Below are 46,693 nucleotides of genomic sequence, written 5' to 3'. Positions count from 1 at the left end.
TCAAACAATAGAAAGGTATATCAATTGTTATAATCAGCATTGGTTAAAGCCTTTGAAGTGGAAGTTCAAAGGCTTTACAAAGGAAAAGGAAATTAATACTATATTAACTTAGTTCCTGTTGCACTAGTTTAGAGTATAAATACTTGTTACTCGTAGCTTGCCTCTTGCCGCCTACTTGCTTAACACTTTTTTAACATCCCCAAAAAATGATAAATCCCACTGAAAGGTATCTGCCCCACCTTTGTTTACCTGAATAAAAGCTCCCACCTGTAAAGAATTTTAGATAGCCAAAAATGAAGACATAGTTTGTCGGGATAAGTACTGAATTGGGGGTTAAAATGATTAAGTTCATCGGTGAAACCATTTTTTTATAAAAAAAATGATCTCCCTAATTTACAAAAATAGTACACCTCCTTTCACTCTTGATTTTATAAGTTTAAATACCTTTAAATGGTTTTTAAAAGATTTAGGTGGTGGTAACTGGTGATATTAAATATAGGAATAATTCAATTTTTGATAAAAACCTGGCTTTGTTCCTACAAAAGTAGCTTCCAAGTGGCAAGGCAAACAGTTAATTTAGAGCGATTAAAAAACAACTATAGAGTCATAACATAATACTCCGCAGGTTTTTTCGGTGATAAAAGCAGTATGATTAGAAGCAAACACAACTGTGTACCGAATACTGTGGGTTATTGATAACATTTATATTATGCAGAAACATATACAAAGTATTTTGTGGCCAGTTTTTGTCTTGCTTTGCGTCGCCTTGCCAGGGCAAGCCCAAAAACTGGACATGAAAAAACTCAAAGGAATGAAAGCCCGTAACATTGGACCTGGCGGGATGAGCGGGAGAGTTACATCAATAGATGCCTTATACGACAACCCCAACATTATCTACTGTGGTACAGCATCGGGCGGTTTGTGGAAGTCAGAAAGTGGTGGAGTAGATTGGAAGCCTATCTTTGAAAAAGAAAAAATAGCCTCAGTAGGTGCCGTAGCAGTAAACCAACAAAACCCTCATATAGTGTGGGTAGGCACAGGAGAGGGGAACCCCCGAAATAGCCAAACCAGTGGGGGAGGGGTGTTTCGTAGCCAAGATGGTGGCAAAACCTGGAAGCTAATGGGACTTGAGAAAACCCGTACCATTCACCGCATTGTGTTGCACCCAACCAATCCTAATATTGTATATGTAGGCGCGCAAGGTTCTGCCTGGGGCGATCACCCAGAGCGTGGTGTATACAAAACCATAGATGGTGGCAAAACCTGGAAAAAAATACTTTCTGCCAATGACCGCACCGGGGTAGCCGATATGGTCATGGACCCTACCAACCCTCATAAACTCATTGTAGCCTTATGGGAGTTTCGCCGTTGGCCTTACAAGTTCAAATCAGGGGGTAAAGGTTCAGGTTTGCACGTAACCTTTGATGGTGGTGAAAGCTGGAAAAAACTTAGCAGTAAAGATGGTTTGCCCAAAGGCAACTTAGGAAGAATGGGGCTTGCCATTGCCCAGAGTAATCCCAATGTAGTATATGCTTTTATCGAAGCTAAGAAAAATGGCATTTATAAATCTACCGATGGTGGTCTTAAGTGGCGCAATGTAGGCGCTAAAGGTCCTTTTGGCAACCGTCCTTTTTATTATGCCGATATTTATGTAGATACCCAAAACGAAAATCGTTTGTATAGTCTGTGGTCTAACTATTCTCGTAGCGAAGATGGCGGAAAAACTTGGAAAATGATTGGCGGGTATATGAACAATGTACACCCCGATAACCATGCCATGTGGATTCACCCTAAAAACAGTAAACTTATGATGTTGGGCAATGATGGTGGAATGTACATTAGCCGCGACCGGGCAAAGACCTGGAAATTTATGAATAACATTGCAGTAGCGCAATTTTACCACATTAATGTTGACAACGCCATGCCTTACCATGTATATGGTGGTATGCAAGACAATGGTTCTTGGGGTGGCCCTGCCTATGTATGGCGTAGAGGAGGCATTCGCAATAGTTATTGGCAAGAGCTTAGTTTTGGCGATGGTTTCGATGTAGTACCTACTTCACCTACTACTGGTTACTCCATGTCACAACAAGGTTTTATGGGACGGTATGACCGTAAAACCGGAAGCCAGGAGCTGCTACGTCCTGTGCACCCCGAAGGCAAAACTTTGCGCTTTAACTGGAATGCGGCAATTGCTATAGACCCTTTTGATAAAAACACGGTATACTTTGGTAGCCAATATGTACACAAAAGCATCAATGGTGGTGAAGACTGGAATATTATTTCGGAAGACTTGACCACCAACGACCAGGAAAAACAAAAAGAAAGCAACAAAACCGGAGGCTTGACCCCCGATATTACAGGTGCCGAAAATTTTAACTCTATTTTGGTCATTGAGCCCAGCCCCAAAAAACAAGGTTTATTATGGGTGGGCACTGACGATGGCAAACTACAGATTACCCGCGATGGAGGCAAAACCTGGGAAGACCTGACCAGCCGCATGAAGGGAGTACCCGCCGGAAGCTGGATTCCCCAAATCAGGGCATCTCAATACAACGAAGGCGAAGCATTTGTAGTGATTAACAACTATCGTCGCGATGATTGGAAGCCTTACTTATTGCACACCACCAACTATGGCAAAAGCTGGAAAAACTTGGTAAGCACCGACAAAGTTTGGGGGTACATGCTCTCGTTTGTGCAAGACCCAGTAGAACCTAAGCTCATGTTTGCAGGTACCGAATTTGGGTTGTATGTAAGCATAGATGCAGGCGACAATTGGACAAAATGGACCAATGGTTACCCCACAGTATCTACTATGGATATGGTGATTCACCCCCGTGAGCACGATTTAGTAATAGGTACTTTTGGGCGCGCAGCGTATGTCTTAGATGATATTCGTCCTTTGCGGGTGCTTGCCAAAGAAGGCAGCAAAGAAGTAATGACGCAAAAAATCAAAGTGTTTACTCCACCTACTGCAGTACTGGCAAGCTATCAGCAAGGTGCTGGTGGGCGTTTCTTTGCTCAAGGTGAGTTTGCCGGGCAAAACCGTCGTCGTGGTGCTATGTTGAGTTTTTGGGTAAAAAAGCCCGAAAAGAAAGCTGGTCAGAAAGCCAAAGTAGACAGCAAGACAAAAGCTGCTAAAAAAGACCCTAAGGACAAAAAGAAAATGAAGAAAAAAGGCAAGCAGGTCAAGTTAGAGGTATTTGATGAAAGTGGTACTTTGATTCGAACGCTTAAAGTGAAACCTCGCAACAACGGTTTAAATCGTACTTACTGGAGGTTAGACCGCAAAGGGGTTCGTTTTCCTTCTTACCGCAATGCGGGGCGTAGTCGACGAGGCAGAGGCGAGCCAAGTGGTGCCAGAGTGGTTCCGGGTACTTACAAGATACGTATGAGCTACCTAGGGCAGAAAGACTCTACTACTATTAAGGTAATCGCTGACCCACGCAAGAGCGAGCCAATAAGTGTAGCAAAAGCAAAACTTGAAACCGCAGAAAAAATGATGCAAAAGGTAGCGGTATTGACCAAAGCTGTAAACCGCATGAAAGAAGCACAAAAAACTATGAAAACAGCCATGGCACAGCTCAAAGGTCAAAAAGGTGAGGGTGTTAAGGCTGCCCGAAAGAAGGGCAAAGCCACCAAGAAGAAAATGAAAAAACTAATGGAAATGGTGCTGGGCAAACAAAAGCAAAAAGGAATCAACCGCAACCCAAAACTAGTAACCCAACAAGTAGGCATGGCATCTTACTATATGGGCAATGCTTTTGGTGCGTTTAACAGCAACCAGAAAAACATGATGCGCCTCGCCGAAAAAGCAATGAAGGATGCGGTGAATCAAATCAATGAATTTTTTGCCACAGACTGGAAGGAGTTTCGTACTGCGGTAGAAAATGCCAAACCTAAATTGTTTAAAGACTATCAACCTTTGAAAATGGACTAACTTTTTAGAGTTTGTCAGTTAATAGTATATAACGCCACTGGAGCACACTCTTGTGGCGTTTTTGCGTTAACTAAAATTTAGTGTTTTGAATATCAGGGCTTTATATGTTTTAGGCTAATTTTTTTAGCAATTGATTTTTTAAATTAGCATAAACTATTAACTTTGTGTCAGCATAGTCCAAAAACGTTGGGGGTAGGTCCTTTAATTTAATTAAAGGGCTTCCTTCAATTTTTTTCCTACTCTATCTCCACTTATATATTCTCAATACTTCCCTTAATTTTGCGGCTAAATATATAAACACACTTTAACTCTGTATTGATATTCCCAAAAAGCATAGTTTCATTCCATAAAAACATAAATACGATGTTTCCTAAAATCAATGTATTTCGTAAATTTAAAACGAGAAATCACATTTTTTCGATTTTACCCTGAAAATTGAGGCGATTCCTAAGCATTTAGCACCTCTCACAAAAAGAAATGAGGGTAACCTAAATTATTGCACCATGAAACAAATTCAAACTCTGGCACGCGCAGGTTATATCACCGCCTGTATACTTACTGTTGTAGGAGTATATGCCTGTCTTAGTCGTTACATTTTGCCTGAAGGAGTACATCTCTGGTTATCCAATATTTTATATGGTACAGACTATACCCGTGATGCATTACCTGCACTTGCCTCTAAGCCTGGCATTGAAGTAGTACACCGTATTTTTGGTGCAGTATACCTTATCATAGGACTCATGCAGTTTAGCAAAAGCTTTCGCCGAAAACGCCCTCAACTGCACCGTACTTTGGGCAAAATATTCATGGTCTTTAGTATTACAGGAGCCGTGTCTGGCATCTTGTTCGCCATTTTAGTGCCTTTTGCTGGCGTAATAGAGCTGATACCCGTATTGTTATTTGCTTCGTTTATGATATATGCCACTTATAGAGCCTATGCCCATATTCGTAGGGGTGAGGTTACCCAGCACCGCGAATGGGTTGCTCGTAGTTATGCTATAGGTTTAGGAGTGGCATCTATTCGAGTAGTGTTTTTAATCTTGAAACAAATGATAATAGCGAACGACCGCGATATTTTGATGGCAGCATTTTGGTTAGGTTGGATACTTACCCTAAGCGCAGTAGAAGTATATAATCAAATGTTACAGGCACATACTAATAAGCGTAAAGCAAAAGCTACAGCATAACTTTACCAAACTACAAGAAAACTGTTGCTCCACAATATTAAGCCTTATGTAGAGGAAAACTAATGGTAAACGTTGTACCTTTGTCGGGCTCGCTTGCTACGCTAATGTCAGCCTTCATTGCCTCCAGTTGAGTCTTCACCAAATATAGCCCAAAACCTTTGCCTGGGCGTTTGGGGTGAAAACGTTGGTATAAATTAAAAATTTTCTGTTTGGCATAATGCATCTCAATGCCCAGCCCATTATCAGCAACAATAATGAATACCTTTTTTTTCCTTTTATAGTGTTCAATACGAATCACTGGGTCTGCATCGTCTTTACTGTATTTGAGCGCATTATGAATCAAGTTGTAAAAAATACTTTGAAAATAAGGGCGCACTCCGTTTAAAGTCAAAGGAGCAAATTGGTCAATATTGATCGTAGCATTGGTTTTATCTATGTCATCTTGCAACGACTGAATAGTTTGCATGAGCAAGGCTCTTAATTCTACCTTTTCAAAGTGTTGATCTACTCCATTGCGTACATCCAGTATAGTGACCAAATCGCGAATTACCTGATCAAGCTCATCTATGCTTAGCTTTAAAAAACCTACTATATCAGGGGCTACTCCATCGGGCATAATTTGCAGTAAACCTTGAATGCGAGCAATAGGACCACGAATGTTGTGGGCAGTAATAAAAGCAAACTGTTCTAGCTTGGTGTTTTGTTCCAATAAATCTTCATTGAGTTGAGTGAGGTTTTGGGTACGTTCCCTTACCTTGTCTTCCAGGTTTTCCCTGATGGCCTCCAGCAATTCATTTTTCTCAATCAACATCTCCGCCTGTGTTTGCAATTCCTCATTCTGTGCCTCAATTTCATTATTTTTGGTTTCTACCTCTTGGGTACGTTGTTTTACAGTAGCAGTAAGTTTTTGCGCTTTACGCTCTAATTGCCGGGTGCGAATAATATATAACACAAACACCAGCCAAAAAGCAAGCCCTGCACATAAGGCTACAAACCACCATTGTCGCCACAAAGGACGGGTAATGATTACTGTAATTTTGAGCCCCTTGTTTTCCCACTGCCCTTCTGAATTAGCCGCCCTTACCTCAAGTTGATAAGTACCAGGAGCAAGGTTATTAAACTGGATATAGCGGCGTTTGCCCATTTCTATCCAGCGTGTATCAAGTGGCGTCATTTTGTATTTATAACGAGTGTGTCCTGGCAACGAATAACCCAAGCCAGCTACTTCAAACGAAAACTTACGTACTGCTGATCCTAGAGTAACCAATCCTGTTTGAGCTATTCTTTCCACACCAAAACTTTCGTCAAGGCGAAGCCCTGGTTTACCGTCTATAGTAAAGCCAATCAAAGTGGTTTTTGGAATGTACCGTTGGGTTTGTAAAGCAGTGCCAGGAGCAAAATAAGTGAGCCCGTTAATGCCCCCAAAATACATTCTGCCGTAAGGCGATTTGAAAAATGATGCTGTATTAAATTCGTCACTCTGGAGCCCATCGGTTTCTCTGAAATTTCTGAATTGTCGGGTTTTGGTATTAAAAAAACTGAGTCCTTTGTTGGTACTCAGCCACAAGTGTTGGCGGTTATCTTCTAATATACCATACACTACCAGATTAGGTAAGCCATCCTTTTTGCCATAATGCGTTGACTTGTGGTTTTTAGGGTTGTATAAGGTCAACCCTCCCCCCCAGGAGCCTAGCCATATTCGTTGTTTCGAATCTCTAAAAATATAGGTAATAATGTTAACCTGAACAGGAGATTGGGAGTTATCAGCTTTAAAGTGATGTTTCAGTTGCCCTTGATGATCAAATTCCCGTAGCCCTAATCTGGAGCCTTCTAGAAACCCCTGCGGCAAGGGTAGGCAGGTGTTTACTGATTTTGTATAGCTCAAGTGGGTCAATTGCTTGGTTTGGTAATTCCACAATTTAGTACCTGCATCAGTAGCCAGCATAAGGGTATGAGGAGCGACAAGTAGTATTTGATTGATCCCAACATTCCTACCAATTACTTGGTTATCTACATTGATAAACTGATCATTTTCAAGTTTCCACAAACCATCTTGTGACCCAAGCCAAAGCCTTTGGGTGCTATCAGCTACAATACAGTTGATGCGATTGCTGCGTACACTGGCATTATTGGTGAGTACCCTTGATTTTTTGTTGAACAAATCAATGATATTTAAACCTAGTGCAGTACTTACATAGAGTAGGGTATCATTGGCTGTATACATTGCCTGTGTGTACATCTCATCAAGGGTAACACGTGTATTAGGAAAAGCACCAATGTAGCCAAAACGCGATAGATTAAGGTCTAATTTGTTGAGTCCATAGCCATTGGTACCTAACCAAATAATGCCATCTTGTGACTCATATACTGAGGTAACCAAATCTCTGGATAAACTAAAAGGGTTGTTTTTTTCGTAAGTGATATTATTCAGGTATTTGCCTTTGGTATCCAAAATACTCACATTTCCCCACGATATCCACACTTGGTTATTAGATAACTCTTTCATTGTTGTAACTACCTTTTGACCTTTTGCCTTGGGTATCTTCCTGAAAACCTGTTCCAATGCATCAAATACATAAGCATTTTCGTGTACCGATCCAATCACTACATTTTCTGACGTTTTAATTACATAAGTAGGTGCTTGCTTGCTGGCAAGACGTAGAGTCCAGCTTACTTTATTGTCACTTATTCGTGCTTGGTAAATTCCTTGGTGGGTGGCAATCCATTCACTGATAGGGGCATCAAAGGCAATGGCATATACATGAACTCCTTTAAACTTTTCATAGCGTTTAGGTATGCTCACCTTGTGAGTGTTGGTGTTGAACAAAATTACCCCTTTAGAGGAGGTAAGCAATGCTTCTTGTGAGTTTTTCCAATAAATTTCTTTAATAATCAGAGGTTCGCTTGAGGTATTTTTGGGAAGCGCTATTGGGTAAGATACAAAGTTGTCTTGGTTTACCTGATACCTGGACAAAAAGCCTGGAGTGCTAATCCATAAGTTTTTTTGAGGATCGAGTGACAATTGCATAATGGTACTATTGGGCAAACTTTGAGGGTTGTCTGCTTGATGATAATACTGTTTGAATGTATACCCATCGTAGCGGTTGAGCCCATCGCGGCTACCCACCCACAAAAAACCAAAACGATCTTGAATGATAGAAGAAACAGCAGACTGTGACAAGCCCTCTTTTACCGTGATTTTTTTGAAACGGAAATTAAACTGAGCATAACCAAAGTAGTTGCTCAGGTACATAAAAACTATGATTATAGAGATCCTACATCTCATATAGTTCTTTTGAGTTTGAATGAAGCATTTGTTTAAAACGGTTGTGTTGGTTTTCAGTGAGTTTTAAACAAGCGCTAAGTCTAAAGTAATATTAACTCTTATAAGTTACTAAGTAAAACGCAAAAAATAAAGTAGTCCAAGTGAACAAAATGTTTGGTGGATGGGTGGTCTTTATTAAGAAGGCGCTAAATAATTTTCACTTACGCATTTTATAAACTATTAGAAATCAGCATGCTATAAAATTTGTTGCTAAGGTGTGAACCCTGTTACCTAGTGCTTTGGGAACTAAGTAAATTCTACATTATTTCGAGGTTATTTTGGCGGCTGTCAAACTTACAAAATTTATTCTGCAGGGAACTGGCAGAGTTCGTTTTCTGAATTCCGAAGCATATTGGAACCGTAGCCACAGAAGTTTTAGGAGCTTTCTTGAACAGCTAACGCACGCGTTCCGTGTGTGTACATCAAGATCAAGTAACTTTAAAAGGTACTTATTTTTTAAATTAAGATATTGTTTATCAGTAATTTAAAGCCTTCAGCTGAAAAGTTGAGTTGACGCCAGTGCGATTCATCGGGGCAGCTATGCTGTGGCGAGTTGCTAAATCCTCCGAATCTAATGTGAAAGGAATTTAGTACCCAAAGTACTAAGGCTTTAGGGCTTTTAAAACTCCTCCTTATTTGCCAAGTAATTATAGTCCTGCAGTATTGTACGTAAAAAAGGCATAGGTTGGCCATCATAAGTGACATTGAGTGTTTCTTGTATCTTTTGAGCCAGCGAGTGAAAAATTTGAGGGTCACGTATTTTTTTACGTTTTGCTATGAGATCTTTGATAATATTAATGTCATTATCAGACAATATCAACACCTGTTCATAAGTAGGTTGGTAATGCTCATCATCTATAGTCTTAAAAATGCGTCTAAGATCGGCAAGCTCTATTTTGGGTTTTACTTTTACTACTGTAGTGCCTGCAGCCATATCTGCCAAACGCTGCCCTTTGCCATTGACTGAGAGAGCTATAACTGCTACAGCACCTTGTAATAAGTAAATGTCTACAATACGCAGTACCCAACGGATAAGGTAGTGAGTAACCGTGGGTTGAGAACCATCTACGCATATTACCTTTATTTTTCTTTGTTTTTTACCCACAGTTTGCCCATTGAAAAGCACCTCAGAAGCCAATGTATAAAATAACACAGGCAAAAATAAAATTATCCGGAAGGGGACAAAAAGGTGGCTTTGTACGAGTGATTCACCTAGGTGGTACAAAATAAAAAGTGCTACAATAAGGTATGATACAATAATGGCAAGATCGATAAGAAAAGCGAGTATACGATCACCAATGCTGGCCAGGTCATAATCTATTTGAACATTTTGGGTAGTTTCAATACTAACTCTACTCATCTTTTCATTGTTTTTGCGTACATTAGCAAAGAGCAGCAAGGTATCAGCCGCAAATTACAAGTTATTAAACGCTTTTTTAACCTGTTGAGATGAACAAAAAAAGTGAAAATTCATGCGTGAAACCACCTTTGTAAAGAAAAATATAGATAAATGGGAAAAGTTTGAGAACTTGTTGAAGAAAAAACGTCCCAACCCCGATCAACTGGCCAATTTGTTCATCGAAATCACTGACGACCTGGCTTATGCCCGCACCAATTATCCCAGAGGCAAAACAACCGCCTATTTGAACAATCTTGCCGCTAAAGTTCACCAATCTATTTACCGCAATCGTCGTGAAGTTGGAAGCCGCATCATCAGCTTTTGGCTATATGAGCTGCCTCAACTATTTCGCAGTGTACACAAAGAGTTTTTCTATTCTTTTCTTATCTTTTTTATTGCTTGTTTGCTGGGGGCACTTTCTACAGCCTACGACGATCACTTTGCCCGTTTGATATTAGGAGATGGTTATGTAAACATGACATTGCGTAACATAGAAAACGGTGACCCCATGGCAGTGTATAAGGGGACTCATCAAAACGATATGTTTTTTTCTATTACTATGAACAATATCAGGGTGGCTTTTAACACCTTTGCCTTGGGGCTGCTTTTCTCGTTTGGCACTGGATATTTTCTCATGGTAAATGGCTTTATGTTAGGAACTTTTCAGTTTTTTTTCTATCAAAAAGGGCTACTTTGGACATCAGTGTTAAGTATATGGATACATGGCACGCTCGAAATCTCTGCAATTATTATTGCTGGAGCAGCTGGTTTTGCTTTAGGCAATAGCATTTTATTTCCGCGTACCTACTCGCGAAGCGTATCTTTTAGACGAGGGGCAGTCAAAGGAACAAAAATTATTGTAGGTCTTGTGCCAGTGTTTATCATTGCTGGTTTTCTCGAAAGTTTTGTCACCCGTCTTACCGATGCCCCCATCTTTTTGAAGCTGCTTATTATTGGAGGTTCAGCTGCTTTTATAGTTTATTACTTCATTATTTACCCTATCAAACTAGACAAACAGGCGCAAATTAATCCAGTGAGCTATTTTGGTATGCAAGAGAAAGTAACAGAAGAAGAGAAAGAGAGCTTGGTATAAGTAAAAGATTTTGGCAAAGCATAAAAAACGATCAGCTATTTAACTGATCGTTTGAAGCACTTCCTTTTTTAAGGAAACTTTGGGAATTTATCAAAGTCGGGTTTTCTTTTCTCCAAAAAAGCATTGCGTCCTTCTTCTGCCTCTTCGGTTTGATAAGCCAAACGAGTAGCTTCGCCAGCAAACACTTGTTGTCCTACCAATCCATCATCTATGAGGTTAAAAGAAAATTTAATCATTTTGATTGCAGTGGGGCTTTTTTGCAAAATCTCTTGTGCCCATTGATACGCCTCGTTTTCTAGCTCGTCATGGGGCACTACTGCATTCACCATTCCCATTTGGTATGCTTCTTCGGCAGAATAGCTTCTTCCTAATAAAAAAATCTCACGCGCACGTTTTTGACCAATCTGACGTGCCAGGTAAGCCGATCCATATCCACCATCAAAACTTGCTACGTCCAAATCGGTTTGCTTAAAGATAGCGTGTTCTTTGCTGGCAAGCGTCATATCACATACTACATGCAGGCTGTGTCCGCCACCAACTGCCCAACCAGGTACTACCGCAATCACGATTTTGTTCATAAAGCGGATCAATCGCTGTAAATCCAATACATTGAAGCGTGCAATCCCATCTAAGCCCTTGTAGCCTCTGGCGCTTCGGGCATTTTGATCACCCCCTGAACAAAATGCATGCTTTCCATCCTTAGGCGAAGGGCCCTCACCGGTTAGCAAAATCACACCAATTTCGTTGCTCTCGTGTGCATCAGTAAATGCATCCAACATCTCAGCAATGGTTTTGGGACGGAACGCATTCCTTATTTCAGGACGGTTAAACGCAATGCGTGCTACTCCATTGAGTTTTTTATAAGTAATATCTTCGTATTCTTTGACGGTTTTCCAATCTAAAGCCATATTGTTTGCAGATAGTTTATTGAGTAATTTTACAAAAAATAAAGGTAAAAAAGTTAGTGGTAAGCTAAAAAAATAGCCAAGCTTTAGTTGGAACTAACTACGGAGAAAATGATGGTTATTTGTCAGTAAATATTTTCTTTTTATCTTTTCAGAAACAACGACCAATCAAAGAATGGAAGAGTATTACCAAAGCATAGAAGATTTTATCTTGACACAAATGTCACATACCCCACAAGACATTTACAATAAAGTGCGCTTACATGGTTATATAGGACAACACAAAGCAGTACAGGCTATTAGCCTCATGGCTTGCCGCCATATTCGTCGCTTGAAGAACGTGTTTGTAGACAAAATACCCAAAGATGAATTGCCCCCCAAAGACAACTATTTATTGGTAGGCCCTACCGGGTCGGGCAAAACCTACTTAGTCGACATTGTTTTCAACAAAATCCTTCACCTACCCACTACTGTAATTGATATTACTTCTTACTCCGAAACAGGGTATATTGGGCAAGATGTGGTATCTATACTTACTCGCTTGGTAAACGCAGCAGATGGCAACTACGACCTTGCTGCCTTGGGAGTAGTATGTTTAGATGAGTTTGATAAGCTGTCTACTAGTAAAAACAGTGCAGTATTTGCCGGGCAAGGCACCACTAAAGATGTCAGTGGTTTTGGTGTGCAAAAAGAGCTATTAAAAATACTGGAGGGTGCCGAGGTAGATGTTCCCGAAGAATTGAGTCATTCGGCATATGCCCCACGTGATACAATGAGTACTGAGTTTATCTCTTTTGTAGCATTGGGTGCATTTTCGGGCATTACCAAAACTATTAATCATCATAACCAACAAATAGGCTTTGGCAGCAAAACCGAAACTGTTTATACCGATGCCATTGCCTATCAATTAAACGAAAATGACCTGAACAAAACCGTCTATTTTCAAGAGTATGGTATTATGCCAGAGCTTATTGGGCGTTTCTCACGCATTGTACCCTTTCATCCTTTAGACAAAGCACATCTTAAGGATATTTTAGTAGAAAATACCCTCAAGCGCTATGAAAAAGAACTAGCCTTGGTAAAATCATCATTGAAAATAGACGATGATGTGCTTGTAAAGATCGTAGACCAAGCTATAGAAATGGAAACAGGCGCACGTGGATTACGCACCTCTTTGTTTGGTTATATAGAAGATGCCTGTTTTGATTTGTACTCTCATTTAGAGCAGCAAAATACTACAATTCATTTGTTTTTGGAAAAAGATAAAATCCAATGGGAAATTGTATAAAAACGACCTGCTTGCAACCAGCCAAACAATTGGCTGATTGGTCACCTTTGTACCTTTATTAAAGAAGCCTTAAGAAGCTTTTGGTGGCTTTTAAGTTCCTTTTCGAGAAGTTTAATTTTGGCCTTGTAGTACAGGCTTGAGTCTGTTTTGGGGTGTGTCGATACCTTGGTATGACTGGTGGGTCTGTAAGACACCAATAAGAAAAAAGCGATCCCTCCGATGATCATAAATAATACCCGGAGGAGTTTCCTCTGTGATTCCACGTTTGTAGGTGATTAAGTAAATAAAAAACCGCTCTTAAACGATGGTTTAAAAGCGGAGTACAAAGTTAATGCTTTATTTTATAAATAGTATTATTTATCTCTGCCACTTTCGGCTTTTTGAGTAGGTTTTTGCAATATTTCAGCTACCTTCTTTAAAGAGTCATGTTGGTTTAACAACTTTTTGTAAGCAGCTTTAGTAGCCTTCAGCTTATTTTTTAAGTGGTAAACCTGAGGTAAGTCGCCCTGCACGGGTTTACTTACCTTACGAGCAGCCAATGGCCGATGAACAGGTTTGTTGGCTTTAGCCGTATGTTTTGCTTGAACAGCTTGCTTGGTTGGGACTTGTTTTTTTTGTGGTTCAGGAGTTTGTTGCTTTTTTACCAAGTATGATGTAAGCCCAAACAATCCGACAAAAGCAATAATAGTTAGTAAAACATTGACAAATTTGCGTTGTGATTTCACAGGATTTAATAGTTTTTTTGAACAATTATTGTGCTCATAAAAGGCATTGCCATACTAATAAATAATGGTAGTAGTAACTGGCAACACACTTCGAAGTTTATTCTTCTCAGCGGAAGATAATCGGTTATTCGCGACGTTCAAAAGCTTTAACTTTTTGAGCTGACCAATGTTAGCAGGTATGGTAGATATTTGATTAAAGCTTAAATTAAGTTCCTCAAGATTAGATAATTGACTGATCTCTACAGGAAAATTGGTTAGTTTATTTTTGCTTAAATTTAGTTTCTTCATCTTTTTCCAGGCAGCAATACCAGTTGGCAAGCTACTGAGGGCATTTTGCTGCAAATTCAGCTCTTCTAACTGTTGAAGGCGGGTAATACCCGAAGGTATTTGAGAAAACTTATTTTTTCGCAAGTTGAGAGAAGTCAGTTGGTTAAGCGAAAAAATATGTGAAGGAAAAACCTTGAATCGATTTTGACGAAGGTTGAGCTTTTTTAGGTTAGCCAACTGAGTAAAAGACATAGGCAAAGTAGTGATACGGTTTGCCTGAAGATTCAGTTCCTGAAGCTGACTCAGTTGCCCAAACGATTTGGGCAAACTTGTAATGCCATTGGCGGTAAGATCAAGGGTTTGGAGTTGAGTAAGTGCCCCAATTTTATCTGATATCTTTGACAAACGGTTAAACTTGATATTTAATGAGCGAAGCCCACTTATATTTGCCATTACATCAGGAATGTCTTCCAGTAAATTATATTCAAGATTTAGTCTCCTCAAATGCTTCATCTTTGCCATTTCTGTGGGCAACGACGTCAGTTTATTGTTTTTCAGGTTAAGCACTTGTAGGTAGTCCAACGAATCGGCAATTACTGGTGGTAGTGAATCGAGCTCACCATAAACCATTTCCAGTACTTGTAGATTACGCAATTTGAGTATGTCTTTGGGGAAATAAGTGAATTTCTTGAGTGGAAAATCAAGCACAAAAACACTGTCTGCATTTTTGAGTGCTTCTTTCAAAGAGTGATAAGCCATTTGATCAGATAAATCCTTAGGCTTAAGCAAAATTCTCTTTCTTTTTTTAGTAGAGTCTTTAGTTACAGGAGTAACAGTAGTGGTAGTAGTTTCTGTTTTATCTTTATCACGACGGTTGCGTTTGCGACGTTGAGCGTTAACAGTGTCTACCAAAAGTCCTGAAAGCAGGCATAAAATGAGTATTTTTCTCATCATAATTAATAGATATTATAAGCTTTAGAGCTTGTATAAGTTTCACCTTCAGAATCAAAAATCACTTTCAAACCAGGTGATGAAATTCAAACAAGCACTTAGGTGCCTTCAAAAACTACTTTTGCTCCAAAAAGGTTGCTTAATCAGTTCTTTTTTTCACTCTTTTTGCCATTGCTCAAAAAGCAATTAACAAAAAACAAGTGATTGATGGTTGGCACCCTGCAGTTATACACTAAATAACGCAATTATAACGCAATTAGTCAAATAAACCGGGCGATTTATTGGGCAGAGTTTTACCCAAATGTTGGTAGGCTTCTTCGGTAGCCTCTCTTCCTCTGGGAGTTCTTTTAATAAACCCTTGCATGATTAAAAACGGCTCATACACCTCTTCTATAGTCTCTGCCTCTTCGCCACAGGCAGTAGCAATGGTAGACAAACCCACTGGACCACCCCTAAACTTGTCTATAATGGTAGTCAAGATACGATTATCCATTTCGTCCAGCCCTTTTTGATCTACCTCTAAAGCATCCAACGCCATTTTAGCTATATCTAGGGTAATAGTGCCATCACCCTTTACTTGAGCAAAATCACGGGTACGACGCAACAGGTTATTGGCAATACGTGGAGTACCCCTACTACGAAAAGCAATCTCATAAGAAGCATCATGCTCAATAGGGGTGCCTAATATAGCGCAAGAACGACGCACAATAGTAGATAGTAAGTCAGCATCATAGTACTCAAGGCGTGCCTTGATGCCAAAACGAGCCCTTAGCGGAGAAGTAAGCAAACCTGCTCTGGTGGTAGCACCGATCAGTGTAAAAGGATTCAACGCAATTTGTATAGTGCGGGCACTTGGTCCTGAATCGAGCATAATATCAATCTTGTAGTCTTCCATTGCCGAGTACAAGTATTCTTCCACTATAGGGTTCAAACGGTGAATTTCATCAATAAACAGCACATCATTCGTTTCCAGGTTGGTTAATAACCCAGCAAGGTCACTGGGTTTGTCTAGCACAGGGCCAGAGGTGATTTTTATTTCAGTGCCTAATTCATTGGCAATAATGTTGGACAAAGTAGTTTTACCCAAACCAGGAGGGCCGTGGAGTAATACATGGTCTAAGGCTTCTTCACGTTGTTTGGCAGCTTGTACAAAAATCTTCAGATTAGTTACAATTTTACCCTGCCCCGAAAAGTCATCAAAGTTGAGAGGGCGCAAGGCCTTTTCAATCGCCTGGTCACCTTCACTCAGGTGGTCTTTATCAGCCTGTATATGCTCATTTCTTGGGTTCTCCATAATACAAATATACTAACGTGAGTAACACACAGGCAAACACTTGCTCATATTTTTGGCAAAAAGCCAATGAGAACTTTTAATAGCATTTGTCTTCAGTGAATATGTTTTGTAATTTTCGGCTATGATTGCAAAAGTATTGGAACAAGACAGTCAGAGGTTAGTTTTACACATCAAAGGCAGGCGTAAAAACTTGAGTTTTGTTCTCAAGATAGGTGTAGCCATTATGGGTGTATTGCTTATACTACTTAAGCTGATTGGTATCAATTGGTGGTTGGCAATATTGATGGCCTTAGGCGGTGCTGTACCTTTTGTGATTGTGCTTACTACTTTGTTTTTGAGGGTTTTCAAGCCTTCCCGTTATTTTGTGTTTGACAAAGCCTGGAACTTATTTCAGTATATGAGGTTTGCTCTGGACGAAAAAGGAGAGAAAATAATGGAGGCTTCTTTGTCTTCTTTGAGCAAAATAGAAGGAGTATATGACGAAAAAACAGCCCAAGAGGTATTGGTTCTTGCGTTTGATGCTGCCGATCCGATTATCTTGTGCGAAGCCCCTGAAAGAGGCAGTACACTTGCTGACAAGGAGCATATTCTCTTGTTTTTGAAAGGTTAACGCCTCTTGGTAAATGTATAAATAAACCTGAGTAAAATTGAAAAAAGTTAAAATAAATCTTTTATTTGTACAGGGAGCCATGTAAATTCTCTTTCCAACCTTTGCTGGTTATTTATCACACAAAATCAATGACCAAAGCCTTTTCGTCAACTAATATTTCAACAAAAAGCCCATGGGACACCGAACCAACTATATTTTGATAGAAAATAAAGAACATGACATTTACTATGCACACTGGGACGCCAATATCATAGGGCGTAAGCTTTTTTATGGACCAGACTCACTTGTACAATATATTAGACCCTTAAGTGTATCTGAAAAACTGCTCGATACTGTTTGGGGTGAGGGAGCCGCATTGGTAGATATGGATCAGCAAAAGCTGTTATTCTGGGGTGACGAGTTTTTGTGGCATACTCCAGCATTGGTCACTTGTTTTGTGCAAATGCTGAAAGAGACTACTTGGAAAGGCTGGCAGGTAGAATGGGCAAATGAAGGACAAGTAACTATAGCCAAATACCTTGGGGTGGATACCCAAACAGTGCTCAATACTGAGGAAGAGGAAGATGATGAAGAAGGGGAGGAGGTAGAAGCAAAAAAAGCCACCACATACACTGCAGGCGAACTTGCTAAATTACTTGATCAAATGCTTCAGAATCATTTACAAAACCTTGACTATGACCCTACTGCAACCATTCGGAGTTTTATCAAAGACAACCGTAAAAAAGGAGAAGAGGTAACAGTGAATCCTCACGCACTGGAGTACAATAATATAGAGGACCGTCACAGAGAACAAGTTATACAGCAACTATCGACTTGGATTGTTGATTTGAGAGAAGGTAAGGTATCCCTTCCCCCAAATAAAACCTAGCAAATTAAGATATTTGCAAATAGATCACAGTTGCCAGTATAATTCGCCGTAAAATGTCGTTAGGAGGAACCACGTCTTTTATTTCAATAAACATACGACTATTACTTGTGCCCGACAGTAAGTTAGTCCACGAAAACTCACCCCCTGCCTTTCTTGATAGTTCCGCCATCAACTGATTGTCCATGGTGAAAAACTGAGTTTTTCCAGTAAATGAAGGTTTAATGGTAAACAATGGGTTACGTTCAGTATCCCACACCTCAAACGGTTTACTGAAAAACAGCAAGTCACGTGGAAATTGTGCAATGATGTCTCCTTGGGGGTTTAATACATCTATAAAAGAGACTTTTCCAAATTTAGCTTCTTTTTGTAAAGTAAATACCAGCTCACCTATGGGATTATATGCTTTAAATGCAAAAGGAATAATTCCACCCAGCATGGTCATACGCAATACCCCAGTGACCAAATCAGATTTTTCTTCTATCTCAATAATAGGCGCTTTAGTATCATAGTCAAAAATACTATATTGACGCAACATTCCGCGTGATACACTAATTCCTTCAAGTACATATTTGTTTCGGTTAAATATAGAGAGCATATAGTTTGAGGTTATTTGGTTATAAGTGTTCTGTTATATATGTAATTAGTTTAAGTATTTAGGTCATACATCATACTATAATGTAACTGCCTTATTATAAATGACCTATGTATACTTGTAGCTTATCGCTCCTGCTAATATTGAAAAGCGTAATTTTAATTACGAAATGCCTGCTGGAAGGTTGGCAATAGTAAATAGATGAAATTTATTCAATATTGCTAATTCCATTGCCGAATAGTGTATCTTTGGACACACAACACATACAAGAATACGGTTAAACGCATAAAAATATATCGGGGCAATCACTCTCCGCTCGATTATTGCAGCTAACTAACACTCTATATCATTCTTAAAACATAAAAGACTTACTTTGTGATACTATGCCTGAGTTGAATTTCAAAAAAATATTTACAAGAAAAAGAGTACTATGGTTATCTCTTTTATTGTTGTTACTGACTTTTGCAGGTGTAGCCCTTACATTTCAAACCCCTCAGATGGTGAAAATTGGTAAAACAGAAGTAAAGCGTCTGGAAGGCAAGATTATGTATGTAGAGGCAGAAGTTATCATTCATAACGCCAATTTTTTTCCTATTCATATCCAAAGCTTCAAAAACAATATATTTATTAATAATGCACAGGCAGCGGTAGCCCACAGAAAAGAAAAAATAACCCTAAAGGCACAAGCAAACACTACTGTAAAACTTCAGGTAGAACTAGACATTAAAGCACTTGCCGAAATTCACCCTAAACTTAAGCAGCAAAAGATATGTGCTATAGACATGAAGGGAAAATATAAACTCAATGCTTTGGTAACCACCCTTAGTTTTAATGGAAACAATCATCAAGAAGTAGATTTAAGTAAAGAAGGAGATCAAATTGCCAATTTTACTATTGGTAAAGATGGGCTAAAAGTGAAAAGACTTAAGACAGCGTCTTCCAACAAAGGAATGAACATTTCGCTGGACATAGGTTTGCAAAACAAGTACCCTTTTGACTATAAAATTAATAGGCTAGATGTAAACATTACTCCACCTGACAATGAGGCGAAGCTAGGACATTGGAAACTGTCGGAAGGGGTGATAATTCATGCACGTACTACCGAGTACCTTCCAGTAAAATTTTATATTCCCAGTAGCAAATTAATTGCAGCATTGTCAATTATGTATACTAAAAAAGTACAGGCAATAGGCTCTTGTCAAGTGGTGGTTGCTGACGAAGTCTTCAATATTCCCATCAAACAATCTATTCCCTTGCCTGCACACCAACTCGTAGGGAGTCAGTTCTAAATTTTTATAAACTTACAAACTTCTTTGCCTTACAGCTTCGTATACAATCACTGCTGTGGCTACTGATACATTCAACGAACCAATTTCTCCCTGTAAAGGTATTTGAGCCAAATGGTCTGCTTTTCGTATCAATGCCTGAGAAATTCCATCCTCTTCAGAACCCATTACTATAGCCGTAGGTACCGTATAGTCTGGTGCATAAATAGTATCACTGGTTTTTTCTGTACAAGCTACTATCTGCAAGCCACTTTCCTGCAAAAACTCAATGGTTTTTTCCAGGTTAGCTTCCCGGCATACTGGCAAATAGTTGAGTGCACCAGAAGAAGTCTTCATTGCATCACTGCTTATTTGAGCCGATCCTCTGGCAGGAATTACAATGGCGTGTATACCAGCACATTCTGCTGTACGGGCTATAGCCCCAAAGTTGCGCACATCGGTCAGGCGGTCCAATATCAACACTAAAGGGGTTTTACCCTCCTCGTAAAGTTGGGGAATAATGTTACTCAAGGGTTGGTAGTGCACCGCCGAGATGAAAGCAATAATGCCTTGGTGATTTTTACGGGTAATGCGATTGAGTTTGTCTAATGGTACCTTAGCTACTGGCACCTCTCTTTTTTTTGCTTCTTCTAAAATATAAGCTATTTTGGGCGAGTTTCTGCCCAGTTCACGTTGAATAAACAACTTATCAATAGGTTTGCCGGCGTTGATAGTTTCTGTTACCGACTGTACTCCAAACACAAAATCTGCTGCCACAATAATTAAAATTTATATAGATTAACTTTCCTGCATCTTTGCCATGAGCTTTTCCAAAGCCTGGGGAGCGCGTAAACGCTCATTTCTTACCTTTTCCTGAAGTTTCATAAAACCCCCGATCAAGGCCTCTGGACGAGGAGGGCAGCCTGGCACGTATACATCTACAGGTATAATACGATCCACCCCTTTTACTACATGGTAGCCATGCTCCCAGTAAGGTCCCCCACAGTTAGAACAAGACCCCATTGAAATAACATAGCGGGGTTCTGCCATTTGTTCATACAAACGCTTAATCCTATCTGCCATTTTGAAAGTAACCGTACCTGCTACAATCATTACATCAGACTGGCGAGGCGAAGCCCTGGGAAATACCCCAAAACGATCAAGATCATAGCCTGCGGCAAAAGTACTCATCATTTCAATAGCACAACAAGCCAGTCCAAAGCCCATAGGCCATAATGATGAAAGACGTGCCCAGTTAATCAGGTCTTCAGCTTTGGTCAGAATAATATTATCTTGTTCAAACTGTTGGTCTAATAGCCCCATAAGAATAGTGTAGTATTGGTAAGTTAAGTAGCGGTATAGGCTGTAAGCAAGGATAACTCATTCATAGTATGATAGTTATGCTTACCTATTAGGTATATTTAATTCTGCCTCGATACTTATAATCCAAAAGTTATAGACAAATTGGCTTTGAACCAATATAAAAGAAGACAAAAGTAGGAAAAGTTTGGGAGTAGTGGCTGCTTTTTGAGTTTAAACCCTATAGATTAATAAGAAATCAGGTTCATTTTTAAATTGGTAGCGTGTATATAGTCTTCTGCCTCTTCCAGAATCTCCTCGTCATCATCAGGGTAATACCAATTAACTGTAACTACCCCTCCTGCTTGTTCATATTGCTTGAGTGCTTCTATCAACAGTAAGATTTGCTTGGACGATGCAGTGCTAAAGTAAATAAACTTAAAGTTAAATTCCAGGGGACGCCCTGTTTTAGCGTAATTTCTTATCCATTGTACCAAAGGTAAATAAAAGTCGCGGTCGTTTTGATGATGTGACTCTCCACTAATTTTACAAATGCCAGTTTGACCATTAAAGTTAACACTTGGGGTAATATCAAACTTCTTACTGCCTTTGATAATGATATTTGGTGGGGTAAGCTCTGGGTTTGGTTGATTTGACATACTCAGGCAATGTTTTATGGTTAAAATTTGGACAAGTAAGTAAGTACGAAGGCAGAATTAAATATATCTAATGAGTAGGTGTAACTACCTTATGATGAACAAGTTACCCTTACTTGTAGCTTATAGCTAATTACTTGCCGCTACTTAGTGCTATATAACCCACTAAAGTAACAGCTATTGACCAAAAATATATAAAAAAACAGCCTTTTATTGAAGTATTTTTTCAGGGTTTGTTGTTAGCTGTAAGTCAAACGCAATACAACAGGGTGGGAGCAACAATACTAATATGTAAGGGTAAATTGTATTTATTTTATATTAAGTGAAATGTTTTTTAACGGAAATACTTGCAAAAGTTAAAACTTTTATCTTCCTTTGTCGTATCAATAATTAAGTAAGTTTTTACATTTTTATACATTTATAAATAATTTGATTGTTGTTTAAAGTAAAAAATTACATAAAAACTTGTATTAATAAAAACACGTTATTACCTTTGTATCATAATGTTACTACAAAATAAACATATCACCCCAAAAACGATTAACCCCTGGAATCGGAAGCACATAATAAAACGCTGGAGATTCTGTGAGGCTAACGAGGTGAATATGTTTGTATCCCAAAGTCTGAAACCTGATCAAAACAGGTGTAAAGACTAACAACTCAAGAAAATAACAAACAATCATATATCCCAAAAGCCTTACAGATTCACACGAAACTGTAAGGCTTTTTTTATGTCTAATATCTTAAAAACAATATTAAACAGGGATTTTAGTCAAAGCTGATGAGTGACTAACTGTGTTGAGTTTGCAAGCTCAGTTTACAAACATTCACAAGGTGAATATTCACTCGAATCAGCTATTGACTACGGACTAAATACTATCAACTATTGCACATATGCTCTTAGCCAAGTTGGTCAAGGCACTTGTCTGATACACAAGTAATCGGGGGTTCGAATCCCTCAGAGCATACAAAAGCACCTGTAGTTCAACGGCTTAGAATAACTGACTTGTAATCAGTGGATCAAGGTTCGATTCCTTGTGGGTGCTCTAAACACTTTGAATGATTAATACTAAATATCTGATAAACAAATAGTTAAAACAAAAATAAATGATTTTCCCGATAAGACATATAGCAAATACACATACGCACCGTCGGAATCCTATTTGGATAAAACCCCCGAAAGCGGCAAGGCTATTACTATGACTATAGTAAAACGATGATGAGAATACCCATCTTTTAAAGCCTTGTCTCATAACGAAACAAGGCTTTTTTTGTATGTGATTGCTACACAAGATCAAACTTGTGCCCTTAGCTTAGCTGGTCAAAGCACCTTGCTCATACCAAGGGGATCGAAGGTTCGAGTCCTTCAGGGCACACCAAAAAATTACTCGGATAGTGGAAGAGTGGTCATCTTCGCTGGTCTTGGACTCCAGAGGACGTAGGTTCGAATCCTGCCTATCCGACCATTGAAAACGATTGATAATTAAGTGATTAAACTATATTCGGATAGTAGAGGAGAGGTTTATCTCGCTAGTTTTGGGTACTAGAGCACGCAAGTTCGAATCTTGCCTATCCGACCATTATACAAATGCTGACTGAGGTGGAATTGGTTGCCACACCTGTTTGTGAAGCAGGAGAATCGGGTTCGAGTCCCGGCAGACAGCCCATATTGCGTCAGATGAAGCAAAGATTCAAACGAGAGGCTCCTTTTTAAGAAGAGCTTCTGGGAACGAATCGAGTGATTAATTCAATGAAAATTATTGGTTTCTTATAAGCCAGAGGTTGGTTTGCAACTTGTCGCTTGCTTCTGTCAATTAAATATTGCGTCATAGTTCAACGGAATAGAATACCTGGTTTCGACCCAGATGATGAAGGTTCGACTCCTTCTGACGCAACTCATTGTTAAACAGTATTTTGCGCTGTAGTTTAATGGATTAGAATATTTGGTTTCTACCCAAATGGTGAAGGTTCGACTCCTTCCAGCGTAACCACTATTTACATTGCGTCATAGTTCAATGGAATAGAATGCCTGGCTACGAACCAGGGGATGAAGGTTCGACTCCTTCTGACGCAACTAACTGTTCAACAGTACTTTGCACTGTAGTTTAATAGGTAGAACACCCGGTTTATATCCGGACAATGAAGGTTCGACTCCTTCCAGTGTGCTATTATTTGGTTTTAATAAAGCAGGTTTATCTTGCTGGTAAAACAATGTATATTGTTTTTTGTTTCATAAATCACAATGTAAGTTTTTTTAATAAATATTTGTAATACTATGAGTAAGAATAAAGTAAAACATAATAAATGGTGGAAATACTGCCTTGAATGATAAAGATTTTTATTGTACTATTTTTATATATTATAAATGTCGTATAAGCCTCTTTGTCTCTTCAAAGAGGTTTTTTCTTTGCCATAATTAAAATTCGCTTGTAGCTCAGTAGGTTTAGAGCATCTGACTTTTAATCAGAGGGTCGTGGGTTCGAGTCCCACCAAGCGAACCAAAAAGAGTGTCGTAAATTAGTGTTACTTCGCTTCACTGTTAATGATGAGATGCGGGTTCGAGTCCCGCCAGAGCCGCTATTTGATACAATGCTTAAAGGCTCTGTAGTTTAATTGGTAAAATATAATATACACTAATTGTTAGTTACCTCTTTTTATCCACGGATATAGTTCAACGGTAGAATAATGGTCTCCAAAACCTTTGATGAGGGTTCGACTCCTTCTATCCGTGCCAACATTCGTTCGTAGCTCAATTGGCAGAGTTCCCGGCTTTTAACCGGAAGGTTGTGGGTTCAAATCCCACCGGACGAACCATCAAGGGAATGTAGCTGAGAGGTTTAGCATCCGACTGTTAATCGGATACACGCAGGTTCGAGTCCTGCCATTCCCGCCAAAATTCGCTTGTAGCTCAATTGGCAGAGTTCCCGGCTTTTAACCGGAAGGTTGTGGGTTCAAATCCCACCAAGCGAACAAAAAGAGTGTCGTAGATAAGTGTTACTTCGATTCCACATCGCCGGGCCGGGGGTTCGAGTCCCTCCTCTCCTGCAAAAATGTATTGCTCAAAATAGGAGAGTAGCTCAGTAGGTTAGAGCAGGTAAACGTCACTTGTCGTTAGTTACCTCTTTTTATCCACGGATATAGTTCAATGGTAGAATAATGGTCTCCAAAACCTTTGATGAGGGTTCGACTCCTTCTATCCGTGCCAACATTCGTTCGTAGCTCAATTGGCAGAGTTCCCGGCTTTTAACCGGAAGGTTGTGGGTTCAAATCCCACCGGACGAACCATCAAGGGAATGTAGCTGAGAGGTTTAGCATCCGACTGTTAATCGGATACACGCAGGTTCGAGTCCTGCCATTCCCGCCAAAATTCGCTTGTAGCTCAATTGGCAGAGTTCCCGGCTTTTAACCGGAAGGTTGTGGGTTCAAATCCCACCAGGCGAACAAAAAGAGTGTCGTAGATAAGTGTTACTTCGATTCCACATCGCCGGGTCGGGGGTTCGAGTCCCTCCTCTCCTGCAAAAATGTATTGCTCAAAATAGGAGAGTAGCTCAGTAGGTTAGAGCAGGTAAACGTCACTTGTCGTTAGTTACCTCTTTTTATCCACGGATATAGTTCAATGGTAGAATAATGGTCTCCAAAACCTTTGATGAGGGTTCGACTCCTTCTATCCGTGCCAACATTCGTTCGTAGCTCAATTGGCAGAGTTCCCGGCTTTTAACCGGAAGGTTGTGGGTTCAAATCCCACCGGACGAACCATCAAGGGAATGTAGCTGAGAGGTTTAGCATCCGACTGTTAATCGGATACACGCAGGTTCGAGTCCTGCCATTCCCGCCAAAATTCGTTTGCAGTTGATGTGGTATCTAAGAACGTTTAATGTTCTTATTAGAAAGGGATTTCTAAGCAATAAAAAGCCTCGTTATTTTTGAACAACGAGGCTATATTTTTAAACCTTTAAATACGCTATTTTAGTCTTGACGATAATTTGTAAAAATACAAACTTCAATAAAAGTGTAGTAGAGTAAAGCACTCTTCCTCATATTTTTTGAAAATTACCGTCAAAGGCGTCTATTGGCAAAATAAAATACCAAATTCTATCTTTCTCATTCGTTTTATTTTTTTATGATTTTTACAGATTTTACTACCATTCCATAACGAATAACCGAACAATAATACATCCCAACAGGTAACCCTTGCATATCTACAGTAAAACTGTATTGCCCTTTCTTTATCGTTTGACTTGGACATACTGTAGCTACTTTATTACCAAAACGATTGTAAATGACAATTGAAGTCGTTGCCTCGGTATTGGTTTTTAGTGTGACAGTAGTAGTACGTTCTACTGGATTCGGAAAGTTAGACAAGTGTACCGAAGAAGTTTTTTGGTGCTGGGTAGTTTGACTATTAAAATAATTATGATGATTATTGACAAACTCATACCCATTTGTTTTATCCCAATTGATAGACCAAGTCATTAACCCTCTTAAGTTAGGGTAGCCAGTGGCATTTTGAAGCGTATATCGTCCACCAAAAGAAACTCCTTTGGTGAGGTAATTCAACGCTTTGTGTACTTCATTAGGTGCCAAATACCCCCCGGCTGGTGCGGCGGCTGGCTTAGCAGGTAAACCAATGGCCACCTGGTCTTCGCGCAGTGGTGAAAATATGCTATTTGTATTTCTTCCAACAGGGAATCCTTTCAACAATAATTCGGTCATAGCCACCATAAAATCAGCTGTAGACTGGGCATAAATTTGATTGTCATACCCAAATTGTGAGCCTGTATTATATAGTTGTGGGTGTACATAAGTGAGTTTATCTCTCAATGCATGAATCACAGGCAGATAGCCCCCAAAAGCAGTTCCATAGTTAGCAAAGCCACCTTGTAAGTATTGTACTTCTGGAGCTGCGCTCAAAATAAACTCATTGCCAAACTCATTGCACAAGGTACGAGTGGCTGCAATTAGGTTAATAACTTTTGGCGTAGTAGGATTTTTAAAGTCGGTATCTCCTGAATTCAGGATAACAGAAGAACCTTCTAAGTCAATGTCTAGCCCATCAAAACCATACTCTTGAATAATGTTACGCATAGAGGTGATAAATTTCTCTCGATCAGCGTCATTTTTCAATTCTACAGGAGCATTGGCTCCTCCAATAGATATCAATACCTTGGTACCTTTTTGTTGTACCGCTTTTATATCTGCCTTAAATGCTTCTTTTGATACTTCTGATGGAGTAAAAGTCATCGTCATATCTGTGTGAGATACTGGAATAGCAAATGCTACACAAATTACATTATATCCGCTAGGTACATCTTGCAATGCCATATAAGGTGCAGAAGACAAGTTCCAATTATGCCAGTAACCCACCACTATATTTTTGGGTAGCGAGCTATGAGGTGGGGTTGTTTCTCCTACGGTAACAGTATGAACAGTAGAAGTGGTAGTAAGTCCCTCGTTATCAGTAGCCATTGCTGTTAACTGATAAGTTCCCTCTGCAACATTGTTCCAAGTTATCCTGTAAGGCTGGTTAGAAGCCTCACCTAGCTTTTGTCCATTAGCATAAAATGCAACTTTTGTTATTTGTCCATCAGTATCATTTGCATTAGCCTCAATAGAGATCATATTACCCAAAGGAATAGTGGCTCCATTGACAGGGGTAATGATATTGACGTTTGGTGCTTGATTTTGTAGCGTATTTACTTTAACAGTTACCAAAGCAGATGTAGTGCTTGCCCCTTCATTATCTTCAGCTATTGCTTTAAGCTGATAATTGCCTGAAGGTGGGTTTTGCCAATTTAACTCATAAGGAGCATCATACACAATACCCAGCAGGAGGTTATTGGCGTAAAAGCTCACCTTAGAAATGCTGCCGTCAGCATCTTGAGCAGTGGCTTTAACTTCAATGTTTTGTCCTTGAGTAAAGTTACTGTTAGAGGCAGGTTGGGTAATGTTTACAGTAGGTTTTTGGTTGGTGCTTCCCCCACAATTCCCCAACAACTCCCAAGGGTTAGCATCCATGCTTTGGGTAGGGTTATCTCCTTTAGTCCACCATTTATTGCGGTACTTTTTGCCCTGATAACTTACAATATTACCAGCAGCAGCGTATACTTTACTGGCATCCCAAACAGGTACACCTGCACAACTATTGCCAGTACTACTATCTTTTACAGTGATAGTGATGGCATCCTGAGCTAACTCTTTTCCATTGTCATCCAGGGCTTTTGCCAATAATATAACATTTCCGATAGTTTGAACGCTCCACGAAAATGCATAAGGACTATCAGTTTTTTCTGTCAAGAGTTGTCCGTTGGCATAAAACACCACTTTGGCAATATCCCCAGTGTTCCCGTTCCATTCTGCTTTCACATTGACCGACTGTCCAGCCACGATCTCACTGTTTGGGGTAGGCGAACTAATAGTAAGCGTATGATCAGCACTTCCACAATTGCCTAGCAACTCCCAAGGGTTAGCCGCCATATTTTGGGTAGGATTATCTCCTTTAGTCCACCATTTATTGCGGTACTTTTTGCCTTGGTAGCTTACTATATTGCCAGCAGCAGAATATACTTTACCAGCATCCCAAGCTGGAATATTGCCACAATTTCCTCCTCCATTATCAGCAGCTTTTATTTCAACGGTTATGCTTGTAGAGGTGGTTGTTTGTCCTTGATCATCGGTAGCAATGGCTTTGAGTGTATAAGTCCCTTGGGTAGTGTTAGACCAACTGAAACTATAAGGAGCAGAAGTATCTGTGCTCAATAGTAGGTTATTGGCATAAAAAGTTACTTTGCTTACTGAGCCATCTGCATCTGAGGCGTTGGCTGCAATAGGAATGATTTGACCTAGCTCAAATTGGGCATTATTGCCAGGCTGAGTCAAATTTACCACAGGGGCAATATTGCCACTATTACCCCCGTTTCCTGTAGCAAATACTCGATTTAAAGTATTCACCAAGGGAGACTGAGTGTTGGCGACATACTTGAGGTGACTGCCTTTTGAGGTAGCGCTCCCTGACATTTGTAAATCACCATATACAGACCAAACAATGACACCAGCCAATTGTTGATCATTTACAAATTTAGCTTTATGCTCTATAGATTGTACATCATCATAACTTAAAAAAAAGTTGCCTTTGGTGAGATAGGGCACTTTAGCCTCATTATCCCAGTGGCGTGTCCATCCACTGTTGGGTTGCAACGCTTGCTGCACAATGTAGGAGTAAAACGGAGCACCATCAAATTTTCCCCAATTAGTAAAGTCAGCAGCAGTAGAGATGTCTCCGTCAGGACTTACAAAACGGTTTACTTTTTGAGTTGGTGCATTGAGTGCAGCGGCTCCTTGAGTAACCACTCCTCTACCATAATTTGCTGCTCCTATATTGATCTTACTTTTGGGTACTCCTAACTGCAAAAGTGTTTGTATGCTACTATTTACGTTGAAGTCGGTGTGTGTGGCTCCTGTATAATTATATAAAGGGGTATTGTGTGCTGTTTTGTTTGACCAACCTCCATTATAATCATACGTCATGATACCAAAATAGTCTACCAAAGGGGTAAGCTTGTTCCACTCGATGTTTTGTAACTTGGCAGGGCTTCCCGAAAAAGCAATGTTAATTAACTTTCCCGATCCGAGACTGTTTAAGCGAGTGCGTAATTCGGTTACCAAAGTAGTAAGGTTTTGGTAGTCAGCAGTTGACCCTGTAAAGTTCATACCTTCAAAAGGGCCAGGGAACTCCCAGTCTAAGTCGATCCCATCAAAACCCATGCGAATTAGACGTTCACAGTCATTGATAAATTTTTGGCGTTTTTGTGGATCTGCGGCCATTTCTGGAAAATGTTTAGACATACTCCATCCACCAATGGCAGCCATTACTTTTACTCCTTTTTCATGAGCTAAATCAAGCAACCCTTTTGCTCCTCCGTCTTTTTTGAGAGGCAAGGGCAGTGGTTGATTACTTACTCCCCAGCCAGGGTGGCTCCAGGTATTGCTTCCTTCTTGTACAACAAAACCTTGTGCCTCTGCCTTTACTTTAGCAGCAGCATCAATCCATTGTACTGGTTCAAGTTCACCCAGCAGAATGTGCAATTCCCAACTACTGTAAATATCGGCGTGTAGTAGAGGTGCAGGAGCTTGTACTGCATTAGATTGGTGAATTTGTTTGTTGCGATAATCACCCCCATGCAAAGAACCATCTTGAGCTACTCCAAAAAACGAGTAATTTAAGATGGTGTACTGTGAATAATCAATATTTAAATGATTAAAGGCTCCTTTAGCTGGAATACCATAACTTTGATCTTTCCAGGCATCCCAGTTAGTAATATAGCCTATAACTTGTTTTTGATGATTTTGGGTAGAGTGGCTTCCACCAGAATTGATTTGAGCAGTCGATAATTTTGGACATACGATAGCAAGCACTACAAGCAACCATTGCCTGTAGCAAAAAGTGAATTTATTCATAATAATTTAATAATGTGGTTAGTAACTCTTTTGTGAAAAAATCACAAAACTTAATTCTAAGTAAAACTGCCAAAATCACTTGCTCCCTAGAACATTAACGCTGTGTGTGGTGGTGTGATTTTTCAAAAACTAGCAAGGGCTTCTATAGCTCTGGTTCTGATAGATACCGGAATTTGAACTATGCAAATTCCCTTCAGCACAAGTTTTTTTCTCACCCAACTAACAGATAGAAAATTCTCTGAGAACAAATTATTTTGTTTGTTTTACCGAAAGTATAGCGTATTTATTTGGTTTAAAGTTTTTAAATGTTGGGTTTAAAGAATAATCTTTTTCAACAAATAAAGCACGGGTTAAACGTTCGTTTGACAGAGTTATTATAGACGCCAATTAAATTATTGTTGAATGGGTGTAGTCAAATTATTTGCTTGATGATCGTAAAATAGTAGGAGGGAGGCGGAGACTTTTAAGGTGTTTAACTAAAGTCATAAGCAAATGTCAAGCAACGTATTTTGATCTTTAGTAAAGTGGTTAGAGTAGACTTACAAGTAGCGTTTTTAAAAGCAGTTAGAGCATTGTTTATGAGCGTATTTAAACAAAAAGAGCCTTGTTATTCAAAAACAACGAGGCTCTTTATTTATGGGTTTAATGAGTTACATACTCTTCTACATCCTCTACCTCTGCCAGCATTTGGTCATTGATATGGCTCAGACGCACTTTTTTTAATTCATTGATTAACAAGGGGTCATATTTGGCAGTTACCCGTACATAATTTTCGGTAAATCCTTCCATTTGCCCTTCATTTATATCTTTCTCAAACAATACTGTGTACTCCTTACCCAATTGTTGCTCATAAAAATAACGCCGTTTTTTGTCTGACAAAATGTGCAACATTTTTGACCGTTTGGCTCTTTCCTCTTTAGGTACTACAGGTTTTATTTCCAGTGCGTGGGTATTGGTGCGCTCCGAATAAGTAAATACATGTAAGTAAGAAATATCCAGTTCATTTAAGAAGTTGTATGTATCTAAAAAATCTTCTTCAGTTTCGCCCGGAAAGCCCACAATTACATCTACCCCAATACAGCAATGTGGCATCAGTTCTTTGATTTTATTTACCCGATCTACATACAGCTCGCGTTCATAGCGACGGCGCATTGCCTTGAGTATTTTGTTGGAGCCCGACTGCAGCGGAATATGGAAGTGAGGAACAAAACGCTTGGATTGAGCGGTAAACTCTATGACATCGTTCGACAACAAGTTGGGTTCAATAGATGAGATACGAATGCGTTCCAGGCCATCTACTTCATCAAGCGCTTTTACCAAGTCGATGAAACGTTCCTTGCGTCTACCCTCTTGAATGCCAAAATCTCCAATGTTTACTCCAGTCAGTACTACTTCTTTTACCTCAGTTTGTCCTATCTTGTGTGCCGATGCGATGATATTATCAATACTATCACTACGGCTTTTACCACGTGCCAAAGGAATGGTACAAAACGAGCAATTATAGTTACAACCATCCTGCACTTTCAAAAAAGTACGGGTACGGTCACCCATTGAATGCGAATGAGCAAAAGTATCTGCATTGGTTACTTCTTGTACCAATACTTCGGGTTGGGCAGGTTTTACAAAGGTGCCCAACAGGTCAAGCAAACGAAACTTTTCAGAAGCCCCTAATACTGCATCTACGCCCGGAATCCCAGAAATTTCTTTGGGCTTGAGTTGGGCGTAACAGCCAATGATGGCTACATAACCATCTGGTGATATTTTTTTGGCTTCTTTTACCACTTTGCGGCATTTTTTATCAGCATTTGCGGTGACAGAGCAAGTGTTGATAATGAATATATCAGGAGAATTGTTAAAGTCTACCTTTTTATAACCTCTGCTTTCAAATTGGCGGGCTATAGTAGAGGTTTCAGAAAAATTGAGTTTGCACCCCAAAGTATAAAATGCTACTTTTTTCATCTCAATGGTTTGATTATTAATTCAAGTAACGAGGTATTGTTGTACTTTTCCTAACTACTAGAGAGTTTTAAGCAAAGTAGTAACAAACTATGGTCTAAAATCATTATTTATCTGTTCAAAAGCATACGAGGCTTATCGCCTTTTTATACTCCGTCACTTGGGTGATTAAATTATCCAGGCTGTTGCCTTACAGTAATTAATTCACAAAAGTACAAAATTTTGCTGATGAAAGGTGTACGGTGTAATGAATGAAGAAAAAGAGGAGGGGAAAACAAAAGAAAAGCCCTGACTAGACTATTCTGTTCAGGGCTTATGACAATTATTTAAAAGGTAAAAATGGTTGGACTAGTCAAGCAATCGTTGGAAAAGATTGAGTTTTTCTCCATTGATAATTTTTGCCACTATTTCGGCACGCTTACGAATTTTGCGAACATGGTGTTTTTTCAAAGACACACTTTCTACTTTTCGGGTAAATAACTCTCCTTTTTTAGTAGTTTTTTTTGTTTTGACCGAAGACTCGAAAATCTCGTGGATGGTTTCCAGGTAGTCTTGGGCGTCTTTCAAAGGAGTACAGTGTTTAGAAAGTTTCCACAACATTTCGGCTACAGCTGCCTCGTCTGCTATTGCAAATAACACACCTGCTTCGTGTTCGCCATCGATTACTTTTGCGCAATTTTTTTCTAGTTTAACAGCCCATTTGTAAGCACTAAAAGCACTGTCTACTATGCCCTGAGCACTTTTATTTTTGGCAATACAGGTCAGTATCTCCTGGTCATTTGTCTTATGTTTTTGTGCCAAGAGGTTTGCAGGTAATACATACAATATAATCATCAGTCCTAATAAGCAAGCAGTTTTTTTATGCATATATGTTTGTTTTGTTAGTAAATACAAAGATGTGTATTTTTGGTAAAGACAATACACATCTGTGAAACCTACAAAAAAAAACGAACTATGCAAATAATGATTGCATCATTACAAATTTTTAACAAGTAACATTACAGTTTGAGCGTTCTTTTCATTTTCCTAATGTTTTTTCTTACTTCTTTAATTGTCTTGTAAGTACCTACCACTTTAGTACGCACAATGGTTTCGGTATTGTCGCCAAACAAAGCATTGTCTTGGTTTGTTAGTTTTTTGGTAACTACCTCAGTAACTACGTGTTTTTTAAAAACTCCCATGAGGTTAGTCAAAGGAATCCTCAGCTTTTCGAGTTCAGGGCACCCACCCAACATAGAATGCAATGCCTCTACAATATGTTGTTGGTGTACTACTTCTTTTACGGTGAGATGGTGCCTACGCAACTCTTCGTTGGTGCTTGCCTTATGTAACTGTAGCACCCAATGCGAAATACTAAAAGTGCTATGTAATACTCGTTTGGCATTGGGGTGAGTTTCCAATGCTTTTTGTATTCCGACGTCAGTTTTTTCGGCCGTTGAATTTTGAGCCTGGACAAACATCATAGTACATAAGAACAATGTACAAAAGGTAAAAACTTGTTTCATTGTTATCATTTTTTTGTAAAAAATAAGGCTTACTCAATAAAGTTAAATGAATGGTACTTTATAGAAATAAGCCTGTGATTAGGTTGTTGTAATGATGGGGGCTTAATATTTTTTTGGCTTTAAGCCAGAGTATTTACGAAGCTTATTTGCCAGGTCTCGTAGCTTTTTGGCACTTTTTACATCCATTGCTACTCCGGTCTCGGTAGTGGTGTTATCACCAAATAAAGCATTGTTCTGATTTTTGCTTTTGGTAGTTTCTTTTTCGGCTACCACCTTGGTGTCATAAATAGCCACCATCTCGCCCAAATACTTTTTTATTTTTCCTTTTTTATCCTTCAGATATTTACAATCTCCTTTTGACAGTTCGTGTAAAATTTTGACTGCTTTAGCCTGCCTACCTATTACTCCTACTGCCTTGCGTCCTTTTTTAGCTGCCTGGTTGGCATTTTTCACATAATAGGCTGTCCACTTCGCAAAAGGAAATTTCTCAGTTTTATCATAAGGTTGCATAATTTTATAAGCATCCAGTAAGTCTTTCTTTTGTGCATCAGAGGCACAGTTGCGTATTCCCAGGTTCAGCAGTTTTACTTCTTTCGACTGTGCGCTTACAGTTTGGTAAGCTCCCATCAGTAGGGTTAACAATGCAATAAATAGTGAGTTTTTTATGAAGTTTTTTTTCATGTTGGTAAAATTTAAATAAGTTACTATTGAACTTTGGATAAAGGTTTTTAAAGATGATAGTGACTGAATAAATTTAGCAAGTATCATTGCCAAAACCTAACCCAGGTAACGAAACCTGTCTTCCAAACAATCAAATTGTTTGTGAGGATTAACCAAAAGGTAATGATTCGTTTTTTGAAACGTACAAATAACTATTTTGATACATGAAAATCACTAAGCTACAGCTATATACCAATCAATTACAGGATCTAAAAGTATTTTATGTAATGGTGCTTGGTTTTGAGCTACAAAATGAAAATGAAACAGCTTTTACTCTTAAGGCAGGCAATTCTTTGCTAGAGTTTAGGTGGAATCCTCCCGGTGAAAACACCAACCCTTCCTATCACTTTGCATTCAATATTCCTGAAAATCAAATAGAAGAAGCTCGACGTTGGCTGTATATGCGTAGCATACCTTTGCTTAAGCACGAGGGGGACGATATCTTAGATTTCCCTCACTGGAACGCCAACGCCTTGTATTTTCTTGATCCATCAAATAATATTGTAGAGTTTATCGCCCGACACGACCTAAATAATACTTCTGATGCACCATTTAGTGCTCAAAGCATTTGTTCTGTAAGTGAAATAGGTTTGCCTGTGCCCAACCTGCCTGGCATGCACCAGCAGGTAAAAGAAAAGCTGGGCTTATCTATTTATAGCAAAGTAGGCAATACCACCAATTTTTGCCCTATGGGTACCCCTGATGGTCTATTTATTATCGTACGTACCAACCGTACCTGGTTGCCTACTGAATTGCCCAATGGGGTGTACCCTACTGTGGTAACTATTGAGGGTGAAACACCTGACGAACTTACCTTTGAAGAAGTCCCCTACATTGTCAGAGTGGCACATTCTTAAGAAAAGTTTGGGTAACTTTTCTGTTATACAAACTATTTTTTAGGGTGAAGTCTACATCTATGATTAGCCTATAGTTTTTAGGCAGTTACTTTGTAAATCGTTGTTTATAAACTAATAAATATGTACTTCAGAAGCATCAGAAAGAGCCTGACTGTTTAGTTTTTGCGAGTAAAAATGCTTAACTTTTTTCATTGAAAATATAAAAAAACTGCCTAATATTTGTAATTGTGCGAGGCAGTTTTATATATTTGTATCGCAAACGATATAAACGTAAACGATTTAATTTAACAATACGATGAAAACATTATATAAAGCACAAGCAACAGCTACTGGAGGTAGAAATGGTCAAGTAAAGTCATCTGATGATGTACTAAACCTGGAAGTACGTATGCCCAAAGAGTTGGGGGGAACAGGGGGAGATTTTACCAACCCTGAGCAACTGTTTGCGGCAGGCTATGCTGCTTGCTTTGACAGTGCCTTGAACCATGTGGCCCGTCAGCAAAAAATTTCAATAAAAAATACTGAAGTAACTGCTACTGTAGGAATTGGCTCTATACCTTCCGGAGGGTTTGGATTAGAAGTAGCTCTAGAAGTGAAAATCCCTGGTTTGGCGCGTGATGTTGCCGAAAAACTCTTGCAAACTGCACATCAGGTATGCCCTTATTCTAATGCTACCCGCAACAACATTGAGGTAAGCCTTACATTGGTAAACGAAGAGTTGGTATAAGCCCTTTGACACCATTGATTACCTTTCGGTAAAAGAATACTTAAATATCAAAGCATCAGGAAATCCGTTTTCCTGATGCTTTTTGCGTATTTTAGCGTTTTGAAATAAATCAATATATATGAAACAAGACGAACTATTAAAGCTCGAAAACCAAATTTGTTTTCCTATGTATGTAGCATCGCGCATGATTACACGAGCTTACCAACCTATGCTGGATGCCATGGGTATTACCTATCCTCAATATTTGGTCTTAATGGCTTTGTGGGAAAAAGATGAACAAACTGTAAATGAAATCGGGCAACAGTTATACCTAAACACCAACACCATTACTCCCTTGCTTAAACGTATGGAGAAAACAGGTATAGTAGCACGTACTCGCTCTAAAAAGGACGAACGAAAAGTGATGATTACATTGACTGAAGCAGGGCAAGCGCTCAAAGAGCAGGCGTATTGTATACCAGAACAAATTTTGAATAAAACTGGATTACCTATTGAAGGGATAAGTCAACTAAAACAGCAAATTTATGGTTTGATAAGGCAAATGGAAAATATAGAGCAACAGGAAAGTTAGTCAGGTGCCATCTCAATGTATTTGGTGATGAATACAATACCCAAGTACTTTGTTTAAAACAATTATAATATTTCTGGCATTTAAACGGCTCAGAGTAGCTTTATCAAGGGCACTTGTTAAAAGTTGCCCTTGACTATAAATTACTTTTGTTTATCAATCAAATATTTGATAGCAAGTTCGTAGCCTTTGAGCCCTAACCCAGTAATTACTCCTATGCAATTAGTGGCAGAGTAACTATGCTGACGAAACCCCTCTCTGGCATGAATATTAGAAATGTGTACTTCTACCACTGGTGTGGTGACAGCAGCTATTGCATCAGCAATGGCCACCGAGGTATGGGTATAAGCGGCACCATTGAGTACAATACCATCATACTCATAACCAATCTCATGGATATGGTCTATAATGCCCCCTTCGTGGTTAGACTGAAAATACGTAAGAATGGCTTGTTGATCAAACTTTTCTTTCAGTGTGCTGAAGTAGTCGTCAAAAGTTTGGTTGCCATAAATGTCTACTTCACGCTTGCCCAATAAGTTGAGGTTGGGACCATTGATAATAGCGATTGTCATTGTGTTGAAAAGCTTAAAAGTATCGTGATAACCAGGTAGTTTTTGCCGGAGCTTGCCACTGGCTATTCAATTCTCCCACATTGTTTACTAGGTTATTAAATATGGTAGTATTTGCCGTAATCACTCCTTCATTTACTTGTTGTTTCAAACTTTTTACTGGAGTAGTTTTTACGGTATCTCCCTCAAGATAAGCTACTTCAGTGCGTACAAATAAGCTTAGGTTATAATGTTTTTCAAGTTCTTGCACAAAACGAACTGAAGCATCTATAGAACAACCACTTGCTTGATTGTGGTTTTCGTCTACAGCAAGTACCACAAATCGGTCAGGGAATACCTTCGCCGATGCTTTCAGGTCTTTAGAGTGTACCGTCCATTGGTCTACAAATGTTTTGAGGTGTTGTTCCATTTCAGCTTTTTCGCTGTCAGTCAAAGCGCGATCTGCCTGATATACCCAAACACGGGCATGATCGGGCATTTCTTCAAAAGGTGTATACATTTTTCTTGGATTTTTCTTGGATAGGCAAGATAATTTAGCTTTTGGCAACAAACAATTAAGAGGGCAGTTTTTTGAGGGTTGATTGTGCTTCCTGCTTTTGCCAACCAATCATTTGTTTGGTAGGGTTAAATACTCTGCCCAGCTTTTAACAGTCCAGCAGGTAGCTTTAGTTTTTAAAAGTACTGTCCTTGCCTTTTTTTGTGTCTTCACCATAGCCGTCAGGTTAATATTTTTTTCGCTCTGTGAAACGTCTTTTGGTGCCCAAACTTTGGCGATTCGATCAACGCGTGGAGACACTCGCTGAGGTGCTGATGGTATTTTTAAGCGACTTTTCTGCATTTTTATTGTTTTCCTCTTAACCTGATAGCGATGGTGTCTTCACCAATTGATAAATTCCGCTATATGGAGCCAATCGAAAACCTAAAATAAGTTGTTTTTTGGGCACCAATGCATATTAGTATTGCAAGTTGAAGCCATTTTACAAACTTTTAGGGTTTTATATCACATTGATTTTTAGGGGCTTATAAAATTTTCAGATAGAAGTAGGACCTTATTTTTTTTGTAAAAAACCACCGTCTGTGATGGTGGTCATGTAAATTTGGTTTTACCATTTTTTTTAACCAAAATTTACAAACAATGAGTAAATATCGTCAATTAACTCATACTTTCTATAAGTGTGGCTATCATATTGTGTGGACTCCCAAGTACCGTTATCGGGTTCTTCGTGGAGAAATATCTTCTTTACTTCATCGTTACATCCATCTGTTGAGCTTAGCACAGCAAAGCTACCTCGATGAGCCGGGATTTAGAAATAGCTTCGGTTGATTAATGTTGGTATTCAGACAATGGGTCAAAATCTGTCCAAAAAACCATCTTTGTTTAAGTATAAATAGAAGTTTAAAGTGGGGGCACCAACCTGACTACTTATTATTAATTATTATTGAATTTAAAAATAGAGTAAAACCCGATTTCAAACAGCTTTTTGAGCTTATTACTAATGATCAAAAAAAAACGCCTACTTCATCGAAGTAGGCGTTTCCATTAAAAATAATAAAGTGTTAAACAGGTGTATTTGAATAAAATTCTTTTGTCACTTATACATTCTACCAAGAATGAAAAAGTAACCGGAATAATAAAACTATCTTAAAGTTTTTTTGATAAAACTTGTGATTTACAAGTTAAGTTATTGATTATCAATAATTTATTTTTGTAAAAAAAATCTGCTTTATTAGAAAAAAGATTCAGATAGAGATACAAACCTATTAAATTTTGTTTACAAACAGTTATACAACCTTTATTTTTATAAAATATTTTTCTTATCCTAAATTATTTATACAGAAAATACTATTCCACTTTCTAAAGATTTTTAGGTAACATTTATAAATTTGCGAAAAATGAATAGCAGTATTGAGCATATTTGTTTGTATCAAAAATGTTGCTGGCGTCAAAATTCAATCAATGTGGTAGCTTTCCTGATATATCAGGAAGATCACCATTTGGCAGGAAGCTGCCAGATGGAACACTTAATTAAAACAATTATTCAATACTCAAATGGTTAGTGAATATGAGCGTAGAAACTAAAAATCCACAGGCCACTCAGGTTCTTTCTGAAAGAATCAACCGTTTGGCAGAGTCTGCCACCATCGCAATGGCAAAAAAAGCCCGTGAACTGGAAGCCAAAGGACAGGCTGTAATTAAGCTTAACTTTGGTGAGCCCGATTTTCAAACCCCTGATCACATCAAAGCTGCAGCTAAACAAGCAATTGATGATGGTTTTACTTTTTATACGCCTGTTTCAGGGTATCCACAGCTTCGTCAGGCAATTGCCGATAAGCTGAAGCGAGACAATGGGCTTCAATGGGAAGCTGAAAATATTGTGGTTTCTACTGGTGCCAAACAGTCACTTGCCAACGTATTGATGTGCTTGCTTAATCCGGGCGATGAGGTAGTAGTATTTGCCCCTTATTGGGTAACTTATCGTGAGATAATCAAAGTAGCTGAGGGTGAGCCTGTAATGGTGAGCGGAAGCCTTGAAAACAACTTTAAAGTTACTCCAGAACAGCTTAAAGCTGCCATTACCCCAAAAACCAAAGCCATTTTATATTCTTCGCCCAGTAACCCTACTGGTTCGGTATACAGCAAAGATGAGCTAAGGGCTTTGGCTGATGTGCTCAAAGCACATGAAGATGTATTTGTAATTGCCGATGAAATCTACGAGTATGTGATTTTTCAGGATGAATACGTAAGCATGGGAGCATTTGAAGATATGCATGATAGAGTCGTTACTGTCAATGGTTTCTCAAAAGGCTTTGCCATGACCGGATGGAGAGTAGGGTACTTGGCTGCACCTACCTGGTTGGCCAGTGCTTGCGACAAGCTGCAAGGGCAATTTACCTCAGGTACTTGTTCTATTGCCCAAAAAGCCGCGTATGCTGCCATTACTGGCGACTTGGCACCTAGCCACGACATGGCTAAAGCTTATTTGCGTCGCCGCGACTTGGTGCTTGACCTGATGAAAGACATCAAGGGTTTTAAAACTTATTTGCCTGATGGGGCATTTTATATTTTCCCTGATGTGAGCTATTATTATGGCAAAAGTGATGGTAAAAACACCATCAATAATTCTATAGACTTGTGTATGTACATTTTGAACAATGCACATGTATCGTTAGTGCCTGGCGAAGCCTTCGGAGCTGATAACTGCTTGCGTTTTTCGTTTGCAGCATCTGACGAAGACTTAAAAACAGCCATGCAGCGGATTAAAACAGTATTAGAGAAACTAAACTAGAAGTAAGCTATTAGCCTCAGCTACAGGCTACAGGTCGCATTATATTACCTGTAGCTTGTACTTTGGTAATGTAGGCTAAACAGCTCATTAAGATATGCAATACGACTCGATAGAAGCAATATTTAACGCTTTTTCTCAGCAAAGGATATTAATTATAGGCGATGTAATGGTAGACTCCTACCTTTGGGGAAAAGTAGAGCGTATTTCTCCTGAAGCTCCAGTGCCCATTGTGCAGGTTCAACAGCGCGAAAAAAGATTGGGTGGAGCCGCCAATGTAGCGATGAATATACAGGCATTGGGTGCTGAGCCTGTGCTATGCTCGGTGATAGGGAATGATGGCAGTGGTACCGATTTGCTCAATTTGCTTGATGCCCACCAACTACCCAAAGAAGGTATGCTGCAAAGTAAAGAGCGCATTACCACTATCAAACACCGCATTTTGTCGGGGCACCAACATATCTTGCGGGTAGATCATGAACATACAACAAACCTTACTCCTACAGAAACCCACAATTTGTTGGCGTTGGTTAAAAAACTGGCTGATTCTTGTCATGCCATTATTTTTGAAGATTATGACAAAGGGGTATTAGGTGAAGAGTTGATCCAGGGGGTCATCGAATATGCCAATGCAAAAGGGATTCCTACCATTGTCGATCCCAAAAAGAAGAACTTTTTGAATTACACTGGCGCTACCTTGTTTAAGCCTAATTTAAAGGAACTAAAAGATGGATTGAAAATTGAGTTTAACGCCAAAGATGCCAACGAATTAAAAGACGCAGTGGCCAAGCTGAAGCAAACACTTCAGGTAAAACAAGCCCTTGTAACTTTATCAGAGCTAGGCGTTTATATGGACAATGGGAAAGACAAAGTACACATCCCGGCACATTTGCGCTCGATTGCAGATGTATCGGGGGCAGGTGATACACTTGTGAGTGTAGCAGCCTTGTGTTTGGCATTGAATACCTCTCCTCGATTTACTGCAGCCTTGTCGAACCTGGCAGGTGGGCTCGTTTGTGAACATCTTGGAGTAGTATCTATAGATAAGCAATTGTTATTGAACGAAGCAATCAAACATAATATACTCCAGCCATGAATCAAAGAGCAAGGTTTATAGAACAACTCAATCACCTGTTGTATAGTAACCAAGAGCGTATTGCCCATATTTTACGCATCATTAATAATGTAAACACCTCAGCCATTATAGTGTTGCTGCTGTATTGTTATGGAGCAGACCTCGAAGCAGATGATATCTCGTCAGTGTTTAACTGGCTAGAGTTGAATATTTTTGTCTATGCCTTGCACTTCTTAGTTCGTTGGTTGTACGCCCTCAATAGGCGAGTATTTATTACAGAAAACCTCTTTGAAACCATACTGGTAGGTGTTTTCTTATTCGTAGGACTCACCAATGCCTTGGGATTATACCTGTTTTATAATATTTTTCTTTTACTGGAGTTTGCCGATTATCGGGTATTCTATGAATCGATCATTGCCACTTATTTGGTGGCGTTGCTTTCTTACTCAGTGGTACGTTCGAGTCAGGCAGTTTCTGACCTTAAAATTAACCCAGCCACCACCTTCATTGCAAGTTTTATTCTCTTGATATTGATAGGTACCGGCTTGTTGATGATGCCAGCCATGTCTACTGCTCCTGGTGGCGTCAACTTTCTGGATGCCCTGTTTACCTCTACCAGTGCTTCTTGTGTAACCGGATTGTCGGTGATTTCTGCAGCATCAGATTTTAGCGTCAAAGGGCAAATTGTGATCCTCTTTTTGATTCAATTGGGAGGAATTGGAATTGTATCATTTGCCACTTTTTTTGCTACTTTTTTGAGCCAGGGAGTAGGCATCAAGCAGCAGGCAATTATTCAGGATGTGTTGAGTAGCGAAAGCCTTTCATCGGCACGTAACCTTTTGAAACAGGTAATTGTGCTTACTTTTATTATTGAGGTGTTGGGTAGCATTGCTGTGTTTATGACCTGGAACAAGGACGTGGTTTTTTATACCCCTGAATACAAAACAGAAATTACCCTCAATAAACCTTTTATTGATACTACGAACACTGTGCAGCCTAACACTGTAGATACAGTGAAAATTGATACTGCTGAGATAAATATTGATGAAGGTTTGCCTACTTTTGGCGAAGAAAAAGAAGTGGCTCAAGTGTCTACTGACAGCACCAAAAAAGACGAAACTAATACAGGTACTGTGGCAAGTACTGACCCCTCTAACACTGGAGTACCTGCCAATTTAAGAATCAACAATAGCCTGGGTAATAAGATCTATTTCTCTGTTTTTCACTCCATTTCGGCATTTTGTAATGCTGGGTTTAGTTTGTTTCCTGATGGTTTGTACCAAAAAGGAGTACGTAGTAGTTATATTCTACATTTGGTGTTTGTGCTTATCATTACCTTTGGTAGTTTGGGCTTTTCAGCAATACAAGATATTTTTTCACCCAAAAACATGCGTGAAAGACTGGCAATGCCCTGGAAGCAATGGTCACTGGGTACCCGCATTGCCGTAAACATGACCTTATTTTTAACTATTTTGGGAGCCGTAGGTTTCTACTTCTTAGAGCAAGGCAAACCAGCCCTTCAGGATAAAAACTTGCTAGAGTCAATCATTACATCTTTGTTTCAGTCTGCCACTACCCGTACTGCAGGTTTCAATACGGTTGAGCTTGGACTGTCTACCCCTTCTTTGCCCAGTTACATTATGATCATATTTCTGATGTTTATTGGAGCCGCTCCAGGGTCTACCGGAGGAGGAATTAAAACTACTACTTTTCTGCTTTTAATTATGTCGGCAATAGCTAATATACAAGGTAAGAAAACTGTAGATTTAGGGAGACGTCAAATTGCTCAAGATGTCATTTCACGTGCTTTCTCTATTGTGGCGTTTGCTATTACCTACAATTTTGTTTGTATGTTTATTTTGGCAATTACCCAACCTAATGCCCCTTTGCTACAGCTGTTCTTTGAGCAAATCTCTGCATTTGCTACAGTAGGTTTAAGTACAGGTATCACGGGCAACTTAACCGAAGGAAGCAAAATTGTGATCATTACGAGCATGTACATAGGCAGGGTAGGAACATTAACGCTTGCACTTGCCTTAAGTAAAAAAGTAATTAGTACCTCGTATAAATATCCTACTGCGCATGTAATGGTAGGTTAGTGTGAACTCAACTGTAGTTAAACCTAATAAAAAAGTCTATATTTACAATCAATTATTTTGGCTTAGTTTGGTCATCCTGACTTGATGCTACTGCTTGGTTTGAGTTAGAAGGCGTTTATTTTGTGATATTTCAAATATACCCAACAATGAATAATTAGGTTGACACACTCCAGTTCAACAACATCTTTTAGTATAGCTAATAAGTGATCATTCACCTCAAAGGTTTCCTGTATCTTATCTTGAGGTTATTACCAGCTTCCCAGCCCTAATAATACATGAATGTCCTCTTTGTTTTCTGTAAATTGTATAATTTGTTCTTGTATTAATCGTAAATTAATTAGGTGTTAAAACTTTAATGAACCATAAAACATCGCATAAAAATAACCCCAATGCTTAAAAACGGCTAATAATTGTGCCCTTAGTAAAGCATTTAGGCTTTTAAGCAGTCAAAGTCGCTACTTTCAAGTGAGTTTACTCAAAGCTCACGTTTTGCTAATTGTTCAGAAATCCATTGAATAAGAAAAATTTGTATATTTACCACAGGCTTCTTAAAGGATTGGTTAAATTCTGCTGCCAGTGATAAACTCATTTTTTTTAGCTTGAATTGTAAGGTTTGACCAAATTTTAAAACATATAAGTACCAAGGCAGAATTAAACATACCTAATGAGTAGATGTAACTGTCTTACAATGAATAAGTTGCTCTTATTTTTAGCTAATTACACCGATATTTATCGGTATCTAAGGACTTGCTACTACTTACTCCATATAACTTTTACTCAAAACAATGAATTCAGAAAATAAAAAACGCATTATTCAAACCAGTGACATAGCCAAAACTTACCATATGGGAAGTGAAGTAGTCAAGGCGCTTAAGTCTATCTCTATTGATATTTATCAGGGAGAGTATGTGGCTTTTATGGGACCTTCGGGTTCTGGTAAGTCTACATTGATGAATATTATAGGTTGTTTGGATACGCCCACCAGTGGCACTTATATCCTGAACGACAATGATGTAAGTGACTTGACTGAAAACGAGTTGGCAGAGATTAGAAATAAAGAAATTGGGTTTGTTTTCCAGACATTTAACTTATTACCCCGAAACACTGCCCTTGAAAACGTAGCCTTACCACTGATATATGCAGGGTATAATAAATATGACCGGGAGGAAAAAGCCTTATCTGCCCTTACAAGCGTAGGTTTGGGCGATCGTTACCGACATAAACCCAACGAAATGTCAGGAGGACAACGCCAACGAGTGGCAATTGCCAGGGCTTTGGTAAATGATCCCAGTATTATCCTTGCAGATGAACCCACAGGTAACCTGGATTCTAAAACTTCTTATGAGATTATGGACTTGTTTGATGAGTTGCACCAAAAAGGCAATACCATTATCATGGTAACGCACGAGGATGATATAGCCCATTATGCACATAGAATAGTGCGTTTACGCGACGGGTTGGTAGAAACAGACATCATCAATACCAATGTTACTCGTCCCGAAAAGCCTACTTCTATGCCTGAGTAGAAAATAAAAAAGAAACATAAGAACGCCTGAGTTGAGATAAAATTAATAGCATTGAGTAGCACACCTAAATAAGTAAACAAACTGATCAATTGATAGCACTATAAACATTCAATGAGAGCATACTGATGACCAGATGCTTATCAAGTATTATTAACCAATTATTACAATGACACCACTTGTTGCCGAATTACAAGGTTTGGAGGTATTTGAACAATTTGTGCTGGATGAAGCCCATCACCTCGAAAAAATTGAACAATACCTCAACCGTTTTAACTTGTTTGAAGTATTGGGGGTGGATACACAAACCCAACAACATTCTAACTTTATTGCCTGGTTGCTTGATCCTAAAGGCTCGCATGATATAGGGCAGTTTTTTTTGAAGCAACTCATCACTCACTTTCATTATTTGAGCAAACCTGACAAAATCAGGTATAGTTTGGGCGATTTTGAGAAAACCGAAATATTAAGGGACTATGAGGGAGTAGATATATTGGTGTTGAATGATGAAGTAAAGTTTACGATTTGCATCAAAAACTTTTTGGACATGCCATTGTACAACGCTGAAGAGGTACTGCAACACAACTACAAATTGATAGAAAACCGATGGCCAGGTGATGAATATACCAATTACTACCTGTATATTACCCCCCAGCATCCTTTGAGATTTATCAAACAAGAGGTTTATTTTCAACATTTGGCTTATAGTACCCTTAGGTCAATGATAAACCAGGTACTAACGCATGCTCACCTGGACACTCAAGTAGCATTTTTTATACAATCTTATGTTGATAGTGTAGATAAAAACATGATGGAGGACGACGAACACATTCGCCTGGCACAGCAAATTTATAAACGGCACCACAAGGCAATTGAGTTTATCATGCAGCATAAACCCAACTTGTCAGGAATATTTACGCAAGTAAGGCAGTATTTTCTTACCGAACGTCATACCGAGTATAAATTGCTTACGCCTAATGATGCACAGGTGATAAGAATATTGCCCCAGGAGGTGTACCCTATTTTTGTACGCGAGCAATTTGCTTCCTGGGAAGGTACAGGAGCTATGTTTGCCATTGAACTATTTTTTGAAGCAGAACGTATTTGGGCCCAATTCTGCTTTGGGGGTATTTGGGGGCATAAAAACAAACCTGAAGAAAAGCATCGTCTACAGCAAATCAAAACCAGGTATTTTGATCGAATGAAGACTTTTTCTTCGTTGCAAAGTGCGTTGGTACGCGATGCAAAACCTACCTCCAGTTATCCATCTATTGCTAACTTTACTTTGCTCAAAGCCGAGGAACTTTCGTTAGATACCCCCGATATGTTTGATGTTTTTTTAGAACGTTTCAAGTACTTCGAGCAAGAAGTTATTCGGCATTGGAAACACGAAGTTTTGCTTCACTTGCCATAAATTGAAAAATAATAGAGGTGATGTGAAACAAGCATAGTTCGTTTTCTGAATTCTGAAGCATGTCGGAGCCGTAGCTACGTGAGTTTTTTTAGGTAAAGTCAGCAGGCAAAAGCTCAAAGTCCTCCGAAAACAAGCTCGGAGCTGTGAGCCAAACTTGATTTGGGGAGGTCGGAATATGTGAGTAACTTAGTACCCAATGCACTAGTGTACCAGGCAATAAATAAATGTGGAATTAATTATTATCTTTGTGTGAGCAAAATTTAGCAATAATGAACAGA

The 46,693-nt window shown here is 39.1% G+C and carries 33 protein-coding genes and 22 tRNA genes; 38 read left to right on the top strand and 17 right to left on the bottom strand.

Annotation, left to right across the window (positions count from 1 at the left end; all coding sequences use genetic code 11):
• Positions 1 to 709 precede the first annotated feature (709 nt).
• On the top strand, positions 710 to 3,940 hold the full coding sequence (locus tag Q0954_RS15135; protein ID WP_299458247.1) for a hypothetical protein: 3,231 nt from the start codon (positions 710 to 712) through the stop codon (positions 3,938 to 3,940).
• 503 nt (positions 3,941 to 4,443) lie between these two features.
• Positions 4,444 to 5,127: a DUF2306 domain-containing protein gene (locus tag Q0954_RS15130; RefSeq protein WP_299458244.1), complete on the top strand. Its 684-nt coding sequence runs from the start codon at positions 4,444 to 4,446 to the stop codon at positions 5,125 to 5,127.
• A 37-nt stretch (positions 5,128 to 5,164) separates the two neighbouring features.
• Here Q0954_RS15130 and Q0954_RS15125 read toward each other — a convergent pair whose 3' ends face one another.
• Positions 5,165 to 8,413 carry a sensor histidine kinase gene (locus Q0954_RS15125; protein ID WP_299458242.1) on the bottom strand — a complete coding sequence of 1,083 codons (3,249 nt, stop codon included), beginning with the start codon at positions 8,411 to 8,413 and terminating at the stop codon, positions 5,165 to 5,167.
• Positions 8,414 to 9,071: 658 nt separating this feature from the next.
• Entirely contained in the window at positions 9,072 to 9,812 is a 741-nt protein-coding gene (locus Q0954_RS15120; RefSeq protein WP_299458240.1) for an RDD family protein, read from the bottom strand.
• A 112-nt stretch (positions 9,813 to 9,924) separates the two neighbouring features.
• On the opposite strand from Q0954_RS15120, the gene Q0954_RS15115 reads away from it, so the two are divergent.
• On the top strand, positions 9,925 to 10,944 hold the full coding sequence (locus tag Q0954_RS15115) for a stage II sporulation protein M (protein ID WP_299458238.1): 1,020 nt from the start codon (positions 9,925 to 9,927) through the stop codon (positions 10,942 to 10,944).
• Positions 10,945 to 11,012: 68 nt separating this feature from the next.
• Here the strand turns inward: Q0954_RS15115 and Q0954_RS15110 are convergent, their stop codons facing one another.
• Positions 11,013 to 11,852, bottom strand: coding sequence for a 1,4-dihydroxy-2-naphthoyl-CoA synthase (locus Q0954_RS15110; RefSeq protein WP_299458236.1), 840 nt, complete (start codon positions 11,850 to 11,852; stop codon positions 11,013 to 11,015).
• A 172-nt stretch (positions 11,853 to 12,024) separates the two neighbouring features.
• On the opposite strand from Q0954_RS15110, the gene Q0954_RS15105 reads away from it, so the two are divergent.
• Complete coding sequence (locus Q0954_RS15105) at positions 12,025 to 13,137, top strand: AAA family ATPase (RefSeq protein WP_299458233.1); 1,113 nt, start codon at positions 12,025 to 12,027, stop codon at positions 13,135 to 13,137.
• Positions 13,138 to 13,490: 353 nt separating this feature from the next.
• Here Q0954_RS15105 and Q0954_RS15100 read toward each other — a convergent pair whose 3' ends face one another.
• The 3 genes from Q0954_RS15100 to ruvB form a co-directional block, all read right to left on the bottom strand.
• Entirely contained in the window at positions 13,491 to 13,862 is a 372-nt protein-coding gene (locus tag Q0954_RS15100) for a hypothetical protein (protein WP_299458231.1), read from the bottom strand.
• A 54-nt stretch (positions 13,863 to 13,916) separates the two neighbouring features.
• A complete protein-coding gene (locus tag Q0954_RS15095; RefSeq protein WP_299458229.1) occupies positions 13,917 to 15,083 on the bottom strand; it encodes a leucine-rich repeat domain-containing protein in 1,167 nt (388 codons plus the stop codon).
• Between the two features lie 253 nt (positions 15,084 to 15,336).
• Complete coding sequence (gene ruvB / locus Q0954_RS15090) at positions 15,337 to 16,374, bottom strand: Holliday junction branch migration DNA helicase RuvB (protein ID WP_299458226.1); 1,038 nt, start codon at positions 16,372 to 16,374, stop codon at positions 15,337 to 15,339.
• A gap of 121 nt (positions 16,375 to 16,495) precedes the next feature.
• On the opposite strand from ruvB, the gene Q0954_RS15085 reads away from it, so the two are divergent.
• Both Q0954_RS15085 and Q0954_RS15080 read left to right on the top strand, forming a co-directional pair.
• Positions 16,496 to 16,984 carry a hypothetical protein gene (locus Q0954_RS15085; protein ID WP_299458225.1) on the top strand — a complete coding sequence of 163 codons (489 nt, stop codon included), beginning with the start codon at positions 16,496 to 16,498 and terminating at the stop codon, positions 16,982 to 16,984.
• 172 nt (positions 16,985 to 17,156) lie between these two features.
• Positions 17,157 to 17,852 (top strand): hypothetical protein, encoded by a 696-nt coding sequence (locus Q0954_RS15080; RefSeq protein WP_299458224.1) that lies wholly within the window; start codon positions 17,157 to 17,159, stop codon positions 17,850 to 17,852.
• A gap of 4 nt (positions 17,853 to 17,856) precedes the next feature.
• Here Q0954_RS15080 and Q0954_RS15075 read toward each other — a convergent pair whose 3' ends face one another.
• Positions 17,857 to 18,447 carry a hypothetical protein gene (locus Q0954_RS15075; protein WP_299458223.1) on the bottom strand — a complete coding sequence of 197 codons (591 nt, stop codon included), beginning with the start codon at positions 18,445 to 18,447 and terminating at the stop codon, positions 17,857 to 17,859.
• A 494-nt stretch (positions 18,448 to 18,941) separates the two neighbouring features.
• Here Q0954_RS15075 and Q0954_RS15070 point away from each other — a divergent pair, with 494 nt between their 5' ends.
• A complete protein-coding gene (locus Q0954_RS15070) occupies positions 18,942 to 19,733 on the top strand; it encodes an LEA type 2 family protein (RefSeq protein ID WP_299458222.1) in 792 nt (263 codons plus the stop codon).
• Between the two features lie 12 nt (positions 19,734 to 19,745).
• On the opposite strand, the gene rlmB is transcribed toward Q0954_RS15070, so the two are convergent.
• The 3 genes from rlmB to Q0954_RS15055 all read right to left on the bottom strand — a co-directional run bounded on the left by rlmB (position 19,746) and on the right by Q0954_RS15055 (position 21,667).
• Positions 19,746 to 20,486, bottom strand: coding sequence for a 23S rRNA (guanosine(2251)-2'-O)-methyltransferase RlmB (gene rlmB, locus Q0954_RS15065; protein WP_299458221.1), 741 nt, complete (start codon positions 20,484 to 20,486; stop codon positions 19,746 to 19,748).
• A 21-nt stretch (positions 20,487 to 20,507) separates the two neighbouring features.
• Positions 20,508 to 21,032 carry an NADH-quinone oxidoreductase subunit NuoB gene (gene nuoB, locus Q0954_RS15060; protein ID WP_002698562.1) on the bottom strand — a complete coding sequence of 175 codons (525 nt, stop codon included), beginning with the start codon at positions 21,030 to 21,032 and terminating at the stop codon, positions 20,508 to 20,510.
• A gap of 224 nt (positions 21,033 to 21,256) precedes the next feature.
• Positions 21,257 to 21,667, bottom strand: coding sequence for a DUF1987 domain-containing protein (locus Q0954_RS15055; protein ID WP_299458217.1), 411 nt, complete (start codon positions 21,665 to 21,667; stop codon positions 21,257 to 21,259).
• Positions 21,668 to 22,558: 891 nt separating this feature from the next.
• Between Q0954_RS15055 and Q0954_RS15050 the strand changes: the two genes are divergently transcribed.
• From Q0954_RS15050 to Q0954_RS14945, 22 genes are all read left to right on the top strand, one after another.
• Positions 22,559 to 22,632 (top strand) — tRNA-Ile (locus Q0954_RS15050).
• Between the two features lie 5 nt (positions 22,633 to 22,637).
• Positions 22,638 to 22,710: transfer RNA gene (locus Q0954_RS15045), tRNA-Thr, on the top strand.
• A 256-nt stretch (positions 22,711 to 22,966) separates the two neighbouring features.
• A tRNA-Met gene (locus tag Q0954_RS15040) sits at positions 22,967 to 23,043 on the top strand.
• Between the two features lie 10 nt (positions 23,044 to 23,053).
• A tRNA-Pro gene (locus Q0954_RS15035) sits at positions 23,054 to 23,130 on the top strand.
• A gap of 37 nt (positions 23,131 to 23,167) precedes the next feature.
• Positions 23,168 to 23,244: transfer RNA gene (locus Q0954_RS15030), tRNA-Pro, on the top strand.
• Positions 23,245 to 23,254: 10 nt separating this feature from the next.
• A tRNA-His gene (locus Q0954_RS15025) sits at positions 23,255 to 23,329 on the top strand.
• Positions 23,330 to 23,486: 157 nt separating this feature from the next.
• Positions 23,487 to 23,559: transfer RNA gene (locus Q0954_RS15020), tRNA-Arg, on the top strand.
• Between the two features lie 20 nt (positions 23,560 to 23,579).
• Positions 23,580 to 23,655: transfer RNA gene (locus Q0954_RS15015), tRNA-Arg, on the top strand.
• A gap of 10 nt (positions 23,656 to 23,665) precedes the next feature.
• Positions 23,666 to 23,738: transfer RNA gene (locus tag Q0954_RS15010), tRNA-Arg, on the top strand.
• A gap of 20 nt (positions 23,739 to 23,758) precedes the next feature.
• A tRNA-Ile gene (locus Q0954_RS15005) sits at positions 23,759 to 23,830 on the top strand.
• 257 nt (positions 23,831 to 24,087) lie between these two features.
• A tRNA-Lys gene (locus tag Q0954_RS15000) sits at positions 24,088 to 24,165 on the top strand.
• 159 nt (positions 24,166 to 24,324) lie between these two features.
• Positions 24,325 to 24,398: transfer RNA gene (locus Q0954_RS14995), tRNA-Trp, on the top strand.
• Positions 24,399 to 24,402: 4 nt separating this feature from the next.
• Positions 24,403 to 24,478: transfer RNA gene (locus tag Q0954_RS14990), tRNA-Lys, on the top strand.
• Positions 24,479 to 24,482: 4 nt separating this feature from the next.
• Positions 24,483 to 24,557 (top strand) — tRNA-Asn (locus tag Q0954_RS14985).
• Positions 24,558 to 24,561: 4 nt separating this feature from the next.
• Positions 24,562 to 24,634, top strand: a tRNA-Lys gene (locus Q0954_RS14980).
• Positions 24,635 to 24,795: 161 nt separating this feature from the next.
• Positions 24,796 to 24,869: transfer RNA gene (locus tag Q0954_RS14975), tRNA-Trp, on the top strand.
• 4 nt (positions 24,870 to 24,873) lie between these two features.
• Positions 24,874 to 24,949 (top strand) — tRNA-Lys (locus Q0954_RS14970).
• Positions 24,950 to 24,953: 4 nt separating this feature from the next.
• Positions 24,954 to 25,028 (top strand) — tRNA-Asn (locus Q0954_RS14965).
• A 4-nt stretch (positions 25,029 to 25,032) separates the two neighbouring features.
• A tRNA-Lys gene (locus Q0954_RS14960) sits at positions 25,033 to 25,105 on the top strand.
• Positions 25,106 to 25,266: 161 nt separating this feature from the next.
• Positions 25,267 to 25,340: transfer RNA gene (locus Q0954_RS14955), tRNA-Trp, on the top strand.
• Positions 25,341 to 25,344: 4 nt separating this feature from the next.
• Positions 25,345 to 25,420 (top strand) — tRNA-Lys (locus Q0954_RS14950).
• Between the two features lie 4 nt (positions 25,421 to 25,424).
• Positions 25,425 to 25,499, top strand: a tRNA-Asn gene (locus Q0954_RS14945).
• A gap of 275 nt (positions 25,500 to 25,774) precedes the next feature.
• On the opposite strand, the gene Q0954_RS14940 is transcribed toward Q0954_RS14945, so the two are convergent.
• From Q0954_RS14940 to Q0954_RS14920, 5 genes are all read right to left on the bottom strand, one after another.
• On the bottom strand, positions 25,775 to 30,118 hold the full coding sequence (locus Q0954_RS14940) for a glycosyl hydrolase family 18 protein (protein WP_299458216.1): 4,344 nt from the start codon (positions 30,116 to 30,118) through the stop codon (positions 25,775 to 25,777).
• A gap of 642 nt (positions 30,119 to 30,760) precedes the next feature.
• A complete protein-coding gene (gene mtaB / locus Q0954_RS14935; RefSeq protein ID WP_299458215.1) occupies positions 30,761 to 32,077 on the bottom strand; it encodes a tRNA (N(6)-L-threonylcarbamoyladenosine(37)-C(2))-methylthiotransferase MtaB in 1,317 nt (438 codons plus the stop codon).
• Positions 32,078 to 32,422: 345 nt separating this feature from the next.
• Positions 32,423 to 32,941, bottom strand: coding sequence for a hypothetical protein (locus Q0954_RS14930; RefSeq protein ID WP_299458214.1), 519 nt, complete (start codon positions 32,939 to 32,941; stop codon positions 32,423 to 32,425).
• 131 nt (positions 32,942 to 33,072) lie between these two features.
• Positions 33,073 to 33,579: a hypothetical protein gene (locus Q0954_RS14925; protein ID WP_299458212.1), complete on the bottom strand. Its 507-nt coding sequence runs from the start codon at positions 33,577 to 33,579 to the stop codon at positions 33,073 to 33,075.
• Positions 33,580 to 33,681: 102 nt separating this feature from the next.
• Positions 33,682 to 34,260: a hypothetical protein gene (locus Q0954_RS14920; RefSeq protein ID WP_299458210.1), complete on the bottom strand. Its 579-nt coding sequence runs from the start codon at positions 34,258 to 34,260 to the stop codon at positions 33,682 to 33,684.
• 203 nt (positions 34,261 to 34,463) lie between these two features.
• Here Q0954_RS14920 and Q0954_RS14915 point away from each other — a divergent pair, with 203 nt between their 5' ends.
• The 3 genes from Q0954_RS14915 to Q0954_RS14905 all read left to right on the top strand — a co-directional run bounded on the left by Q0954_RS14915 (position 34,464) and on the right by Q0954_RS14905 (position 36,454).
• Complete coding sequence (locus tag Q0954_RS14915) at positions 34,464 to 35,156, top strand: VOC family protein (RefSeq protein ID WP_299458209.1); 693 nt, start codon at positions 34,464 to 34,466, stop codon at positions 35,154 to 35,156.
• 295 nt (positions 35,157 to 35,451) lie between these two features.
• Positions 35,452 to 35,883 carry an organic hydroperoxide resistance protein gene (locus Q0954_RS14910; RefSeq protein ID WP_299458208.1) on the top strand — a complete coding sequence of 144 codons (432 nt, stop codon included), beginning with the start codon at positions 35,452 to 35,454 and terminating at the stop codon, positions 35,881 to 35,883.
• A gap of 118 nt (positions 35,884 to 36,001) precedes the next feature.
• On the top strand, positions 36,002 to 36,454 hold the full coding sequence (locus Q0954_RS14905; RefSeq protein WP_299458207.1) for a MarR family winged helix-turn-helix transcriptional regulator: 453 nt from the start codon (positions 36,002 to 36,004) through the stop codon (positions 36,452 to 36,454).
• A 140-nt stretch (positions 36,455 to 36,594) separates the two neighbouring features.
• Here Q0954_RS14905 and aroQ read toward each other — a convergent pair whose 3' ends face one another.
• Positions 36,595 to 37,023 carry a type II 3-dehydroquinate dehydratase gene (aroQ, locus tag Q0954_RS14900; protein ID WP_299458206.1) on the bottom strand — a complete coding sequence of 143 codons (429 nt, stop codon included), beginning with the start codon at positions 37,021 to 37,023 and terminating at the stop codon, positions 36,595 to 36,597.
• A gap of 13 nt (positions 37,024 to 37,036) precedes the next feature.
• On the bottom strand, positions 37,037 to 37,519 hold the full coding sequence (locus Q0954_RS14895; RefSeq protein WP_299458204.1) for a hypothetical protein: 483 nt from the start codon (positions 37,517 to 37,519) through the stop codon (positions 37,037 to 37,039).
• Between the two features lie 636 nt (positions 37,520 to 38,155).
• Here Q0954_RS14895 and Q0954_RS35065 point away from each other — a divergent pair.
• The 6 genes from Q0954_RS35065 to Q0954_RS14870 all read left to right on the top strand — a co-directional run bounded on the left by Q0954_RS35065 (position 38,156) and on the right by Q0954_RS14870 (position 46,415).
• Positions 38,156 to 38,344: a transposase gene (locus Q0954_RS35065; protein WP_366916745.1), complete on the top strand. Its 189-nt coding sequence runs from the start codon at positions 38,156 to 38,158 to the stop codon at positions 38,342 to 38,344.
• Between the two features lie 739 nt (positions 38,345 to 39,083).
• Positions 39,084 to 40,307, top strand: coding sequence for a pyridoxal phosphate-dependent aminotransferase (locus Q0954_RS14890; protein WP_299458202.1), 1,224 nt, complete (start codon positions 39,084 to 39,086; stop codon positions 40,305 to 40,307).
• A 94-nt stretch (positions 40,308 to 40,401) separates the two neighbouring features.
• The gene (locus tag Q0954_RS14885) at positions 40,402 to 41,400 is read left to right on the top strand and encodes a bifunctional heptose 7-phosphate kinase/heptose 1-phosphate adenyltransferase (RefSeq protein WP_299458200.1); all 999 of its coding nucleotides are present in this window, start codon (positions 40,402 to 40,404) and stop codon (positions 41,398 to 41,400) included.
• Positions 41,397 to 43,478, top strand: a complete 2,082-nt coding sequence (locus Q0954_RS14880; protein WP_299458196.1) for a TrkH family potassium uptake protein — start codon at positions 41,397 to 41,399, stop codon at positions 43,476 to 43,478. Before Q0954_RS14885 ends, Q0954_RS14880 begins: the two co-directional genes overlap by 4 nt.
• Positions 43,479 to 44,263: 785 nt before the next feature.
• Entirely contained in the window at positions 44,264 to 45,004 is a 741-nt protein-coding gene (locus tag Q0954_RS14875; protein ID WP_002698620.1) for an ABC transporter ATP-binding protein, read from the top strand.
• A 166-nt stretch (positions 45,005 to 45,170) separates the two neighbouring features.
• Complete coding sequence (locus tag Q0954_RS14870) at positions 45,171 to 46,415, top strand: PD-(D/E)XK nuclease family protein (protein WP_299458193.1); 1,245 nt, start codon at positions 45,171 to 45,173, stop codon at positions 46,413 to 46,415.
• The last annotated feature ends 278 nt before the right edge of the window (positions 46,416 to 46,693 follow it).

This window comes from uncultured Microscilla sp. (assembly GCF_947493425.1).
GTDB lineage: Bacteria > Bacteroidota > Bacteroidia > Cytophagales > Microscillaceae > Microscilla.
The sequence above is the reverse complement of the archived record's forward strand: the minus strand, read 5'-3'. Positions and strand labels throughout refer to the sequence as shown.

Excerpts from the sequence above, each read along its gene's own strand:
- Q0954_RS15135 (WP_299458247.1), top strand. The coding sequence starts at position 710 with ATGCAGAAACATATACAAAGTATTTTGTGGCCAGTTTTTGTCTTGCTT.
- Q0954_RS15130 (WP_299458244.1), top strand. The coding sequence starts at position 4,444 with ATGAAACAAATTCAAACTCTGGCACGCGCAGGTTATATCACCGCCTGT.
- Q0954_RS15125 (WP_299458242.1), bottom strand. The coding sequence starts at position 8,413 with ATGAGATGTAGGATCTCTATAATCATAGTTTTTATGTACCTGAGCAAC.
- Q0954_RS15120 (WP_299458240.1), bottom strand. The coding sequence starts at position 9,812 with ATGAGTAGAGTTAGTATTGAAACTACCCAAAATGTTCAAATAGATTAT.
- Q0954_RS15115 (WP_299458238.1), top strand. The coding sequence starts at position 9,925 with ATGCGTGAAACCACCTTTGTAAAGAAAAATATAGATAAATGGGAAAAG.
- Q0954_RS15110 (WP_299458236.1), bottom strand. The coding sequence starts at position 11,852 with ATGGCTTTAGATTGGAAAACCGTCAAAGAATACGAAGATATTACTTAT.
- Q0954_RS15105 (WP_299458233.1), top strand. The coding sequence starts at position 12,025 with ATGGAAGAGTATTACCAAAGCATAGAAGATTTTATCTTGACACAAATG.
- Q0954_RS15095 (WP_299458229.1), bottom strand. The coding sequence starts at position 15,083 with ATGATGAGAAAAATACTCATTTTATGCCTGCTTTCAGGACTTTTGGTA.
- ruvB (WP_299458226.1), bottom strand. The coding sequence starts at position 16,374 with ATGGAGAACCCAAGAAATGAGCATATACAGGCTGATAAAGACCACCTG.
- Q0954_RS15085 (WP_299458225.1), top strand. The coding sequence starts at position 16,496 with ATGATTGCAAAAGTATTGGAACAAGACAGTCAGAGGTTAGTTTTACAC.
- Q0954_RS15080 (WP_299458224.1), top strand. The coding sequence starts at position 17,157 with ATGGGACACCGAACCAACTATATTTTGATAGAAAATAAAGAACATGAC.
- Q0954_RS15075 (WP_299458223.1), bottom strand. The coding sequence starts at position 18,447 with ATGCTCTCTATATTTAACCGAAACAAATATGTACTTGAAGGAATTAGT.
- Q0954_RS15070 (WP_299458222.1), top strand. The coding sequence starts at position 18,942 with ATGGTGAAAATTGGTAAAACAGAAGTAAAGCGTCTGGAAGGCAAGATT.
- nuoB (WP_002698562.1), bottom strand. The coding sequence starts at position 21,032 with ATGGGGCTATTAGACCAACAGTTTGAACAAGATAATATTATTCTGACC.
- Q0954_RS15055 (WP_299458217.1), bottom strand. The coding sequence starts at position 21,667 with ATGTCAAATCAACCAAACCCAGAGCTTACCCCACCAAATATCATTATC.
- Q0954_RS14940 (WP_299458216.1), bottom strand. The coding sequence starts at position 30,118 with ATGAATAAATTCACTTTTTGCTACAGGCAATGGTTGCTTGTAGTGCTT.
- mtaB (WP_299458215.1), bottom strand. The coding sequence starts at position 32,077 with ATGAAAAAAGTAGCATTTTATACTTTGGGGTGCAAACTCAATTTTTCT.
- Q0954_RS14930 (WP_299458214.1), bottom strand. The coding sequence starts at position 32,941 with ATGCATAAAAAAACTGCTTGCTTATTAGGACTGATGATTATATTGTAT.
- Q0954_RS14925 (WP_299458212.1), bottom strand. The coding sequence starts at position 33,579 with ATGAAACAAGTTTTTACCTTTTGTACATTGTTCTTATGTACTATGATG.
- Q0954_RS14920 (WP_299458210.1), bottom strand. The coding sequence starts at position 34,260 with ATGAAAAAAAACTTCATAAAAAACTCACTATTTATTGCATTGTTAACC.
- Q0954_RS14915 (WP_299458209.1), top strand. The coding sequence starts at position 34,464 with ATGAAAATCACTAAGCTACAGCTATATACCAATCAATTACAGGATCTA.
- Q0954_RS14910 (WP_299458208.1), top strand. The coding sequence starts at position 35,452 with ATGAAAACATTATATAAAGCACAAGCAACAGCTACTGGAGGTAGAAAT.
- Q0954_RS14905 (WP_299458207.1), top strand. The coding sequence starts at position 36,002 with ATGAAACAAGACGAACTATTAAAGCTCGAAAACCAAATTTGTTTTCCT.
- aroQ (WP_299458206.1), bottom strand. The coding sequence starts at position 37,023 with ATGACAATCGCTATTATCAATGGTCCCAACCTCAACTTATTGGGCAAG.
- Q0954_RS14895 (WP_299458204.1), bottom strand. The coding sequence starts at position 37,519 with ATGTATACACCTTTTGAAGAAATGCCCGATCATGCCCGTGTTTGGGTA.
- Q0954_RS35065 (WP_366916745.1), top strand. The coding sequence starts at position 38,156 with ATGAGTAAATATCGTCAATTAACTCATACTTTCTATAAGTGTGGCTAT.
- Q0954_RS14890 (WP_299458202.1), top strand. The coding sequence starts at position 39,084 with ATGAGCGTAGAAACTAAAAATCCACAGGCCACTCAGGTTCTTTCTGAA.
- Q0954_RS14885 (WP_299458200.1), top strand. The coding sequence starts at position 40,402 with ATGCAATACGACTCGATAGAAGCAATATTTAACGCTTTTTCTCAGCAA.
- Q0954_RS14880 (WP_299458196.1), top strand. The coding sequence starts at position 41,397 with ATGAATCAAAGAGCAAGGTTTATAGAACAACTCAATCACCTGTTGTAT.
- Q0954_RS14875 (WP_002698620.1), top strand. The coding sequence starts at position 44,264 with ATGAATTCAGAAAATAAAAAACGCATTATTCAAACCAGTGACATAGCC.
- Q0954_RS14870 (WP_299458193.1), top strand. The coding sequence starts at position 45,171 with ATGACACCACTTGTTGCCGAATTACAAGGTTTGGAGGTATTTGAACAA.